Origin of the sequence: Flammeovirga sp. SJP92 (genome assembly GCF_001583495.1) — a bacterium.
Classification (GTDB): Bacteria; Bacteroidota; Bacteroidia; order Cytophagales; family Flammeovirgaceae; genus Flammeovirga.
This window is the reverse complement of record NZ_LQAQ01000093.1, coordinates 692,056-749,726: the sequence shown is the minus strand read 5'-3', so window position 1 is coordinate 749,726 and position 57,671 is coordinate 692,056. Positions and strand designations below refer to the sequence as shown.

Annotated in this window: 53 protein-coding genes (2 of these 53 only partly in view); 28 read left to right on the top strand and 25 right to left on the bottom strand. The window is 34.9% G+C overall.

Annotation, left to right across the window (positions count from 1 at the left end; translation table 11 throughout):
• From dtd to AVL50_RS23775, 8 genes are all read left to right on the top strand, one after another.
• A protein-coding gene (dtd, locus tag AVL50_RS23810; protein WP_062619126.1) for a D-aminoacyl-tRNA deacylase crosses the window boundary here: on the top strand, nt 1-99 show its final stretch. It extends 354 nt beyond the left edge of the window; the window shows 99 of its 453 coding nt (coding positions 355-453); the start codon falls outside the window, past its left edge; the stop codon is at nt 97-99.
• Nucleotides 96-1,229: a DUF4271 domain-containing protein gene (locus AVL50_RS23805; protein ID WP_062619124.1), complete on the top strand. Its 1,134-nt coding sequence runs from the start codon at nt 96-98 to the stop codon at nt 1,227-1,229. Before dtd ends, AVL50_RS23805 begins: the two co-directional genes overlap by 4 nt.
• A gap of 65 nt (nt 1,230-1,294) precedes the next feature.
• A complete protein-coding gene (locus AVL50_RS23800) occupies nt 1,295-2,071 on the top strand; it encodes a uroporphyrinogen-III synthase (RefSeq protein WP_062619122.1) in 777 nt (258 codons plus the stop codon).
• Between the two features lie 318 nt (nt 2,072-2,389).
• Nucleotides 2,390-3,334 carry a type IX secretion system membrane protein PorP/SprF gene (locus AVL50_RS23795; RefSeq protein ID WP_172826909.1) on the top strand — a complete coding sequence of 315 codons (945 nt, stop codon included), beginning with the start codon at nt 2,390-2,392 and terminating at the stop codon, nt 3,332-3,334.
• Between the two features lie 166 nt (nt 3,335-3,500).
• Nucleotides 3,501-4,553: an SUMF1/EgtB/PvdO family nonheme iron enzyme gene (locus AVL50_RS23790; protein ID WP_172826908.1), complete on the top strand. Its 1,053-nt coding sequence runs from the start codon at nt 3,501-3,503 to the stop codon at nt 4,551-4,553.
• Between the two features lie 68 nt (nt 4,554-4,621).
• Nucleotides 4,622-5,446, top strand: coding sequence for a gliding motility protein GldL (gene gldL / locus AVL50_RS23785; RefSeq protein WP_062619119.1), 825 nt, complete (start codon nt 4,622-4,624; stop codon nt 5,444-5,446).
• A 54-nt stretch (nt 5,447-5,500) separates the two neighbouring features.
• Nucleotides 5,501-7,114, top strand: coding sequence for a gliding motility protein GldM (gene gldM, locus AVL50_RS23780; protein ID WP_062619117.1), 1,614 nt, complete (start codon nt 5,501-5,503; stop codon nt 7,112-7,114).
• A 12-nt stretch (nt 7,115-7,126) separates the two neighbouring features.
• Nucleotides 7,127-8,014, top strand: coding sequence for a hypothetical protein (locus tag AVL50_RS23775; protein WP_062619114.1), 888 nt, complete (start codon nt 7,127-7,129; stop codon nt 8,012-8,014).
• A 376-nt stretch (nt 8,015-8,390) separates the two neighbouring features.
• Here AVL50_RS23775 and tsf read toward each other — a convergent pair whose 3' ends face one another.
• From tsf to AVL50_RS23735, 8 genes are all read right to left on the bottom strand, one after another.
• The gene (gene tsf, locus AVL50_RS23770; RefSeq protein WP_062619113.1) at nt 8,391-9,221 is read right to left on the bottom strand and encodes a translation elongation factor Ts; all 831 of its coding nucleotides are present in this window, start codon (nt 9,219-9,221) and stop codon (nt 8,391-8,393) included.
• Nucleotides 9,222-9,348: 127 nt separating this feature from the next.
• Nucleotides 9,349-9,528 carry a hypothetical protein gene (locus AVL50_RS23765; RefSeq protein WP_044211810.1) on the bottom strand — a complete coding sequence of 60 codons (180 nt, stop codon included), beginning with the start codon at nt 9,526-9,528 and terminating at the stop codon, nt 9,349-9,351.
• A gap of 31 nt (nt 9,529-9,559) precedes the next feature.
• Complete coding sequence (gene rpsB, locus AVL50_RS23760; RefSeq protein WP_062619111.1) at nt 9,560-10,321, bottom strand: 30S ribosomal protein S2; 762 nt, start codon at nt 10,319-10,321, stop codon at nt 9,560-9,562.
• 100 nt (nt 10,322-10,421) lie between these two features.
• Nucleotides 10,422-10,808 (bottom strand): 30S ribosomal protein S9, encoded by a 387-nt coding sequence (gene rpsI, locus AVL50_RS23755; RefSeq protein WP_044211815.1) that lies wholly within the window; start codon nt 10,806-10,808, stop codon nt 10,422-10,424.
• Between the two features lie 12 nt (nt 10,809-10,820).
• A complete protein-coding gene (gene rplM / locus AVL50_RS23750; protein WP_062619110.1) occupies nt 10,821-11,264 on the bottom strand; it encodes a 50S ribosomal protein L13 in 444 nt (147 codons plus the stop codon).
• Between the two features lie 255 nt (nt 11,265-11,519).
• Nucleotides 11,520-12,359 (bottom strand): hypothetical protein, encoded by an 840-nt coding sequence (locus tag AVL50_RS23745; protein ID WP_062619107.1) that lies wholly within the window; start codon nt 12,357-12,359, stop codon nt 11,520-11,522.
• A gap of 174 nt (nt 12,360-12,533) precedes the next feature.
• Entirely contained in the window at nt 12,534-13,808 is a 1,275-nt protein-coding gene (glyA, locus tag AVL50_RS23740; protein ID WP_082795984.1) for a serine hydroxymethyltransferase, read from the bottom strand.
• Between the two features lie 263 nt (nt 13,809-14,071).
• On the bottom strand, nt 14,072-14,758 hold the full coding sequence (locus tag AVL50_RS23735; RefSeq protein ID WP_062619105.1) for a Crp/Fnr family transcriptional regulator: 687 nt from the start codon (nt 14,756-14,758) through the stop codon (nt 14,072-14,074).
• Between the two features lie 287 nt (nt 14,759-15,045).
• Here AVL50_RS23735 and AVL50_RS23730 point away from each other — a divergent pair, with 287 nt between their 5' ends.
• From AVL50_RS23730 to AVL50_RS23720, 3 genes are all read left to right on the top strand, one after another.
• Entirely contained in the window at nt 15,046-19,986 is a 4,941-nt protein-coding gene (locus AVL50_RS23730) for a lamin tail domain-containing protein (RefSeq protein WP_062619103.1), read from the top strand.
• 134 nt (nt 19,987-20,120) lie between these two features.
• Entirely contained in the window at nt 20,121-20,363 is a 243-nt protein-coding gene (locus tag AVL50_RS23725) for a type B 50S ribosomal protein L31 (protein WP_062619101.1), read from the top strand.
• A 270-nt stretch (nt 20,364-20,633) separates the two neighbouring features.
• Nucleotides 20,634-21,821 carry a GlmU family protein gene (locus AVL50_RS23720; protein WP_062619099.1) on the top strand — a complete coding sequence of 396 codons (1,188 nt, stop codon included), beginning with the start codon at nt 20,634-20,636 and terminating at the stop codon, nt 21,819-21,821.
• A 90-nt stretch (nt 21,822-21,911) separates the two neighbouring features.
• Here the strand turns inward: AVL50_RS23720 and AVL50_RS23715 are convergent, their stop codons facing one another.
• The 3 genes from AVL50_RS23715 to AVL50_RS23705 form a co-directional block, all read right to left on the bottom strand.
• The gene (locus AVL50_RS23715) at nt 21,912-22,487 is read right to left on the bottom strand and encodes a hypothetical protein (RefSeq protein WP_062619098.1); all 576 of its coding nucleotides are present in this window, start codon (nt 22,485-22,487) and stop codon (nt 21,912-21,914) included.
• Nucleotides 22,468-22,950 (bottom strand): RNA polymerase sigma factor, encoded by a 483-nt coding sequence (locus AVL50_RS23710; protein WP_062619096.1) that lies wholly within the window; start codon nt 22,948-22,950, stop codon nt 22,468-22,470. Before AVL50_RS23710 ends, AVL50_RS23715 begins: the two co-directional genes overlap by 20 nt.
• 229 nt (nt 22,951-23,179) lie before the next feature.
• The gene (locus AVL50_RS23705; RefSeq protein ID WP_062619094.1) at nt 23,180-23,926 is read right to left on the bottom strand and encodes a hypothetical protein; all 747 of its coding nucleotides are present in this window, start codon (nt 23,924-23,926) and stop codon (nt 23,180-23,182) included.
• Nucleotides 23,927-24,070: 144 nt separating this feature from the next.
• Between AVL50_RS23705 and AVL50_RS23700 the strand changes: the two genes are divergently transcribed.
• The 3 genes from AVL50_RS23700 to AVL50_RS23690 all read left to right on the top strand — a co-directional run bounded on the left by AVL50_RS23700 (nt 24,071) and on the right by AVL50_RS23690 (nt 26,795).
• On the top strand, nt 24,071-24,685 hold the full coding sequence (locus AVL50_RS23700; RefSeq protein ID WP_062619088.1) for a 2'-5' RNA ligase family protein: 615 nt from the start codon (nt 24,071-24,073) through the stop codon (nt 24,683-24,685).
• A 176-nt stretch (nt 24,686-24,861) separates the two neighbouring features.
• The gene (gene pdhA, locus AVL50_RS23695; protein WP_044211830.1) at nt 24,862-25,878 is read left to right on the top strand and encodes a pyruvate dehydrogenase (acetyl-transferring) E1 component subunit alpha; all 1,017 of its coding nucleotides are present in this window, start codon (nt 24,862-24,864) and stop codon (nt 25,876-25,878) included.
• Between the two features lie 194 nt (nt 25,879-26,072).
• Entirely contained in the window at nt 26,073-26,795 is a 723-nt protein-coding gene (locus AVL50_RS23690) for a tol-pal system YbgF family protein (protein WP_062619086.1), read from the top strand.
• A 105-nt stretch (nt 26,796-26,900) separates the two neighbouring features.
• Here AVL50_RS23690 and AVL50_RS23685 read toward each other — a convergent pair whose 3' ends face one another.
• From AVL50_RS23685 to AVL50_RS23675, 3 genes are all read right to left on the bottom strand, one after another.
• Nucleotides 26,901-27,740, bottom strand: a complete 840-nt coding sequence (locus tag AVL50_RS23685; RefSeq protein WP_062619085.1) for an AraC family transcriptional regulator — start codon at nt 27,738-27,740, stop codon at nt 26,901-26,903.
• Between the two features lie 90 nt (nt 27,741-27,830).
• Nucleotides 27,831-28,151 (bottom strand): thioredoxin, encoded by a 321-nt coding sequence (gene trxA, locus AVL50_RS23680; RefSeq protein ID WP_062619082.1) that lies wholly within the window; start codon nt 28,149-28,151, stop codon nt 27,831-27,833.
• 119 nt (nt 28,152-28,270) lie between these two features.
• Entirely contained in the window at nt 28,271-29,056 is a 786-nt protein-coding gene (locus tag AVL50_RS23675; RefSeq protein ID WP_062619080.1) for an alpha/beta fold hydrolase, read from the bottom strand.
• 132 nt (nt 29,057-29,188) lie between these two features.
• Here AVL50_RS23675 and AVL50_RS23670 point away from each other — a divergent pair, with 132 nt between their 5' ends.
• The 5 genes from AVL50_RS23670 to AVL50_RS23650 all read left to right on the top strand — a co-directional run bounded on the left by AVL50_RS23670 (nt 29,189) and on the right by AVL50_RS23650 (nt 35,996).
• Nucleotides 29,189-30,061 (top strand): dienelactone hydrolase family protein, encoded by an 873-nt coding sequence (locus AVL50_RS23670; protein ID WP_062619078.1) that lies wholly within the window; start codon nt 29,189-29,191, stop codon nt 30,059-30,061.
• Nucleotides 30,062-30,177: 116 nt separating this feature from the next.
• Nucleotides 30,178-30,963: a hypothetical protein gene (locus tag AVL50_RS23665; RefSeq protein ID WP_157491510.1), complete on the top strand. Its 786-nt coding sequence runs from the start codon at nt 30,178-30,180 to the stop codon at nt 30,961-30,963.
• Between the two features lie 21 nt (nt 30,964-30,984).
• Entirely contained in the window at nt 30,985-31,746 is a 762-nt protein-coding gene (locus AVL50_RS23660) for a hypothetical protein (RefSeq protein WP_157491509.1), read from the top strand.
• A 119-nt stretch (nt 31,747-31,865) separates the two neighbouring features.
• Entirely contained in the window at nt 31,866-33,302 is a 1,437-nt protein-coding gene (locus AVL50_RS23655) for a hypothetical protein (protein ID WP_062619072.1), read from the top strand.
• Nucleotides 33,303-33,770: 468 nt separating this feature from the next.
• Nucleotides 33,771-35,996 (top strand): hypothetical protein, encoded by a 2,226-nt coding sequence (locus AVL50_RS23650; RefSeq protein ID WP_062619070.1) that lies wholly within the window; start codon nt 33,771-33,773, stop codon nt 35,994-35,996.
• Between the two features lie 85 nt (nt 35,997-36,081).
• On the opposite strand, the gene AVL50_RS23645 is transcribed toward AVL50_RS23650, so the two are convergent.
• From AVL50_RS23645 to AVL50_RS23605, 10 genes are all read right to left on the bottom strand, one after another.
• Nucleotides 36,082-37,074 carry a S41 family peptidase gene (locus tag AVL50_RS23645; RefSeq protein WP_157491508.1) on the bottom strand — a complete coding sequence of 331 codons (993 nt, stop codon included), beginning with the start codon at nt 37,072-37,074 and terminating at the stop codon, nt 36,082-36,084.
• A gap of 123 nt (nt 37,075-37,197) precedes the next feature.
• Nucleotides 37,198-38,010, bottom strand: coding sequence for a LytTR family DNA-binding domain-containing protein (locus AVL50_RS23640; protein ID WP_062619066.1), 813 nt, complete (start codon nt 38,008-38,010; stop codon nt 37,198-37,200).
• A 161-nt stretch (nt 38,011-38,171) separates the two neighbouring features.
• Nucleotides 38,172-38,675, bottom strand: a complete 504-nt coding sequence (locus AVL50_RS23635) for a cysteine hydrolase family protein (protein WP_062619064.1) — start codon at nt 38,673-38,675, stop codon at nt 38,172-38,174.
• A 318-nt stretch (nt 38,676-38,993) separates the two neighbouring features.
• Nucleotides 38,994-39,173, bottom strand: a complete 180-nt coding sequence (locus AVL50_RS33135) for a hypothetical protein (RefSeq protein ID WP_157491507.1) — start codon at nt 39,171-39,173, stop codon at nt 38,994-38,996.
• A 237-nt stretch (nt 39,174-39,410) separates the two neighbouring features.
• A complete protein-coding gene (locus tag AVL50_RS23630) occupies nt 39,411-40,787 on the bottom strand; it encodes a BatD family protein (protein WP_062619062.1) in 1,377 nt (458 codons plus the stop codon).
• Nucleotides 40,781-42,532, bottom strand: a complete 1,752-nt coding sequence (locus AVL50_RS23625; protein WP_062619060.1) for a VWA domain-containing protein — start codon at nt 42,530-42,532, stop codon at nt 40,781-40,783. Before AVL50_RS23625 ends, AVL50_RS23630 begins: the two co-directional genes overlap by 7 nt.
• The gene (locus AVL50_RS23620; protein WP_062619059.1) at nt 42,529-43,518 is read right to left on the bottom strand and encodes a VWA domain-containing protein; all 990 of its coding nucleotides are present in this window, start codon (nt 43,516-43,518) and stop codon (nt 42,529-42,531) included. The genes AVL50_RS23625 and AVL50_RS23620 overlap by 4 nt, the downstream gene beginning before the upstream one ends.
• The gene (locus AVL50_RS23615) at nt 43,511-44,008 is read right to left on the bottom strand and encodes a DUF4381 domain-containing protein (RefSeq protein ID WP_062619057.1); all 498 of its coding nucleotides are present in this window, start codon (nt 44,006-44,008) and stop codon (nt 43,511-43,513) included. Before AVL50_RS23615 ends, AVL50_RS23620 begins: the two co-directional genes overlap by 8 nt.
• A 2-nt stretch (nt 44,009-44,010) precedes the next feature.
• Entirely contained in the window at nt 44,011-44,943 is a 933-nt protein-coding gene (locus tag AVL50_RS23610) for a DUF58 domain-containing protein (RefSeq protein ID WP_044212566.1), read from the bottom strand.
• 11 nt (nt 44,944-44,954) lie between these two features.
• Nucleotides 44,955-45,929, bottom strand: a complete 975-nt coding sequence (locus AVL50_RS23605) for a MoxR family ATPase (protein WP_062619055.1) — start codon at nt 45,927-45,929, stop codon at nt 44,955-44,957.
• Nucleotides 45,930-46,589: 660 nt separating this feature from the next.
• Between AVL50_RS23605 and AVL50_RS23600 the strand changes: the two genes are divergently transcribed.
• The 5 genes from AVL50_RS23600 to AVL50_RS23585 all read left to right on the top strand — a co-directional run bounded on the left by AVL50_RS23600 (nt 46,590) and on the right by AVL50_RS23585 (nt 51,908).
• Nucleotides 46,590-47,993, top strand: coding sequence for an MBL fold metallo-hydrolase (locus AVL50_RS23600; RefSeq protein ID WP_062619053.1), 1,404 nt, complete (start codon nt 46,590-46,592; stop codon nt 47,991-47,993).
• A gap of 87 nt (nt 47,994-48,080) precedes the next feature.
• The gene (locus tag AVL50_RS23595; protein ID WP_062619051.1) at nt 48,081-48,935 is read left to right on the top strand and encodes a hypothetical protein; all 855 of its coding nucleotides are present in this window, start codon (nt 48,081-48,083) and stop codon (nt 48,933-48,935) included.
• Between the two features lie 88 nt (nt 48,936-49,023).
• Nucleotides 49,024-50,505 carry an SDR family oxidoreductase gene (locus AVL50_RS23590; RefSeq protein WP_062619049.1) on the top strand — a complete coding sequence of 494 codons (1,482 nt, stop codon included), beginning with the start codon at nt 49,024-49,026 and terminating at the stop codon, nt 50,503-50,505.
• A gap of 607 nt (nt 50,506-51,112) precedes the next feature.
• Entirely contained in the window at nt 51,113-51,235 is a 123-nt protein-coding gene (locus AVL50_RS33740) for a hypothetical protein (RefSeq protein ID WP_256366135.1), read from the top strand.
• A 346-nt stretch (nt 51,236-51,581) separates the two neighbouring features.
• A complete protein-coding gene (locus AVL50_RS23585; protein ID WP_062619048.1) occupies nt 51,582-51,908 on the top strand; it encodes a nucleotide pyrophosphohydrolase in 327 nt (108 codons plus the stop codon).
• Nucleotides 51,909-51,971: 63 nt separating this feature from the next.
• On the opposite strand, the gene AVL50_RS23580 is transcribed toward AVL50_RS23585, so the two are convergent.
• Nucleotides 51,972-52,712 carry a shikimate dehydrogenase gene (locus AVL50_RS23580; RefSeq protein WP_062619046.1) on the bottom strand — a complete coding sequence of 247 codons (741 nt, stop codon included), beginning with the start codon at nt 52,710-52,712 and terminating at the stop codon, nt 51,972-51,974.
• Between the two features lie 209 nt (nt 52,713-52,921).
• Here AVL50_RS23580 and AVL50_RS23575 point away from each other — a divergent pair, with 209 nt between their 5' ends.
• From AVL50_RS23575 to AVL50_RS23560, 4 genes are all read left to right on the top strand, one after another.
• Nucleotides 52,922-54,004: an ATP-binding protein gene (locus AVL50_RS23575; RefSeq protein WP_062619044.1), complete on the top strand. Its 1,083-nt coding sequence runs from the start codon at nt 52,922-52,924 to the stop codon at nt 54,002-54,004.
• 294 nt (nt 54,005-54,298) lie between these two features.
• Complete coding sequence (locus AVL50_RS23570; protein ID WP_062619043.1) at nt 54,299-55,384, top strand: ATP-binding protein; 1,086 nt, start codon at nt 54,299-54,301, stop codon at nt 55,382-55,384.
• 155 nt (nt 55,385-55,539) lie between these two features.
• Nucleotides 55,540-57,015, top strand: coding sequence for an arylsulfatase (locus tag AVL50_RS23565; protein ID WP_062619040.1), 1,476 nt, complete (start codon nt 55,540-55,542; stop codon nt 57,013-57,015).
• 174 nt (nt 57,016-57,189) lie between these two features.
• Nucleotides 57,190-57,671 carry the 5' portion of a transporter gene (locus AVL50_RS23560; RefSeq protein ID WP_062619038.1) on the top strand. 43 nt of this gene lie beyond the right edge of the window, so only the first 482 of its 525 coding nucleotides appear in the window; the start codon lies at nt 57,190-57,192; the stop codon falls past the right edge of the window.

Genomic DNA, 57,671 nt, shown 5'->3' with positions numbered 1-57,671 from the left:
AAGGAAATCCAAACCGGAGAGTTTGGAGCTGATATGCAAGTGTCATTGCTTAATGATGGTCCTGTGACAATTTACATTGATTCAAAAGATAAAAAATGAGATACTTTTACCATATAATTTTTTCATTCATAACATTTTTTGCTCTTCAGAGTAAGGTACTTGCTATTGAATTTCCAATTCAAGACAAGTGGCTTATTTATGAAAGTAAAGTCAATGGATTTGTGCCATATATTCCTGAAGAACATTCTTTTGTGAAGAATTTCTATCTTCTTTTAGATGTGAAAAACTTGAATGGTTTAGGTGTTGAATTTATTATTCCTCAAAACGCTGCTGTATTTGTAAACAATCAGCTTCAAGATATATCAAAAAAAGAGAATGGCCTTGTGTATTTCTCAAATGAAGAACTGAAAGCACAACAAAAAGTGACAGGAGAACTTCTTTTTGTAGTCAATACAGTAGACGGCAATGCTCCACAGAGCTTTTTTGTGGATAAGAGAATACCTTTAAGTCAGCTGATGTCTAGTTCATTGATCAAATCTGGAGTACATAAGGAAAAAAAGAGGTTTCATTCTGATTTTAGAGAGATGCTTTTGATGTGGTCATTGATCGTTTTTGCCTTTGTTGGTCTTTCAGCAAAGGTAGGAGGGTTAAAAACAGGAGCGAACTCATTGATGAGATCTTTTGAAGGAGTGACAATGGGCAGGGCAGACTCAACAAAAATGAATACTCTACAATTGATCATGTTTATTTTCAGTTTTACCTTAGTAGGAAGTTTAGCGCTGATGCTTTTTGGAAATGGTGAAATTTGGCTTTCTCAGGTCAATTCTGCAGAATTAAATAAGGATGTATCTGCTTTTGCTTTCAATATACTCTATGTTATGATTGCAATTTTAGCATTTGTGGCCTTCAGATTAATAATAATTTATTTTTTAGGGAATATTTTTTCGAATACGAATATACCTTCAATTCATGGAGCAGAATTCTACAAGTTAACGTGGGTTTATGTGCTGTTTTATATGATAATATGCGTTTTTTGGACACTAAATCCATTCTATATCTCTTGGGAATTTATGAGGTTATTTTTAGGGATTGGCTTCCTTGCAAAAAGTTTTTTGGTGTATATAGCTGTATCTAAACAAGTAAACTTTAGAAATAATTATTTATTTTCGTATTTTTGCGCGACCGAATTCCTTCCTTCTTTGTTAGCGGTGAAGGTTTTCATTAGTTGATTTCTTATAACTCAAAGTAAATCTTATTAACTGCGATTTACTACAATAAAAATAGATAAAACAACATGGCAAACGACATAGCAGGAAAAGTGGTGAAGAAAGCTGTGAAGTCAATATTGGTGTCTCAACCGGAACCCGCCAATCAAAATTCTCCTTACCACAAGTTAGGAGAGAAGTATGGAATCCAAATTGATTTCCGTCCTTTTATTGAGGTAAAAGGAGTGACAGCCAAAGAATTTAGAGCTCAAAAGATCAATATCCTTGAGCATACAGCGGTTATCTTTACATCTAGAAATGCCATTGACCATTTCTTTAGATTATGCAAAGAATTGAAGGTAGAAGTTCCAGCGGATATGAAGTACTTCTGTATCTCTGAGCAAACTGCAAATTACCTTCAGAAGTATATTGTAGTCCGTAAACGTAAGTTATTTACAGGTTACAAGACTGCTAGAGACATGTTTGATTTATTCAAGAAATTTAAAAACGAGAAGTTTTTATTCCCTTGTTCAGATATTAGAAAAGAGGATATTCCAAATTATATGGAAGCCAACAATATCGAAATGAATGAGGCTATTATCTACCGTACAGTAGCTGCTGACTTATCTGACTTGAGCGATATTTATTATGATATGATTGCTTTCTTCAGCCCTTCAGGAATCAAGTCGTTATTTACGAATTTCCCTGATTTTGAGCAAAAGGAAACAAGAATTGCAGCATTTGGCCCTACAACGGCTTCTGCTGTCAGAGACGCAGGGTTGCATTTAGACGTGGAAGCACCTCTTCCTAATGCTCCTTCAATGACAGGTGCTATTGAATTGTACATAAAAGAGGCGAATGAGTAAAAACTTTACGCTTTAAGATATTGAAACACCGCAATTATGTGGTGTTTTTTTTATTCTTGATTTATGGTAATACTTTATTTTTTTGTTAATTGTGATAGAAGATTACTAAAAATATAGTAACTTCTTGTAGCACTTTATAAGCGTAGAACGGAAATTGACTTTTATTGATTTCAGATTTCTAATGAAATTAATAGACTTGAAGCAAAATACTTATCCTTCTCTTTATTAAGTCTTTATAATATTTAACTCTATCATCAATTTTAGGGAGAATTGACCTAACCTGACTTATAAATTATGCATTGGACAAAAATTACCATCATGAGCATACTCTTCATGATGTTTACTCACCTTAGCACTCATGCACAGCAAGATCCTCAGTTCACTCAATACATGTTTTCAAAACCTTTTTTTAATCCTGCGGCTGTAGGTATGACTTCTGATGAAACAGAAGTTGTATTGTTGCACCGTACGCAGTGGTTGGGGTATGAAGGTACATTTGAAAATGATGGAACACTGAATACACAGTTTTTTTCAATAGCATCACCAATTCAATCCAAAAGATTGGGTGTAGGGTTTCATGTAGTGAATGATGATGTAGGGTTAATGTCTAATTTAGAGGCACAGCTATCTGTATCATACCTTGTCCCGTTGAAAAGTGGATCTCTTTCTTTTGGATTAAGAGCTGGAATTTATGACCGTAGTTTGAATACAGACCGATTGAGGTTTGTCAATGAAAATGATCCGCTTTATAATGGAGGCCAACCTTTAAACTCTATTGTGCCTGATATTTCGGCAGGTGTTTACTATCAGAATGAGAAAATTTATGCAGGTATTGGGGCAAAGCATTTGTTGGAGTCTGACTTTGAAGGAGGAAGTGCATCTCCATTCAGTGCATTAGGAATGTCTTTCAATGGTATGTTTGGAATGTCACTGGATGTCACTAACAACCTAATCATACAGCCATCTATTATGATGAAGACAGATTTAAATAATTTTACATTTGATTTAACAGTCTTGGCAAACCTTCAAGAGTGGGTATATGTAGGAGCAGGACTAAGAGAGGTTGAAGCGTTGAGTGCCTTAGCAGGCGTTTATTTGCTAAAGAATAGAAAATTACATTTAGGCTATGCTTTTGACTTTACAGTTAAAGATCAATCCGCAAAAGCACCTACATCACATGAGATTATGCTTTCGTTTGGTTTTGGAGCGTTTGGAAGTAAATCTCCATCAGTGATCAGAACTCCACGTTATCGTCACGATTAATTTTAGGTATAATTTTAACCCGATTTTATTTTTTTTTCACTCAATTTTAATTTTTGGATTCATTTTTGTTTCATTGATGTTTGATAATGTTTAGTTATAATTTATTAACGTTCATTGTCCATTTGAAAAAGAAACGTATCAATCCAATAGGAGAATTTTTTATCATATGAAAAGCTTGTCAAAGAAAAGGCTAATAGGAGCGTTAAGCATTTTGGCTGTCTTAACACAAAGTTGTGGCGGAGGCGGCCTGTTTGGAGGTGGTGCTGAATCGGATCAAGGAAATTTGATTGGTTCACAAGATCGACCTGAATGGGATGCACAAGTGATTCCTTACGGAATGACTAATGTACCTGGAGGAACATTTCACATGGGGCAGGCGGATGAAGATATCACGTACTCTATGATCAACATGAACAAGCAAGTTACAATTAGTGGCTTCTTCATGGATGATACAGAGATTACAAATAACGAATACCGTCAATTCATTGAAGGCATGGAAGCTGAATCTGACACAAGTGCAGATTGGACTTTTGAGCAAATTCAAGAGGAGTTACGCCCAGATACAACGGTATGGGAAAAAGATTTTACTTACCATATGGGTGAGCCAATGCAAGATTACTATTATAGTCATCCTGCTTTCGATGAATACCCAGTTGTTGGTGTTACAAGAAGAGCTGCAGTAGAGTTTTGTGCATGGAGAACAAGACACTATAACGGTTACAGAACTGAACAAGGACTTGCAGAAATGCCAGCTTTCAGATTACCTACAGAGGCTGAATGGGAATATTCAGCAAGAGGTGGTCTTGATATGGCAAAATACCCTTGGGGTGGTCCTTATGTAAGAAATGGTAAAGGTTGTGCTTTAGCCAATTTTAAACCAGGTAGAGGTAACTATTATGATGATGGTTATTCATACACTGCACCAGTAGCTTCTTACTTCCCTAACGGATTCGGTCTTTTTGATATGTCTGGTAACGTTGCCGAATGGTGTGATGATGCATATAATCCATCAGGATATCCAATTGTTTGGGACTTAAACCCTACATATACAGATCCAAACGAACCAAAGAAAATCGTTAGAGGAGGTTCTTGGAAAGATATCCCATATTACATCCAAACGGGAACAAGATCATACGAGTTCGAAACACAGGCAAGATCATATATAGGGTTTAGGTGTGTTATGATTAATCTAGGTAGATCATCTGGGTTAGATTATTAGAAAAGTGAACCTAAACAAGGAACACAAGTTTATCCAAAACAATCAATTTAGACAATTTTAAAAGCAAAATGAGCCATTTACACGAAACAGGAAGAGCAAAATTCTACAGAGTATACGTTCCTATTTTAACTAACCTTGGAGCAGCAGTAGTAATTGTAGGTGCGATGTTTAAGATTCTTCACCTACCTAATGGTGGACCTATCCTTGCGGCTGGTCTTATTACAGAAGCATTATTATTCTTCATTGGTGCATTCGCTCCAGCAGCTCCATTCGAGAAGCATTACGATTGGGCTTTAGCTTACCCTGAGTTATTATCAGAAGAAGCAGCGGCGGCTCCTAAGAAGAAAGCGGTAAAAGCAGATCCGAAGAAAGATATTGCAGCTTTAGGTGCAATGGATAAAATGTTAGCAGATGCGAAATTAACTCCTGAAGTATTCAAGAACTTTGGTGCTGGAATGGAGAATTTAAATAAATCAGTAGGTCAAATGAAGTCTGTTGCAAGTGTAGCAGGTGCTTCTGATGAGTACTCTCGTTCATTACAAGTAGCTACTAAGTCAATGGGAGACTTAAACAAGTCTTTCGCTACTACAGTTACAGCAATGAAAACTATGGAAGGTACTGCTGCTGATTCTAAAGCTCACCAACAACAAGTTCAAGCAATCACTAAGAACTTAGGTGCTTTAAATGCAGTTTATGAGATGGAATTAAAAGATGCAAACAGTCATCTTAAAACAATCAATAAATTCCATGGTAACTTAGCTACAGCTGTTCAAAGTATGGATGAAGCTAGTAAAGAAGCTACTAAATTCAAGACTCAAATGACTGCATTAACAACGAACTTGACTTCGTTGAATAATGTATATGGTAAGATGCTTACTGCAATGAAAGGCTAATTTTAGTCTTTTAGACGTTCACATTTTGTAAAAACTTAACAAAGAAAAGAACTAATGGCAGGAGGAGCAAAAGAAACCCCAAGACAACGGATGATTGGTCTAATGTACTTAGTACTAATGGCCATGTTAGCGTTGAACGTGAGTAATACTGTACTTGATAAGTTTATCTTTATCGAGCAATCATTAGAAAACTCTAATCATATTACTGCACAGGAAAATGATAGACAGTTACACGCAATTGAGGGTGCAGCTGCAAAGAAAGTAAATGAAACAACAAAGCAAGTTTTAGAAGATGCTAAAGCACTTCGTAAGGAAACTGCAGAAGTAATTTCATATATCGATAACCTTAAAAAACAAATTGTTGATAAGACAGGTGGTTATGATCACGGAGAACTTAAAGGTAAAAGTGATACTCAAAAACCAGCTGAATTATTAATCGGTTTAGAAGGTAAGAAAGACGGTAAAGCGTACGAATTAGAGAAGAAGTTAAATGCTCTTGCGAAGCACTTTGATGATGTTGCAATGAAGCATGATACTACTAAAACTTGGCAAGCTATTGGTAAATTAGCAAAGCCTGCTAAGGAAATGGATCAATACAAAGACGATAAGGACAATAAGAATAAAGATTTTGCTTATATCCAATTCGAAGAAACTCCTACAGCAGCATGTATGGCAATTCTTTCTGAAATGTCATCTGAAGTACTTCAAAACGAAACTAAAGTGTTGAAAGTATTAAATGATCGTGTGGGTGGTAGAGTAGTATTTGATAAGGTAGTTGCGGTTGTAAAACCGACTTCAAAATATGTTGCAGCTGGTTTAGAGTATGAGGCTACAATGTTTATTGCAGCGTCATCTTCAGCAGCTAAACCTAGAATGAAATACAACGGTAGTTCTATCAAAGTAGTAGATGGTATTGGTGAAGTGAAATTCCCAGTAAAACCTGCTAAATATGATAAAAATGGTCGTTCTACTCAGTCTTGGCAGGGTGAGATCACTTACACTACTCCATTTGGTGATACTACATTATTAGTAGAAGAGGAGTATGTAGTAGTTAAGCCTACAATTGAGGTGAACTCTGCAACTGTAAATGCACTTTATAGAAACGTAGCGAACAAATTAGTTGTTGATGTACCTGCTTTAGGTGAAGCTTATAATCCTCAGTTCTCAGCATCTAATGCTAAAGTGATGAGCTCTGGTAAAGTAGCTACAATCATTCCAGGTGTAAAAGCTAAATCAGTGGCTTTAACTGTAAGAAGTAGCGGTAACACAATTGGTACTAAGAATTTCAAAACAAGAGGAGTTCCAAAGCCAACGATTACGTTCCCTGGTGTTGATTTGAAGAAAGGTATAAGTGCTAAGACAAGAACATTAAAAGTTCGTCCTAAGCCAGACGAAGAATTCAAGGCAGCATTACCAGATGAGGCTAATTATCGTGTAGTAGAGTGGGAAGTTACAGTTGCATTTGGTACTAAGCCGTTGGCTGGTCCAGTTAAAATTAAGGGTGGTAAGCAAGACTTCGATATCGGAAGCTTGTTAAAAAAAGCACCTAAAGGAACACCAGGTGTAGTTATTGTTGTAGATGTGAAAACAGTAGTTCGTAAGAACTCTCAGGGACAAACTGAAAAAGTTTCTGGAGTAGGTGGAATTACTACAATCGCAGTAAACTAAAGAATCAAGATTATGAAAAGTCTAAGAGGATTACTTTTACTAGCATTTGTAGCAGTTGCTAGTATGACTTACGCTCAAGAGATTGACGAGAGTGAATGGAATAAACACTCCGTGAGACCTGTTCGTAATGCAGATATAATGTTTAAGAAAACGGTTTGGTATAGAGTAAACCTTTCTGATAAAATCAATCAGCCGTTCTTTGCTAGAAACCGTTGGTTACCTAAACTAATGATTGATGCGGTAAAGAGTAGTTTACTTAGACCATATGAGAATGACTCTTTAAAGAAGCGTTTAACAATAGACGAATTCAAAGAGCGTATCAAACGTCCTAATGAAGGCGGAAGCAGCTCAGACGGTGACGACTGGGGTGGTGGCGACGACTGGGGCGGCGGAGGCGGCTGGGGAGACTCAGGTGACTCAGGCTGGGGAGACTCAGGCGGAAGCGGTGGCGGAGGAGCTGCTGTTGCTGAAGCAAATGATGAGTTATACCCAGAAGATATTTATCTTATGGACATCAAAGTAGATATCTTATTCGATCGTAGAAGAGGAAAGTGGGTTCATGATATTCAAGTGATCACATTAGTACTTCCTGCAGAGAATAACGGAGGTACTCTAGAGAGAATGGTAGCATCTTTCAGTTATAAGGAAGTTGTTGAAAACCTTTTCAAAGAAAACAGAGATGCTCTATGGTACAATGATAGAAACTTGGCAGAAAGTAAGAATTTATCTGACGCATTTGATCTATTGTTATATCAAGGTAAGATTACTAAGTACACTAATACACAAGATAAAGATATTGCTTTATTGTATGGTGATGCTAAAGGTGATATCGCTTTGATGAAAGGCTTAGAATACAAATATGATCTAGTAGAGTACGAGTCAGACTTATGGTCAAACTAGTATAATATTAGAATAAAATATAAAAAGAGAATCATGTAAAAGTGGTTCTCTTTTTTTGCTTTTAGGTTTTTGAACTTCATTGATTTCTTTATATATGTTCTTTTTCTCTTAATGGATATTTTGAGGAAGGAGATTTAAAAAAGATAATTATGTCTTAGGATAGATTGAATTGCTCAAGATGTATGGTATACTCCTCTTCTTGGCTTTGATTAGACTAATACAGGTTCAACTAAACCGATTATAAATGTTCAACTGCTTAGAATTGTGATGCAAGTAATAAACTTGTAGATCGGAATGTTGATAAATAAAAAAGGCTACTCCATCAAAAGATAGAATAGCCTTAATATAATTGATTCCTTCGTTGGAAGGAAGTTCATTACTTACCAGTAGAAACTCTGTGGAATGATTTGATAACCATACCTGATTTCACTGAACCTACGTAAGCTTTTACAGATTGACCTGGCTCTTTTACGTAGTCTTGGTTCTCAAGAGTGTTCTCTTTTAAGAATTTCTTCACATATCCTTCAGCGATACGCTCTAAGATATGCTCAGGTTTACCTTCTTGACGAGCACGCTCAACACCAATTTCTCTTTCTTTAGCAACAACAGTTGCATCAACGTCTGCTTCAGATAAAGCTAATGGACGCATAGCAGCAACTTGCATACCTACGTTTTTACCAGCTTCTAATACAGCGTCGTCAGCAGCCTCAGAAAGTTCAACTAATACTGCGATAGCGTTACCGTGCTTGTAAGCAGCAACAGCAGCACCCTCAACATTAGCGTAACCGCTAATTTCCATCTTCTCACCCATTTTTGCAGTTAAAGCAGTGATTGCTTCAGTAGCAGGAGCTCCGTCGATTTCTAATGCAAGTACTTCCTCAGCAGTTTTAGCGTCGGCAGCAACAGCAGCGTCAAGTAATTTTTGTCCTAAAGCTTTGAATTCGTCGTTAACTGATACTGGTTCAGTTTCACAAGCGAATGCTAAAGCTACAGATTTAGAGTTGTCAGCGTTTTCATAAACGAAAACTTGACCTTCTGTAGTCTCTCTGTCAGCTCTTTTTGCAGCTAATTTTTGACCTTTTTTACGAAGGATTTCAACTGCTTTTTCGATGTCGCCTTCAGCCTCAGTAAGGGCTTTTTTACAGTCCATCATACCCGCACCAGTGATAGTACGTAGCTCTTTAACGTCTTTTGCTGTGATAGCCATCTCTATAAAAGATTTAAAAGAATGGTTGAAAATTGGTAGAAATACTCTACCCTTAATTTATTTACGAACGAACCCGCAAGGTACTAAGTACGATGCGGGTCCGGCTTTAAACCCTAATAAGCTTGAATTATTTCTTATTAGCTGCTAAGCCTTCTTTTACTTTAGCTTTCAATTCAGCCATCTCAGTACGGATAGCCTCAAGAGCTGCAGTATCACGCTCAGCTTTCTTCGCTTTGAAGATGTCGCCTTGCTTCACTTTTAAGTCGTGAAGTTTAGCTTCAAGCTCTTTGATATCTTTAATATCCATTGTAATCAAATTTTAAAGGTAATACGGTGAATTACTCAGCAGAAGCTTCATCAGCTGCTTTTTTCTCTGCTTCAGCAGCAGCACTAGCAGCTTCGTCACGCTCCTTCTTACGCTCGCCAATTCCTTCTTCGATTGCAGAACCTACAGCACCCATGATAGCACTTACAGATTTGAATGCATCGTCGTTTGCAGGGATTACAAAATCAACTCCTTCAGGGTTTGAGTTTGTATCAACCATTGCAAAAACTGGGATACCTAATTTTTGAGCTTCTTTTACAGCGATTGACTCACGCTTAACGTCAACGATGAATAACGCAGCAGGAAGACGAGTTTGGTCAGCGATACCGCCCAATACTCTTTCTAACTTCTCACGCTCACGTTGCATCATAAGACGCTCACGCTTAGCTAATGAATTGTACTCATCACTCTTCATTAACTTGTCAATTGATGTCATTTTTTTCAATGACTTACGTACAGTTTGGAAGTTAGTTAACATACCACCTAACCAACGCTCAGTAACGTAAGGCATTTTTAAACGTGCAGCCTCTTGTGCAACGATGTCTTTTGCTTGCTTTTTAGTAGCAACAAACATCACTTTACGACCAGACTTCACAATATTTTTTAAAGCATTTTGTGCTTGCTCTAAAGATGTCTTTGTTTTGTTCAGGTCAATGATGTGGATACCATTGCGCTCCATGAAAATGTAAGGAGCCATCTTTGGGTTCCACTTTCTGGTCAAGTGACCAAAGTGAACACCTGCGTCAAGCAGTTCTTTGTATTCTAAATTTTTCATTGTTTCTAACAAGTAGAGTTTTTTGCAAAACGTAATTTAAAGCAGTATGGCAGATAGTCTGTATAAGACCATCTTTGCCAAAATAACTGCATAATCCAGATTAACGCTTCGAGAATTGGAATCTTCTTCTCGCTTTTCTGCGACCTGGTTTCTTTCTTTCGACCATACGAGGGTCACGAGTTAAGAAACCTTCTGGTTTCAATGTCAATCTGTGTTCTGCGTCAATTTCGCATAGCGCTTTAGAGATAGCTAAACGTACAGCCTCAGCTTGTCCGTTAATACCGCCACCTTGTACGTTTACGTTGATATCGTACTTGCCAGACTCATTAGTCAATTCTAATGGTTGTTGCACTTTGATTTGCAAAACCTCAGATGGGAAATAATCCGCAAACTCACGTTTGTTGACAGTAATTTTTCCTTCACCTTGAGACAGGTAAATTCTTGCTACAGAAGTTTTTCTTCTGCCTGAAGTGTTAATTACTTCCATCACTAAATTTTATTAAAGTTCAATTTTCTTTGGTTGTTGTGCTTCATGCTTATGCTCGCCACCTGCATATACATACAAGTTACGGTATAAATCACGGCCCAAACGTCCTTTCGGCAACATGCCTTTTACTGCGTTCTCAACTAATCTTGTTGGGAACTTTGCTTTCATTTCTGTAGCAGTTCTTGATTTAAGACCACCTGGGTAACCAGAGTAACGAAGGTATACTTTTTCGTCCCACTTTTTACCTGAAAGCTTCACTTTTTCTGCGTTGATAACAACTACGTTATCACCACAGTCAACGTTAGGTGTAAAGCTAGGCTTCTTCTTGCCACGTAAGTACATAGCAATTTCTGTAGCTAAACGACCCAATGTTTTACCTTCAGCATCGATCAAGATCCACTCTTTTTGAGCAGTTGTCTTGTTTACTGAAACAGTTTTGTAACTGAGTGTATCCACTGTGATTCTTCGTTTTATTTATTAAAACTTGAAGTATTTACATCACTGAAATACAGCTACTTGCAAATACCTCGACCTGAACACGCAATACGGGTTAACGTATGCGACGGGCAAAGGTAGAACATTATTTTGTGATTACCAATACTTTAGCAATTATATATGTCTAAATAATTCATAATCGCACCATAAAAATAAGGTGTTCATTATTGATAATGAACACCTTATGAATTAATATTTTATAAACTAAATGTAAATTTACTGTATAGTGACTGTTTTTGACCATGTTCCAAACATTGGAGTACTATTTTCAGTACACCCAATAGTGGAGTTGTAATAATTGTAAATGATTGATATTGTAAATTCATTTTGAGGTAATTCTGAATTATCTCCAGGTCTACTTACAGTATATTCTACGTTGAAATTGTAGACATAATATCCGTTGCTATCTTTTTCTAGGTTATGTTCTTTTACTTCAAACCCAATTCTATTGGAATGAGGAAGCGTAGCCGGAGTATTGTCTACAACAGCATCAAACCCAGCTTCCAATACACTTGTTTTAAATTGAATGCCTGTTTGTCCGGGAATATCAACAGAGGTAGTTGTGCCATTGTATGGGAGTACAGATTTAAAAGTTCCTGTTACAGTAAACTTATCACCTTCTGTAGCTGAAGAAGGTACTTTCGTACTGTCAATTTCCATGATAAAAGGTTCAGCTACCACTTTGATTTTTTGTTCCACATTTGATGTTTTCCCATCATCAGTGTAAGCTGTAAATGTAATTGTATAGTCTCCTTTACTGTAAGGAGCTGATTGCCTATAATTTAAATAGCCTTCATTTTGATTTAATGTAGTGTCTTGTGCTTGAATACAACTGCCATCACCTGTCGTTTCAAGATCGCTTATTGGTTTATCGCTATTTGTTTTAGCGAGAACATCAAGCTGTATTTCTTGCAGCGGGTAGACTTCTAAAATATCTTGTTGATTTTCTATTGAAACCGATGGAGAATTATTAGGCGTTTCATTATTGTCATTATTTGAACAGCTAAATAGTTGTACAGATAAAATAGATAGGATAATGATTGATAGGTTTTTCATTGTAGTATTATTAGATGTTATAACGTTTTAAACGATTTTAGAGAAAATAGGTAGAGTGTGATTTATATTTGTTTTATAATTTATTGAAAATTGAGATGAAATAAAAAAAGCCAAGTCCATTGCTGAACTTGGCTTTTTATTTTTTTAGCAGCTAGTACTAAAAGTATATTTTAATTACCATTGGAATAATGGGAATTGACGCATCCACTCATTGATTTCAGCTCTCACTTTATCAATTTCCGCATCGTTTTCGTGGTTCATCAATACACGGTCGATGAAGTCAACGATTTTACCCATATCAGCTTCTTTTAAGCCACGAGTAGTAACGGCTGCAGTACCAACACGCATACCTGAAGTAACAAATGGAGATTTGTCATCAAATGGTACCATGTTTTTGTTGATAGTGATATCAGCTTTGATTAATGTATTTTCAGCGATTTTACCTGTCAAGTTTTTAGAACGAAGGTCGATTAGCATCATGTGGTTGTCAGTACCGCCAGAGATGATATCATAACCTTTTGCTAAGAAATGTTTTGCCATTTCTTGAGCGTTTTTCTGAACTTGAGTAGTATAAGCATCATATTCAGGAGTTAAAGCTTCGCCAAATGCAATTGCTTTAGCAGCGATAACGTGCTCTAATGGACCACCTTGAGTACCAGGGAAAACACCTGAGTCTAATAAAGAAGACATCATACGTACTTTACCTTTTGGAGTTTTTAATCCCCAAGGGTTCTCAAAATCTTCACCCATCATGATCACACCACCTCTTGGTCCACGTAAAGTTTTGTGGGTAGTAGTAGTAACGATATGACAGTGCTTTAAAGGATCATCTAATTTACCTTTAGCGATTAGTCCTGAAGGGTGAGAAATATCGGCTAATAATAAAGCACCAATTTCATCAGCTACAGCACGTAATTTTTTGTAGTCCCACTCACGTGAGTAAGCAGAAGCACCTGCAATAATTAATTGAGGCTTTTCTTCACGAGCAGTTTCAACAACTTTATCAAAGTCGATAAAACCTGTTTCTTTTTCTACACCATAAAATGTAGGCTTGTATAGTTTTCCTGAGAAGTTTACAGGAGAACCGTGTGTTAGGTGACCACCATGAGATAAGTCAAAACCTAAGATTTTATCACCTGGCTTCAATACTGCTAACATTACTGCTGCGTTAGCTTGAGCACCAGAGTGAGGTTGAACATTGGCCCAAGCAGCGCCAAATAATTCTTTAAGACGGTCAATAGCAAGGTTTTCTACCTCATCTACTACTTCACAGCCACCATAATAACGTTTGCTAGGCAATCCTTCAGCGTATTTGTTTGTCAATACACTGCCCATAGCGTTCATCACTTGTTCTGAAACAAAGTTCTCTGAGGCGATAAGTTCAATTCCAGAAATCTGTCTTTCTTTTTCACGATCTATAAGATCAAAGATGATGTCATCTCTTTTCATGGTTGCAAAAGGGGTTTGTTCGTTTTGTTGATTCATCCCATTGTAAATAGGAGGTTGTACCTTTTTAGACATGCAAAACTACTAAAATCCTATTATTCAATAATTATAAATGACAAAAAATATTGTTTAATCCATTGAAAAAAAGGAAAAAAAGCTCTCTACTTTCTCTTTTTTTCATAATCGGGTAACAAAAAAGTCATTAAAGTAAGCTCAATTTGAACTTTTAACTTTAATGACTTTATCATATGAAATCAAACCTTCATTTAATCATAAAGGTGACTAATTTTTACTAATCCATCAGGATTGATAATTTTAATACTTCTCTTGTTGATTTCAATTAGTTTTTCATGCTTAAATTCAGAGATAATACGAATGGCAGTTTCCTTTACCGTTCCTACTAATCCTGCTAAATCTTCACGTGTCAGTGTAATGTGTTCTTTGTCTACAAACGCTTTGTCTAGTACCAATAAGGCTTCCGCTATTCTTCCTCGAACAGGTTTATAAGCGATGTCAGTAATCTTAGTTTCTGCGTTGTCAATTACTTCGCATAATAAATGGACAATCTGCTGGTAAAATTCCACATTCTCATGGAGAAGCTCCATAAAAATAGCTTTGGGTATGAGACAAATGGATGAATCTTCGATTGCTATGGCAGAAGCTCTGTAGCGACTCCCTTTAATAAGCGATTTGTAACCTACAAAATCACCAGGTTTGGCAATTCGTAAAATCTGTTCCTTTCCATTGCTTCCCAGCTTTGTAACTTTCACGAGACCTTCACTTATACAGTACACTCCAGTAGGCATAGAATCTTCTTGGAAGATAGGTTGCCCTTTTTTGAAGAAGTGACATGTGTGTGTCTGAAGCTTCTCAAGTTGCTCAGCGGTAAGACAAGAAAACATAGATTGGTTACTCTTCGCTTTACAAGCACAAGAGGGTTGTACCAATTTCATCTTTGTTTAAGTAAATGGATAATTCTGATAAAAGCACACTAAAAGTAATATCTAAATTAGAGATTTACTAAAAAAAGATGATTTTAGTTACTTTTTTGGCAAAAAAAACACAGCTGAGAACCAAATGTGTCCCCAACTGTGCGCTTTTATCAGAATTATCCACCACAAAAGTAGATTCTTATATTGAAACTCTTTATGACTTAAGTTGTTCTCTATTATGAGAGAAATCACTAAATTACAGCCACAAATTCTAACTTTTTAACGATTCTATTCTTACTGAACTGATTATGCTGACGATTTCTTATAAAAAACACATTCTATGTGCTCTTATCCTGCATTTTTATTCTCTATTTTCTTTTGGGCAGAATATTTTGATCCAATCCAATTTTGATCACTTGGAACATTGGAGTGGAGAAACTTTTACGACTGGTAAAGAAGCTTCAGGTTGGTTTGAGGTCAACCCTGAAAAACAATTACAAGTAAATATAACAGGAGGTTCTGGCCAGAGATATGCAACGGTAATACATAATGCAGGTCTGAAGTACCCTGAGCCGAGGGACACGTTAATATGGAAAGTATCTTTTCTTCATGATTTTAGTGTATCATCAAGTTTGCAGAAAAAGAATAATTCAAGATTGATTTTATTCCAGAATTCCTCCCATTTTTCGACATCTGATACTTTAATTTATCTGGAGATTTCCAATACTGTCAAACTTGTGGAAGATAAAAGTGATAATGTCGTAACAATTGTTGAAGTTGAATCAGGTATTTTACCATCACAATGGCATCATATTGAGATTCAAAAATCAGGCGATTATTGGAGTATTATGCTAGATGATGATTTATTGATAGAGAGTAGTCATGCTAATTTTTCTACTGGTACCTACTATACAGGATTGCTGTCTACTTTTTCAGCTTCATCAAGGGGGCAACATTTTTTATATGATGATTTTGTCCATTTAATAAAACCTAAGGCTATTGATAGTACACCTCCAAAAGTGTTAGACACATTTTTAGAGGGTCAGGATATTTTAAAAGTAGAATTCAGTGAATTTTTAAGTAAAAATCAGGAATGCACTGGTACGGTTGAAATAGATAATCAGCTGGTAGATTTTTTTGTAAATCAAGATTCGTTATCCCTAACCATTAATCAGCACTTTGAAATAGATAAAACTTATGTACTCCACTTGGGACATTTTTGTGATGTAGAGGGAAATGCGATGGAAGACACTGTAATAGATGTTTATGTACAGGATCAATTTCCCCCTGTTATTGATTCACTTCATATTAAAAACGAGTTTATTCTCGATGTTTTTTTTAATGAGGCAGTAGAATTGACAGATCTTTCAACTATTTATCTGATTTCTAAAAGTGATACTATTTCTATCATTGATACTTTGGCAGGGAATAATGAATTGCTAAGAACTGTTGTTTTACAAAAATCACTTCCCTCTAACAAAGAATTTGATTTGCACATTGAGTCATTAAGTGATTTAAAAGGAAATTTTCAAGATGTATCCTTTGTCGCTTATTATGATACTCGTTCTCCGAAATTATTATCCTTTGAGATTAAAAATCCTTATCAGATTACATTACTTTTTGATGAGGCTATTGCCACTCACTTTGATGATCCTTTTGATTATGTTGTAGATGGAAATCAAGTTCCAAATGAAATTGAAATTGTCGAGCAACAAATAGACTTATTTTTTAATGAAGTCTCTTTTCAACAAGATTCATCATACAAAGTTTATATTAAAACAGTTCAAGATCTGTTTGGAAATGTCATGAAGTCCAAAACAATTGAATTGGAATATGATACTACTAAAGCTCAAATTTTAAATACCTTCCAGAATAGTACCCATAATACAATTCTTTTTGATGAGAAGATTGTATCAATAGACAGTGCATCTCATTATTATAGAAATATTGATTGCCCTACTTCGATGATTCAAGTGGATGGTGTCCCTTTTATAAAACTGTATGGAGTCAAGGATGAAAATCAAAATATAATGGATTCTATTGATGTTAGCTTTAATGAGACTTTATCTGTTAGAAATATTTTTTGTAGTTCCGATAGTACAGTCAGAATCAATACAGCACATTATATAGATCAATTTAATTTAGAGAACGTCACAATTGATTCTATACATGCTTTCCCTGAAAACTATGATTTATATTTTTCACCAAAGTTAAATAATGGAGAACAGCGAAGATTGTTTTTTCAAGGAGTAGAATTTTTAGTTAGTTATGAAGAAAATGAGATCGAGTCTACGCACTTATCAAGTGATCATTCTCTCACCATTGAATTTGATAGAGATTTACAGGATAATCATATTCCTTTACTCTTTTCTAAACCTGAGATTAAAATTCAAAATATAATCTCAGAGGGAAATGAATTGCATCTATTCTTTAAAGACCGAATTCTAGAAAATATTGAATATACTTTTCGCATAGAAGGTCTAATTTCCTGTGAAAATAAAAGTATGCCTCACTGTGTTTTCAATTATATAAAAGATATTCAAGCTCCATCTTTAGTTGATTCAAAATGGAAAAATAGAAATCAACTGCTATTGGAATTTAGTGAGGCTGTGAATGAGCAATCTTTGACAAGTAGATTAGTTTTATCTCAGAATGAAATAAGCATAAAAGGTTTTACTATTGAGGTGGATGAGCAAATGATTGAGTTGACATTTGAGAATGAATATTGGAACGAAAATATGAACTTGACTATTTATGAAGGACTAGAAGATAGATATGGAAACAAGACAACGGCTATTATTGAAAAAGAACAAATATCTATACCAGCTGTCTCAAAAGGAGATGTAATGATCACTGAGATTTTTGCTGATCCTACTCCCTCGGTAGGTTTGCCAGATAGTGAAGCTTTGGAGATTTACAACACGTCATCTGATACTTTATCCTTGCTTGGATTGAATCTCATGGTTGGTAATGATACACTCTTTTTTGAAAATAATTTGATTGCTCCAGAAGCGTATTCTGTTTTAGTTCCTTCAACTAAAGTTGATTTATGGTCAGACTATTCTTCAATTATAAGTGTTAGAAATTGGAAAGCATTGAATAATTCAGGAGAAATCATTCGGTTGTATGATACAAAAAATGAAGAGTTAGTAGATTCTGTAAACTATGACTTATCAAACTATCAAGATGATGTAAAAGCAGAGGGAGGATATACCATTGAAAAGCGGGATTTATTTTTTGATTGTCATCCTTATATTAATTGGACTGCAAGTGTGAATGACAGTGGTGGAACTTTAGGATTTCAAAATTCTGTTTTTGAAACTATCCAAGATACTATACCTGCAAAAATTATTAACATTGAAGTAGTAGATGAGCATAATATGTTGATAACCTTTGATAAAAGCCTATATATGTTTTCTACTGAAAATGCTGTTCGTTATAGTATTGATGGTGTTGATAAGTATGTTGATAAGTGGCATTTTGTTGATAACTCAACTCTTAATGTGCTTATAAATGAAGATTTACCGACTGGAGTGTTGATAACTCTGATTGTTGATAACTTCAAAGACTGTTTTAATAACATATTATTATCAGGAATTTCAAATTTCATAATTAAACCAAAGGTTAACTATCAACATTTGTTGGTAACTGAGTTGATGATTGATCATTCACCTATTAATAAAATGCCTGATTCTGAATATATAGAGGTTTATAACAACAGTGATTATTATATTAATCTTGATAGGTGTAGAATGTTAGTGGATGAGGATACATTAGTATTACCTGATAATTGGATTTTACCAAGAAATTATGCAGTGCTGGTTCCAAAAGGAAACCAACCTTTATTTGACAGTTTAGATATACCTTCTGTTGGAATTTCTGGTTGGAAAACTTTAGTCAATGATAATGGAAAAGTGGAGCTGATCAATGAGGAGAATGAAAAAATACATACTGTAAATTATACGCTGGAATATTATCACGATAAAATCAAAGAAGAGGGAGGTTGGTCTATTGAAATGAGAGATCTGATGAGTCCTTGTGTAGGTGTGGAAAATTGGCAAGCATCGGTAAATGAAAATGGAGGAACTCCTGCGATAAAAAATTCTATTGAGGAGACTGTCGTAGATCATCATCAACCTACATTGGAGTACTCCTTATTTATTGAAGACCAACACAAGGTGTTATTACAGTTTTCAGAACCTATTGCTTTTACTGATCAGACGGAAATCAGTTTGGACCTTGAATCTATTTTAAAAGATGAAGTTGAGTTGAAAGGAGATCAATTGCTTATCTATGTACCTTATGATTTTTCATATGCTGAAGTTAGTATCTCAAATATTACTGATTGCTCAGGAAATTTGAATTCAGGGGTAATGTATTCAGAAATTGTAGTTCCAGCACACACAGAAAATGTATTCTTATCTGAAATTTTATTTGACCCGAGTAGCATCAATACTGATTTCTTAGAAGTTTATTTTGATACAGAAAAAGGCAGTTATATTAATCTTAAAGAATGGTCTATTGGCAGGGTAAAAAACGACAGTATAGAGCAAGTTGTATTGCTCTCGAAAGTGGATGATTATTTATTTTCAAGTGATTTACTCGTTTTTACTGCTGAAAAAGAGAAGCTATTGGATGTGTACACTAAAATCAAAATAGAAAATGTAAAGGAAATCAACCTTCCTTCTTTTCCAAACGGAAATGGAAATGTTGTTCTGATGTATAAGGGTGAAATACAAGAGGTATATGAATATTCTGAAAAACATCATCAATCCTTTTTGAAAAATTCTGAAGATATTTCATTAGAAAGAATTGCTTTTGATGTTTCTTCTTCAAATGCTAATAATTGGACATCGGCAACCGAAAGCAGTGGTTTTGCTACGCCTACTTTCATGAATTCGAGAATAGTAAATAACACATTAAATGAGAACTTTGAAGCAGGACTTGTTTTTTCACCTAACCTGATCACCACCAATGGAGATGGTATAGATGATTATCTTAAAGTTGAAAATAATTCCAATTCACCTTTAAGAATTCTTAGGATGGAAATTTATGACATTCATGGAAAAATAATTTATGAATGGTTGAACAATTATGAACTTTCGAGTAGGGATTTTGTAAAATGGGATGGAGTAGATCAGTCAGGAAGACGAGTAATGGGTAAATTTTTAGTGTATTATCAATTAGTTGATCACCATGGAAACCGTCAAGAACAGACAAAAATCGTAAGTGTAGCTCCTTGGAATTGACCTGTTTAGCACTTTTTTCAACATATTCAAAGATGTTATCGAATTAATAGTCAGTTATTTTGTGTTATAAGTTTCAATATATTACTTTTGCATTTCGATTTGGGATTACAGAAAAAGTAAAAAATATTAATAAGATGAAACAAGACATTCATCCGGATTTCAGACCAGTGGTATTCCACGATCTGACTTCTAACGAAAAGTTCCTTATTGGATCTACAGTAGCTACATCTGAGACAATTGAATTCGAAGGTGAAACTTATCCTTTATTCAAAGTCGAGATTTCTTCTGCTTCTCACCCGTTCTACACTGGTAAGAAAGCGGCTATCTCAGCTGCAGGTCGTGTTGATAAATTCAACAAAAGATACGGAAAAAAATAATTCGTTTTTATCCACAAAAATCCACAATTTCATACGAAGTTGTGGATTTTTTTTGTGCCTAACTTTCTTACTTGCATCTTTGTTGTTGGTAGGAAACAAAAAAGCTTCTGGCATTAAATAAATTATCTCTTTAGAGTTACCTAGCTCTTCACTGTTTCCTATTGATCATTTTTTGTCCGTGATATCTCTCCTATGAGATATTTATTTTTCAGGTGTAAATCACCATTTTACCATTGCGATTTTGTGTAAAAATGGTTCAAAGCAATTATTATGAATATCATACTATTCGACAATCCGAAGACGAGAATTAAATTATTGCCCTTCACGTTTGTAAGACCAATTGCAGACATCCGTGTGGGTATTTTTAAAATATATGAAAAATGGGAAAAGGCTTTTAATGCTGAAACCTCATTTTTAACGGAAGAGTACTTACAAGGAAAGTTTCCATTAAAACATGGTGCAGATCAGTTTTATATCAATGGATCACTTTGTCCTAATCCTTATTTAATTCAGAAAATTCAAGAATTGAAAGAAGGGCAGGGTTTAGTTTGTGGAGAGGACTTGTTGGTGTTGCATACTTCAGCTAAGTTTGATCACTTAGAAGCTGAACCTGGTGATTTCGAAAAAATTGAAGTTCCGGCAGAAGAGGTCGTTTTAATTAAACATCCGTGGGAAATCTTTACACACAATAGAGAGCAGATAATGCAGGATTTTGAAGTGGTGACCAAAGGTAGAATCAGTCATCATATTGAAGATCCGCATACTGTGGTGTATGGTCGTGCAAATATTTTTGTAGAAGAAGGAGTGGAAGTAAGAGCTTCTATTTTGAATGCACAGAAAGGTCCAATTTATATTGGTAAAAATGCCGTGATTGAAGAGGGAGTGATTATCCAAGGTACTTGTGCCATTGGTGAAGGAACGCGTATCAATATGGGGGCGAAAATCCGTGAAGATTGTTCATTCGGACCGCATTGTAAAATTGGAGGAGAGATCAATAATTCTGTGGTATTTGGTTATTCTAATAAAGCACATGATGGCTACTTAGGCAATTCTGTGGTTGGTGAATGGTGTAACCTTGGGGCAGACACAAATAATTCTAACCTTAAAAACAATTATGGCCCAGTAAGAATCTGGAGTTATAAAGAAAGAAAATATGTAAGTACCGAACAGCAGTTCTGTGGTATGATGATGGCGGATTATTGTAAAGCAGGAATCAATACCATGTTTAATACAGGTACAGTGGTGGGTGTTTCAGCACACATTTTCGGTGGTGGTTTCCCTCCAAAACATATTCCTTCATTTGCTTGGGGTGCTATTGATTCGAACGAAGTAGCACAGCTGGATAAAATGATTGAGATTGCAGAAAGAGTGTTTGCTAGAAGAAAAGCAGATTTTACAGAGCATGATCGTCAGATTCTTACTAAGGTATTTGAATTGAGTAAATTTGACAGAATGTAATTTTTTACATTAAGTGATATAATTAAAGAAGGGATCTTCCTTACATGAAAAATGTAGAGAAGATCCCTTCTTCGTTTATAACCAGACTTTTTAACTTTTAATATCGCTGAAATATTGAATCAATTCATCAATTTTTGCGGTTTGCTTTTTTATTGCTTTTGGTCTGAAGTAAAACCAATTTACAGCAACCCAAGCCACTGTAACAATCACAAAAGGAATAGAGTAACTGGGTTGAAGTGCCATTAAATATTCGTACATATACAATCCTAATCCTAATGAGAATAATAGGAAATATAAAGAAGTAGTAGTGGTCTGAATTTTACGTTGTTTCTGCTTTATTTCTTTCAGCTTGTCAAGATATGCCATTGTATCAGTATCAAAACCAATTTCATTGATTAGACGGTACAATTTATTGACAGCTACTGTATAAATGATTAGAGACAAAATACCGCATCCAATTCCTATTTTAGCCAATAACAGTTCTGGGTCATAGTAAAATGCTATAAATAATAAATAGATAGCAGTGCCAACGCCTACAATGTTTTGTATGATTATGTTTTGAGTCGCTTTTTTTCTGTAAGCTTTTGCTTTTTCTAATACAACTTCAATATTGGGTTGGCTGCTTGACTGTTGTTGCCATAAATTTTTAAGATCTAGAGTACTCATAACGTGACATTTTTTTATTTAGTTTTTCTTTAATTCTATGGATTTTTGTACGGACATTTCCATTTGAAATCCCTACTATTTCTGCTATTTCACTCTGCGGTACCTCTTCCAGTTCAAGAGAAATAATCAATCTGTCAATCTCATCCAATGTTGAAATACATTGATATAGGAATTTAATTTGATCATTATCTTCAAAGTGACTTTCAGTAGTTGGCAAGTCATGATTAAGCGCGGTAGTTTGGTGTTTTTGCTTTTTCTCAACGGATCTCAAACAAGTATTGGATGCAATTCTGAAAATCCATGTACCAATGCTGGATTGTTGATTAAATGTGGAAAGCTTTTGATATACAATGACAAAAACATCTTGTGTAAGATCTTCAGCGAGATCCCGGTCGTTGACATAACCCATTGCAAGTCGAAAAACTTTCTGCCAATAGTTCTGATATATTTCTTCAAATTTCATTTATCGAATATTGAGAGCGTTTATCTTTTGGTTTTCATCTCTTTAGATACAAGTTATTGGGAAATGTTACATTGGGGTATGATTTTTTTTAGAAAAAAATAGAAATGCTTGTTTTTGATACTCTCAGACTAGTTTTTATTTTTGAAGATGGAATAAAAGTGCATTAAAAAAGCATTGCACTTAATGAAAATAAATGCAATGCCGGTAGTTATTAAGGAGGAGCACTTAATTAGTTAAAAGTAATGTTCGCTCTTTTTACACGATTAATTTTTCTTTTTGTATCAAAAATATCGCAGTTCAGAGAAAAGTAGAATACGTTACCAGTAAGCTGATTATAGTTTAGGGTAGTACCTTTAATATTTTCTTGATCACTTCCCCATGATTCGTTGAAGAATGGTGTCAAGTAATATTTGAACTTAAGGTTAGTCCCTTCACCAAATTGAATTCCGAACATTACACTTTGCTGGAAGTTCACTCTGTCGCTAAACCATACAGAGAACTTATCTTGTTTATTACCTCCCACAAATGTCTTTTCTTTATAATGAATAGGCTGTTCTATTTCATAGCCACCATAAATGAAGAAACCATTCAGGTTACCCAATTTAAAGCCAACAGGTAAACCTACATTGTAGGTTCTCATTTTTTTTCTCATCGTGCCGGAGAATTCTCCATCTTTATATTCATCAGGTACATCAAAAATAAAACCTATGTTTCTGATCGATAACCCGGCAAAAAGACCAAAGTGGTTGCCCACATCCATATTCAGATAGGATTGCCCATTAAAAAAAGGAGCAAATCGGATGACGTCATTCTGAATTTCCTGATTGTTGAGTTTGACAGCAGTCATGCCTGAGAAGATGATTTCCATTCCACCAGAAAAATAAAAGTCAGTTCTTCTGGATTCTTGACCATGACTGGAAAGTGAGAATATACAAATCCCCAATACGGTAAATAGTAGTTTTCTTAATTTGACCATAAGCTTATAGTTTTAGAAGTGGTAGCAGGTTTAGGTTAATTTGAAAAGAGTTCCTGCTTTAGAATTAATTTGCACTAGTATATTATCAAAAGACAAGGTTAAAATACGTAGGTTGCATCAAAAGTATTTTTAACCTCATTTTTTATGAAACATATCGCATTAGATCTGGTATTGCTTCCCAAAGCATCATGTATTGAATCCATTGTTGCGTACAACAGCAAACTTCCGGATACAGTATTGAAACTGGGCAAAAACAAAACTGTTCCTCATTTATCTCTTACAATGTGTAGAGTTGAGGCTAACCGATATGATGACTTAGTAGGAAAATTACAAGATTATTTGGAGGTCTTGGACCTTTCGGAGCTATTATCACTGAATGTTACATCAATCTATCAGCATAATATAAATACGATAGGATGGAATTTAGCATTAAGTACTCCCCTAAAACATCTGCATTATTCTTTATCTACTTTAATGAAGTCTTATCATAATGACAACTCAGCCAAAGAAGAAAACAAAGATTTTACTGTTATTCACCCTCATATGCCTTTTTCAGGCGTGGATTATCTCAATGTTTTTTTTGAAGAATATGCGTTTGACAACTATCAACCTCACATTACTTTAGGGCAGGGTGATGCTCAAGTTTGTGAAGAATGGCTGATGAAAAATATTGAATTTGATAGAATAGCACTTTTTCACATGGGAACAGGCTGTACTTGTGAAAAGTTGCTTTGGGAGACGAAGATCAGCAATAATTAATGAGCTAGATTTTAGGAGAATTGATTAAAAATTGAGGATGACATATAATTGAAGGGAATATTGATTGTTTTTTTATCGATTTATTAGCAGATTTGGGGGGAAAACGAAAAATTAAAAATATCTTTTAGCGTTCTTACCGCTTTATGGAAGGCGCTAACACTCAACAACCGTAAGAGATGTCTCAAGAAAAAGTACTGAAAGAAGAACGTGCATTCTCCAAAGAACAATACTGGGAATGGTATGAAAATATGCTATTAGTTAGACGTTTTGAAGAGAAAACGGCGCAGTTGTACGGTCAGCAAAAAATCAGAGGTTTCTGTCACTTATATATTGGACAAGAAGCTTGTGCTGCAGGTCAAGTATCAGCTCTAACTAAAGATGATCATTATATCACAGCTTACCGTGACCACGCTCACCCAATCATGTTGGGAACTGACCCTGGTGCAGTAATGGCTGAGATGTATGGTAGAGCTACTGGTACTACTAAAGGTAAAGGTGGTTCAATGCACATTTTTGACAAATCAGTAAACTTTGCTGGTGGTCATGGTATTGTAGGTGCTCAAATTCCAATGGGTGCAGGTATTGCATTCAGTGAAAAATACAAAGGCACTAAGAACCTTTGCGTGACAATGTTTGGTGATGGTGCAATCCGTCAGGGTGCAATGCACGAAGCATTCAACATGGCAATGGCTTGGAAATTACCAGTAATCTTTATCGTAGAGAACAATGGTTATGCAATGGGTACTTCAGTAGAGCGTACTTCCAATGTACACCACCTTTATGAATTAGGTTCTGCTTATGATATCCCATCTCGTCCAGTAGACGGTATGGATGTGGAAGAAGTACATATCGCAATGGAAGAAGCTGCGGCTCACATCCGTGCAGGTAAAGGTCCTTATTTCTTAGAATTCAGAACTTACCGTTACAAAGGTCACTCTATGTCTGACCCTGCAAAATACCGTACAAAAGAGGAAGTTGCAGAGTACAAAGCACAAGACCCGATCGAGAAAGTGAAAAACAAATTAATCGAGAAAGGTTATGCTACAGCTGAAGAGTTGAAAGAGTTTGATAAGAAAATGAAGCAGAAGGTATTGGATGCTGTGAAGTTCGCAGAGGAATCTCCATTCCCAGATGCATCAGAAGCTTACACTGACGTATACGTTGAGCCAGATTATCCTTTCTTAGATTCTTAATCGAGTTAGAAAATTTAAAAATATACGTAAGGCATCCTTTTTAGGATGCCTTTTTTTGTGAAAAAAACATTAAAATATCAATTTTAAGTGCAAACAGTACTTAAAAATATTATGTTTCGGGAATATTTTTTAAATTTGCCGACTGATAATTTTGAAACTTTAGGCTTAGCCTATTTTATATATACATGGCGACCATGAAAGAAAAGAAACACAATACAGTGAAAGGAACTACAAATGAGGAGCACAACGAGTATGAAGTATTCGAGAGTGCTGAGGTTTTACAGGACAGATTAGTAGAGTCTCAAGATTTTTTTGAAAAGAATAAAAATGTCGTTCTTGTTGTTTTAGGCGTTGTCGTAGCAGCAATTGCGGGTTATTTCTTATACGGTGTAAACATTGAAAAGCAGAACACGGAAGCTCAGGCTGAATTGTCACCTGCAGTTTTCTATTTTGAAAAAGACTCTTTAGGAAAAGCATTAAACGGCGATGGTAACCTTACAGGAGGTTTCTTGGAAATCGCTGATGAATATAGCGGAACAAAAGCTGCAAACTTAGCCAACTACTATGCTGGTGTTTCATTTATGAGATTAGGTGAGTATGAAAAAGCAATCTCACACTTAGAAGCATTTTCAGCTAAAGATGAGTTAGTTCAAGCTCGTGCTTATGCTTTAATTGGTGATGCTAACGTTGAGTTAGAAGCTTACTCAAAAGCAATTTCTTCTTACAAAGAAGCTATCTCATACAAAGCAAACAAAGAATTCACTCCTTCATATATGATGAAATTAGCTTTCACATATGAAGCAGCTGGCGACAACGCTAAAGCTTTAAGTACTTACAACGATTTGGTTGCTAAGTATCCTAAGGCACAAGAAGTAAATGACGCTAAGAAATTTGCAGCCGTTTTAGCTGCGAAGTAAGTATAAATCTTTTCTTATAAAATAGGCTATCTTTTTCTAGAAGATAGCCTATTTTTTTATGCCTAATTTTCTCGATCAGATATTATTGATTTTTTAAAGAGAGAATTATGCCGTCGCTTTTTCAGTGTATTTATTTCTATAGTCACTAGGACTAAGTTTTTCCATTTTCTTGAAGAACCTGCTGAAGGCTTGAATATCATCGTAGCCTAATTCATAGGCGATTTCTGATATTGATTTATCAGTGTATATGATTTGTCTTCTTGCTTCTAAAATGATTCTATCTTGGATAAACTGTAAAGGAGATTTTTGTCCTAATAGTTTGAAAGCATTAGAAAGCGTTTTAGGTGATTTGTTTAATAGTTCAGCATATTCACCCACAGACTTTTTCTCTTTGAAATGCAACTCTACTAAGAAGTTGAATTCCTTTACTACTGTCAGTTTATCTTCACTTAATGTAGATAGTGAAGTTTGTTTTTTCATGATTCTAGTACACAAGATCAACAGTCGTTTCAATAGCATCTGAAGCATCTCTAGTTGATGATCATCAGTGGACTCCATCTCATTTTCAAAAACTTTCCAAAGCGACATCAATGTATCACCATCATTATTTGTAATACTGATTTTTGGGAGTGACGATGCACCAAAGAAAAGGATGCCTTTACAGCCCACATCTGAGTCATGATTAAGAATACAATAGAAAGGCCTATTGAAACGTAGCAATTTACCTTTGGTAATATTGATTTCCTCGATTTTATGGAATTCTGTTAGAAACACAATTTCATTAGGACAAAAGGAATATAAGCGCCCGTCAATTCTAAGCTGACTTTCTTCTGCAAACCAGATTACGCTGAGTTTACTGCTGTTGTCATCGAAAAGTGATAATTTTTTTTCGTCTGTCAGTTCCTTTATTTCGAGATATTCTCCTGTTGATTTCAAAAATTTCATAGGAATAAAAATAGGGTTAAGCGAGTAGAGAAACCTAATAAAAGGGATATCTACTCGCTAAACAACATTTTTATAAAAAAACTAGTGGTTCTAGTTTGCAATAGCTTCTAAATGAGTTCTTAACTCTTTCTCAGCTGCCATACCTACATGTGTTTTCACAACCTCTCCATTTTTAATGAAAACAAGGTTAGGAATACTTCTTACTTTATAGAGTGTAGCCAATTCCGGCACCTCTTCAATATTGACTTTTTGAATAGCTACTTTACCTTCATATTCATCAGAAAGCTTTTCTACAGTGGGCAGTAAAGCTTGACAAGGTCCACACCAATCTGCATAAAAATCAATTAAGATAGGTGTGTTGCTTTCATTGATCAATTGATTGTACTCTTCAAAATTGTTTATCTTTTTCATCGTATCGTTTTTTATCTGTTTATCTAAATGAACAATACAAAGATGCAGGATAAACCAGAGGCAGTGTTATGCTTTAATACCCGAAGGCTGTGCTAATTTTCCTTTGACAATAAATCGTTCTAATTCATGTTATTGACATGTGTAAGGAAGTTAAGCAGCACTTGCTGTGTTTCTAAAGTAGCTTCAAACATACCCATGTGTCCTACATCATCTTTGATAAAAATATGAGCGTTTTTAGGTAGGTGTATTTCTTCAATACTTTTTCGAAGAGGAACAGCATTGTCTTTCTTTCCTATTATATAAAGTACAGGAATTTCCAGTTGTCCCAGCAAAGCGGTGCTGTCTTCTCTTAGTCCCATGGCAAGAGATATTTTGGCTATAGTTTCTACTTTCTCATGACAAGCTGTATCAATAATTTCCTGAATAATAGGTCTGTGGTTTTCTCTATGTTTTTCAGCGAATAAATTACCGATCATAGGGGCAACAAAAGTGCGGATACCATTATCTCTCACAAAGTCAGCTGCTTTTTTTCTTACTTCTTTCTTTGCCTCGTCATCCTCAAAAGCAGTGGAGTGGAAAAGACCAATTCCATTAAGATTGCTTTCGTATTTTTTCGCATATGCTAGAGTTACATAGCCACCTAAAGAATGACCTACAAGGGTAAATTTTGAAATAGAAAGATCTTGTAGTGTATTATGAATCTCATCTGCAAAATCACTTAACTGAGGTTGTTCTTGCTGGATTGCATCACTTTCACCACAGCCTGGCAGGTCAATACATATTACTCTATAATAAGGTGTGAAGACCTGAATAAAGTCTTTCCATATTGTTTTGGTTTCACAAAATCCGTGGATTAATACTAATGCAGGTTTATCTATAGCTTTATTATCTGTGTACGAAAGCATCTTAATTTGTTTTTAATGATTAAATTTTCTCACAAATAATAACCAAGGGAGGTGATTAAAACAAACATTATTTTTTTAGGTTATATTGAAAATGAATAATCAGGCTATCAACACCAACAATTTTTAAACACAATGAAAAACACAACATTTATTACTCTTCTTTTACTCTTCAGTGGACTTTCAGCACTATTGGCTTTGCACAATCCTTCCAAACCTGAAAAAGTGGTGCTTTGTCATGCAGACATTGAGGCCGTACGAAAATTTGCTTTATTTACAGAAGAAGCTGAATTCAGAAAGGCACATGCGATGACTAGGGAATTGAAGACCCATAAATTTTCTGGAAAAAGAATCTCTTTTGATGTGGCAGGGGGAACGAAAGGGGAAGCTTACTTTGTCTCTTCCAAAAAGAAGTCAAACAAGTATCTTTTTGTTTTCCATGAATGGTGGGGACTCAATGACTATGTGAGAAATGAATCTGACCGTTTATCGAAAGAACTGAAAGACGTCAATATTATTGCATTGGATTTATATGATGGAAAAGTAGGGACAACAAGAGAAGAGGCAAGTAAATACATGAAAGCTTGTGACCCCAAAAGAGCGGCTTCAATTGTAAATGGGGCTATGGCTTATGTGGGAAAAGATGCAAAAATAGCAACTATTGGCTGGTGTTTTGGAGGTGGTTGGTCACTTCAATCCGCTTTGCTTTTAAAACAGCAGGCCGTAGGATGTGTCATTTATTATGGTATGCCTGTACAGGATGTGGAGCGCTTATCAGAATTGAACTGTGATGTATTGGGCATTTTTGGGGAGGAAGATAAATGGATCAATCCTGATGTGGTTGCAGAATTTGAAGGTCATATGAAGGAAGCTGATAAAGGATTGACAGTGAAAATGTACAAAGCGAATCATGCTTTCGCAAATCCTTCTTCGGATAGATATATGGAGGCAGATGCTCAAAATGCGAATAAAGAAGCATTGATGTATTTGAAGAAAAGATTTAAATAGTTGATCACTCTCAAGCTTGTCAATTCAAAGAATTACTCTAGTAAGCAAAAGGCAGAATAGGGTAATTCTTTATTTTTTGCACTTCTAATAATGAATTCACTTAAACAATAAGAAAAATGGTTAAGAAATTTATTATTGGAACATTAATGCTTTTGTCCTCTTTAACTATCTACGCTCAATCACCTATGTTACCTTCTATGTCAATTCCTTCTTTAGGAGGAGGCACGAATGCACATGCAGGTACATATACTGGCGATGGTGTATTTGTGGGAGTAGCAACATTACACTCCCAACACTTAAATTTTGCATCAGCTTCTGTGTTATGGAATACAGGTTGGGATGTTTTAGGGGCGAAGTATTCAATGATGATTGCACAGCCTATGTTGATGGATGGGAATTATCAGAATCATTTCTTCCCGGTTGTTTATATCACGCCTCTTCAACTTTCATGGGATTTAGGAACTACAAAATTACAAGGTAGCTATTCAGCCTTAATAGGAAGAGAATTGCCCGTAGACGCGCATTTAATTTCTGTTAAAGCCACTCAATATATTCTTGATGGAAAATACTCAATAAATGGAGGCGTAACTTATGAACATAGAGTTGCTAGACCAGAATTAGGGCGGACATTAGGAAGTGCAATGGTTTTTGAGGCTAATATTTCGAGGCACTTTACTAATGGGAGTACTGTAGGTGTTTTCGGTTATTATAATACAAATACATCAAAAGAAATTGTTGAAGGAAGATCCCTTTTCAATGACATTTCAGGTACCCGTGGAATAGGTGTAGATACCTCTCACCCGCTTGGTAAGCACTTGTTTTTAAATGGTAAATTTATCTATGACATGCAACCTAACAAGGTGACAAGATGCAATAAAGTAGTACTTTCACTCGCCTATTAATTTTAGAAATGTATGGGATGGATGAAAAAAGTAGTACAATGTGTTTTATGTTCGGCAATATTGGGTGTAAGTAATACTTACGCTCAATCTGATGAAAAAGTCATAGATCCCTCAAAGCCCACTAATGTTTATACACGCATTAATAACAATTTTGAGCATACAAACCTCAAAGATGGTACACAACTAACAGGATATCGTTTTAATTTAAGTTATGCGGTAAGTGATTTTCAGACCACATTAGAAATTCCTTTACTGTACAATCACACTACTCAGAAAGTAGGAATGGGTGATTTGAGGTTAAGGACTTTTTATGTGCCGTATACAGATTATTCTAAAACGTTAGGAGGCTTAGGTGTATCAATGGATATTTTTGCTCCAATGGGCAATAGAATAGAAGGTATTAGTTCTGGCAACTGGAGTATTTCACCAGGTATTATAGCAGGTATTATGGTCAGTGATAGTTATTCAATTTGGCCAATTTTATCCTATAGATATCAGTTTGCTGATCCTAATTTAGTAGAAGGGAGAGCACAGAATATTGAGAAGCATGGAATGACATTTCAGTTGATGAACTCAATAAATATATCAGAAAAGATTTATTTGCTGGTCACGCCAATGCTTATTCAAAATGATTTTGCTACGATGCAAAGCTTTGATTATGGAGGAGAGGTAGAATTCAATTATATGCTGGTAAAGAATAAATTGCAAGTGGGCTGTTTCTCCAGACAGTTAGCCAATTCGGAATATTCTTCATACAGACTAATGTTGAGATTCTTTCTGTAGCTCTATTATAGTTTAATCAAATAAATACCTCAGTACATAAAAGAAAACAAGCGTATTCTTTTTCGTGCTGAGGTATTTTTATTTACTTAAAGTCAAAAGCAGACGATACCAACACTATTATGAGAGAATTTCGACTTTATACTTTCCTTTTTTTCTCCTTCTTCTCTTTCGCTCATGCCCAAGAACACAAGGTTCATGAGAATGGAATGGTCTATCATGACTCAACAATTTCTCACTTTAGAACTATAGTAGATTCCATAACAGCTGTATTTGATACTGTGGCATTGAACAAAATCTATTATTCAAAGAAACAATCGAGAGGATACTGTTTTGAATTTAGAGGAGATACTGCCGAACAGATCAATAAAGACTTTGAGCATAGAATAACCTTTGAGGATTTTAAAGCAAAATACTTAAAAGGTAAAGAGTTAGAGGAGGTAGTGATGCATAAAGTTCATCTCTTTGATAAATTTATTATCCTAACTAAACCTTCAGGAGAGTATTTTTTTCCACTGTCTGATATGTCATATAAAAGTACAGCACAAGATTCCTTAGATTATAATAAGTTCATAAAAGACAAACTAAAAGGAGAACTTTGTTCAAACTTTATTGACTATAAAGCTTTAAAGCAGGAGAGTACAATAAGTATCTTCTACATTATAGATGATTTTGAGAATAGACCTCTAAAAGAAGATTATGCTCGGATGATTCAATATAGTTATAGTTTGATCGATACAAATCATACAATCTTATTTGAAGATGGAGAACTTTTTAAATCTAATCCTTCCGTTGAACGTTTTTATAATTACATAGAGTCCGAGATAGAACAAGGTAAGTCTGAAAAGGAGTTTGCACAGACAGAAGAATTTGAACAGCTATTAGCAGCAGCGATAAAAGAAGGATATGATGGTGGGTTCAAACGAAGAAGTTATGAATATTATGTAGAAAAATATCATTCAGCAGAATTAGCTCTATTCTTTAAAAGGAGTGTAGAATTTTTTCTATCATGCGCTGCCGACCCTGCAGATAATGTTCATTATCAAGAAATATTCAGTTTAGTGACTAAAACTTTGAATAAAGATATTTTCTTCAGGTGTCATGTCAATAATATGTGCCCTTCTTACCCTGATTGTGCTCAATTTTGTTTTAATAATGAAGATCTAAACGTTCATAAATACACTTCTTTCGAAGATTTTTCACCTAAAATAAAAGAATTGGAAGCGATGAATATCAACGTTTTTGATTTCTTTATAGGCTTAATATTAGATGTATCTAATCCAGTTCCTAATGGAATCGATGCCTGTTTACATACTTTGGGTTCCAATCTATCAAGGGCTAGTGATTTAGATCAGATTGATGCCCGGTTCTTTTCTGTTTTGGAGGATGAAGATCTTGACTTAAATAATAGGATTAGAATCAATTATTTATTTCAAATTTATAATAGAAATTTAAAAGAGATCGATATTCAACGCTTTGAGAAAAATGAGTTAGCCTTCGAAACTTTTGTGGGTAACTTACCAGAAAAATTAAGGAATAATTTTAGTAAGATCTATTAAAATAATGCATTAAAAATCTACTTCTGCTGACCTTAATACATGCCTAAGACGTTAAACATACTCTCATATTGCTTCTTGTTAGCAGTAATGATAAAAAGTAGTAAAAATGATTTTGAATTGGTCTATATAATTGCTAAAATTATACTAACAAGCTTAAGGCATAAATGATGAATGAAGTAAAACTATTGAAATATAAAATCAAACATGTCGCTTGTTTAGTGTATTTAAAGACTAATTCTCTTTTAACAGAAAAGGGAAATGAAATCAAAAATGAAAACAATGAAAAATAGCTTGTGTACTTCAATGAGTGTATAACATTTTTTGGAAATGGAACTGATGCATGCACAATTGAAAACTTGTATTAAAATCCTTACAAGCTGTAAATATTGAGTAAACTCTTTTCACTTAAAGCTTAATTAGAATGTTTACTCAGGCCTTTAAACTTTTTAAATAATAAATTCCTCAAAAATGAAATCAAACTTCATGTTACTTTTGTTAGCGTTGTTTGCTAACAGTGTATTTGCTCAATCGTCTAAACATTGGACTATCTATGGCAATGACTTTGTCTATCAGAATGGAAAGTACTCTCAAGATGAAAAGTTAACAGTCCCTCTTGCCAGTCATGTTTCTTCCCTAAAACGTCTAAAAGACGGACGTATATTTGGTACAAGTCAACAGGGAGCTATTTTGGTCAGTAATGGCCAGGTCAGAAATGTAAAAGCTCATGAATTTTCTAGTGAAGAGCATGGAGATCCTATTGTCAATTTGGAAAACTTTGTAAGAGGATATAAGCCTAATCCAGATTTTCATGAATTGATGGATCTTAAGTCAGCAGGCTGGGATACGGAAGGCAATTTGTATATCCCAGATGTGAAAATGGGCTTGAGAATAATGAAAGAAGCCGGTGTTAAAGGAAAGTACGTGGCTATTCCGGATACTTATAAAAGTACTTGGGCATTGTATAATATCGTTGGTCTTGACAAAGGGTTTATTGCAGGTTTAAGTAAAGTCATTAAAAGAAAAGACGGTTCAAGTACTGAAGAATATCGATTTGTATACTTCAATGGCACAGACTACAAAATAGAAAAGCTACCAAAGGAGCCTAGTGAAAACGATAAAAACCCTTTGATGTCTGCTGCTTCAGAAAGAGAACACATCCTGACTGATATTTTTAAAGATAAAAAAGGGAGATATTGGGTGACTGGTAAAAACAAAGTATTCCTTTTTAAGGAAGGACAATTAGAAGAGCAATTCTCTATTAAAACAGATAATATTAAAGCGTTTGCAGTTAACGATAAAGGAGAGGCGTTGATTGATATGGCTTCAGGCAATGTAGTGGTTTATGATATCAATGCTAAAAAGATTGATATGAGCTTCAAGAAATCAAAGACAATCATTTGTGGTACATTAAGTTCATCTTATCCTAAAATTACAGATATAGAAGTAGATGATAAAAACCGTTTTGTGATTGCTACTGCAAATGTTTCTACTAAATATAACAGAAAGAACAAAAGTTTTATTGAGGAACAAACATTTAATGGAGGTGCAGTTGTAATACTTGATTTACCTACTTATCAATCTGAAAGCAGTTTGAAAATACTTAATTCTTATACTGATAAAGATGAAAAGTTCTTGGAATTAGTAGGCCAAGATCATCTTAATGACGATTTGGGTAACCAATACATTTTAGCTGTAAATGGTGAATCAATCAGAAAGATTGACGCTCAAGGAAACACTAAAGAATTTACAATTGAAGATTTAACGAAGAAAGCGGGTTACAAATATCCAGACTTTAAAATTTATACATCAAACTGGTCTATTGATAAGAAAAGCGGTGCTCTTTATATCACTACACCCACTAGAAAGCTCACTTTTAAAATGAAAGCAGATGAGTCTGTTGAGCAGATCACTTTTGTTTTAGATAAAAAACTTGGTGGTAAAAGTGCCAAATTAATGGTCTATGATAATGTAAATGATGCATTGTGGTTAGCGACAGGAAAAGGCTATGTCTACCACCCAATGAATGGTGGAGAGATCAAGTATTTCACTAAAAAGGAGACAGGACTTGGAACAGGATATGGTTTGTTCCAAATGAGAATGGATGAAAAAGGAACGCTTTGGGTGAGTAACTCAAAAGGGGTAGGTGCTTTTACAAAAGACGGTTTCAAAGTGTATGAGAACCCTAAAGAAGGCAATTTATCTAACTTTATTATTGAAGACTATAATGGTGTAGCGAACTGTATTGGAGGAAAAGGAGTAGCACAAATAAAAGATGGTGCAGTAAATGAGATTACTTCTTTCCAAGCATTAAAAGAGGCATTGGACAAGAAATTCCCTGATGCACCAAATTCTACAATGGTCAAGAAAGCGTGTTTTGACAAAGAAAATCAGCTTTGGGTAGCCACAAAAGATAATATTATTGGTCATTTTGATGGTACAAATTGGGAGGTATTTACACTCAATAAATTCTATACAGATGAGGATGTATTTGATATCTTCTTAGATAGAAATGATAGAGTGAATATTGTGATTGCAAAGATGCCAGCACCAGTGATTACGACTCCAACTCAAACGGCAGCTGCGGCAGAAGCGGCCGCTAAGGAAACAGTAGGACAGAAATTCGAGAAGAAAGTAAATAAGTCAATCTATTTTGAAAGTACTGTTGTGCTTGTGGATAAAAACAATGAGAACTAAAAGACAATAGCTCTTTAAGTAAAAACAAGACCTGCTTATAGAAATATAGGCAGGTCTTGTCTTTTTAGCGAAGTCAAAATTAGAATTACTTCGACTTTAAATCGATACTTTCCAACACATATTCAAGTGCCTTATCTGATTCAACATAGACATCAGGAGCAACGCCCACTTTATCCAATCTTGATCCATTGTAAGTTTGATAATCTGCAATTGGAATAAAGACATTAAAATGCTCATTCACTTCAAATGAAGCTCCACTTAGCATTGCCCCTGCAGATGGTGTACCTACCAATGTGGCAATTTTTTGTTCTTTGAGTAAGTAGATCAATGGTTCACACGCACTGGCTGTATTTTCATTGACCAGTACATATACTTTTCCTTTAAAAGTTGGATTATTATGAGAAGGAATCACCATTCTAAAGGCAGGGTTTTCCATAAACATTTTTGAAATGCCAGTATAAGTGAAATCCATCAAAAAGGGCAGGGAAGTGATTTCCTCAGCTGTAGCAGGTTTTGTGTGATTTGTATACCATCCTCTGGTGAGGTAAACCCCTGCATCGATAGGATTGTGTGTTAAAAACTGACCTAAAATAACTGGAGCATCCAACGAACCTCCTCCGTTGTTTCTTAAATCAATAATTAAATTTTCGAAAGTATCAGTTCCAATTTCTTGAAGTGCTTGGTACATTTGATGAGCCCCTCCAGCAAAAGAACGAACATCAAGATAAGCGGTAGAATCGTTCATTTTTTTCCATGACAGTTTTTCTATTTCATCTTCTGATGCTGTTGTCGTTGACTTTACTTTTTTAAGATAAAAGTGCGTAAAAGAAAGGGTATTACACTGTCTGTTGAAAGTTAAATAAAATTCTTTTTCATCAAGATTCAACGTTTCTTCAGCGTACATATGATGCTTAAATTTGATAAAACTGTCTTCTTCTAACCATCTCGGATTTGCCACTCTTTGTTCTAATAGTTGAAATACTTTATCAAGAAAGGCTTTGTGTTCTGATTTATTTTCTTGAGCAATTGATGAGAAAGTAATAAATAAAGCGATGAATAGAATTGTGATAGATTTCATAATAATTTCGTTTTGATTAAACACTGATTCAAAGGTATTTCAATGAATTATTATGAAAAAATGGGAGTGATGAGCTTGAAGTTTAAATGCCGAAATTGAACGCCTAGGGCTGTTTTTGAAGGGTTAGGGATGAAATTGAAGCTCTTTTTTTAATGCGGAGAAATATTTTGGTGAGACCGGAACTTCCATTTCTATGTGATTTAAAACGGCGGCACCTTTTCTAGTATTTCCTTTGAGTTCGCTGATGAAAACAGTGTTGATTAAAAAAGAACGATGTACTTGAGTAGCCATCGGCAGTTGATCAAAAAGTTTACTTAATGTGCTTCTTAACGTAAACTTCTGCTGTTCGCCATTTTTTGTATAGAGAAAAATATCAATATAGTTGGATTGAGATTTCGCCATGACAAACTCATCCCATTCAAATTGAATTTGCTCATTGGTATTAGCTCCTTCTATACAGATCAGTTTGTTTTCTATTTTCTCTTCACCCATCAAAATCTGTCCAAAACGGAAACGTAAGTAAGCCCAAAATGTGATGAAGATACACGCGAACGGCAAGCCATAATAAATATTCCAATAGAACAGTCCAGCCAAAGTAGGTTGAACATCATTCATCACATAACAGTTGTATAAATAGCATAATAAATTGATATAGAAAAAACCGAAAGTAAGGACGAGTACCTCATTGAGAAACTTCCATTTTTGATTGTGTTTTTTATACCATATTTTTTCAACAGCATGTATACTTAATAAGGGTATAATCACACATAAACTATAGCCGGCAAGTTTCAAATTTTTGTAGGGAGCATTGTAGGTATAAGTATCAAAAGGTTGAAGCAATATCAAAATAATACTTATAAAAACGGATAGAATAAGCGTGATAAAAATAGTGTTTTTCCAAGAGGAAGTGAAAGAGATGATTTTGTTAGCTTGCATATTTATGATTAAAAAGTCTTAGTCTTGAAAGACTGATTTCTAGCTCGTTTAAAGATAGATGAATCTATTCAGAGAACAAAAATCAGCATTAAAATGTAAAACAAAAAAAGCTCTTATCCCTCTGAAAGGAATAAGAGCAATATCTATTAGCTATTCTATTCTTATTTATAATCTTCAATACTATTGATCACCGTAACTCTTTCAGTAAGTGCAACCAATGCAACATTATGAACCATTTCATTTGGAGCAGTACATGCATTGCCCACTACAGTGACATTGTATTTTTCAGACTCTTGTGAAATTGCAGTATGTGTTACGCAGTTTTGAGTCATGATACCAGTGATAATTAAATCAGTCACATTATTTTCCTCTAAAACAGCTTCTAGATTAGTCTCCTTAAAACTGTTGGCAAATGTTTTTGTAACGATAACTCCATCTTTTAAGTAAGGCTGTAAATCAGCGTGAATTTCACTTCCTTCAGTACCTTTTACCAAAAATCCTTCAGGTGCTTCATGTTTGATAAATACAATCAGGATTCCTTCTTGTTTTGCTTTTTCTATCGCTTTTATGGTAGGTTCTACTATTGCAGTCGTGTTGAATTGAGGGTAAATTCCTCCTTCAAAATAATCATTTTGTACGTCGATGATGATTAATGCTTTTTTCATTTTCTATCTATTAATTGAATATGTATTTGATGTCGGCTATTGGAATTTTAGCCAGAATATTTTTTGAAGGTTTTTGATTAATCTACTGAATCATAATAATCTCCTTCTAATAAAGTACTTGATGTTAAATCATGGATTAACGATTTAAAGAATTGCAATGCTTGTGAAATAATCTTCATATTTAAAATAGTGTTTCCTTATTGTTTTTGAACGATACAAAGGTGCGGGTTTTAGCAAGGAATTTTTTATACGAATTGGGATTTGAATTACACGAAATCGTTATAATTAAGAATTGATATTTGTTTAATTTTTAGGTTGTTATTGAACTTTAAACTCAGTTTTAGAATATTTATGGTTATTAGAAATCAGGAGATTTACGGTGATCTGTAAGGCATGAATGACACTGACGCTTAAAACATTCACGCCATTAGACATTCTACCCAATTCGGTTAGTAGTGCTTTCCTCGGTCTTGAAGGGAAAAGCGTTAAGAATTTCATGTATTGAGCCGTTAAAAATGATTTTCCTGTTTGAGCGCAGCGAGTTTTAAATCATTTAGGCGAGAGGAATGGAATTTAGCTTTTGACTTCTAAGCCTAGATTTTTTGCTTCGTTTTTCATCAATGGAAAAATGAAGAAGAAAGAAGCTTGAAAGTAGACTGTAGAAATTCCAGTAGTAAGATGGATTGAAAGTTAAAAAAAGGCTCTTACATCTCTGCAAGAACCTTTCTTCTATAATTAAGGATTCAACTCCTCCAAACGCTTCGTTTTTCTTTCCTTATAACTCTTCTTCTTTTTCACTTGAAGAATAATTTTTCGATCCCAATTTAATTGGTCCAATAAGGCATTTTGAAGGCTTTTTGGAATCACCGTTCCACCTTGACTGTATTTGATATCGGAAATTTCAGAAATCAAATCACTCAGCTTGTGCGTCAATACAGCTTTATAAAGTGTTTCTCTGTAATTGCTTACACTTTGATTGGGCAGGGTATTGATCCACTGATAGAAACTTTGAATGCTTTGCTCGATATTTCCTTTTTTGATATCACTTCTTAGCTTACTGTAAGCTTGTTTTTCCTTGTAAGTGGAAGTCGAACGGATATCCTCCAGTTTCTTTTTGATCTTGGTGATTGGTCTGTATTTATACAATAACCAAAGAATCACTAGACCTAAAAGAATATATTCCCAATGCTGAGGTACGTAATCTCTCCATGTTTTTTTAGGAGTTGTATCTACTTCTTCCGGAACTTGATTGAGTTTATTCAAACTGTCCTGAAGTGATTGCAACATGCTCAAGTTGGGATTTTCTTCAATGGTGATGGTTCTGTTTTTTGAAGAAATATCTTTCGATTTTTTGGTGTAAGGATTATAGTATCGAACTGTAATTCCTGATACTTCAAATTCACCTGCTTCTTGCACAAGGTAGGTGATTACTTGCGTTTGCGTACCCGAAATGTAATTGTCCTTATTGTAATTACTATTGGTTGGGTGCTCTGGATAAACGCCAGCCCAGTTTAATGAATCATAAGTTCTCACCGGAATCATTGGACCAAGCGTGTTACCCGCTGTGATACGCACCGTTCTTTTGAGAACATCACCCACTTTTACTTGAGACAAGTCTTTATTCCAAGTATCAGAAATTCTTACACTAGAAGCGACCAGCCAAGATTTTGGATCTTCACCCACAGGTGGAGGAACCACTTTGATCGACTTTTCTTTGGTATGAAGCGTATGTTTTTTTCCTTTAAAGTCTCCTGGGTCAGGGGTAGTTACCTCCAATTCCAAAGAAGGAAATACGTTTTCACCAGCGGAAAAAGGAAAGACCCAATACGTTTGTTCCACTCCTGAATACTGATACTTGCCGATCTGTAAAGAGTTCGGAATCGCTCTGCCGTCTTTAATCATTAAAGCATTAGGCAGTTGAAAATCTTCAAAATTCAATCCTTCCGTAAACCAAGTAGTGGTGTAGATGGAAAGCTTCACTTTGAAAGGCTGTCCTACCATTACTTCCTTCTGATTGATGGTCGTAGTGGTAAACAGGTTGACTTTCTTTTGAGCGTAAGTATTCAATGCCCAAAACAACGTCAGTACGATTATAATGCTTTTTCTTACCATGACTGATCTGATTTTTTAGGCTTGTCTTCATCAGTGAGGTACTGATACTGAAATTTCTTTTTGAGATACATCGAAGGGTCCAATTTCACCTGACGGATCATACTTGCCTTGGACTGCTGTTTGGTTTCAGAAAACTGCATCTCCAAGAGTTCCTCCATAGTAGGATTCACTTCTTTTTCTCCCATTTCTTGAATGGTTTCCCCTTCTCCTTCCCCTTTTCTGTCAGAATGTTGAGCAGATTCCTGTTCAAGTTCTCCGGCTTCAGGTTCGTATATTTTTCCTTTTAAAGGATCTTTTTCGTTGATTTTACTGCCTTCTGACATGTGAATATTGATCATACGAACTTGTTCAGATGCAATGTTGAGGTTTTTCTCCGCTTCTTTAAATTGAGGATCAATATCTAAAGCCATTTGAAAGGCTTTTTGAGCAGCTTCCCAGTTACCTAATTTGGCTTGAGAAACACCCAAGTTGTACATATTATTGGCGGTGATGTCTTCCGCATACGCATCTGCCGCTTTCTCATAATCTCCCATTTTGCTGTAGGTATAACCTGCTTGAGATTGATCAGAGAAAGTTACTGCTGCTGTGGCTGTATCTCCCTTATCCAATAATTCTTGAGCCTGTTGATCTCTCGTATAAAAAAGGTCTTTGGCTTTTAAATCGTCTTTTGGCAATTGGTCAATACTATCACAACTGATAAAGAACATTGGAAGGAGTAAGATCCAAGTCCATTGTACTAAAAGTCCTTTTCTAAACCAGAATAATAGGAAAAACGCAACCACAAACGAAAGGTAATACCCAGCATCTACCCAATCCTCTTCCGCTTTTGTGCTATCCTTAGTGAAGACCAAATTGTCTTGGATATTCTTTGCGTAAAGCTCCACATCAGTGTTGTCCAATGTGAAAGGCGTAAGGTTGACATGTGGCATGGCAATCGCATTTTGGAGTTGAGCTGTATTTAGTCCAACCGTGACTGCTTTACCATTTTTATCTTTTAAAATTTGATTTCTATACGTAGGAATATGTGCTCCCTGAGGAGTGGCCAATACCAATAAGTTGTATTGATCTTTGGTGTTACTTCTTTGACCAAAAGCTTGTACATCAGAAGCGTTGATATCATCCGTAATGATCCATACAAAACTTGGTGCATCTGTATTTTCTAAGATTTTATCCGTAAGATCTAATGCATCCGGCAAGTTACTTCCTTGCAATGGCATACTACTAGGACTTAAAGCATCCAAAGTAGAACGGAAGGTTTTGTAATCTTTGGTAGGAGGTAGTGCTTCGTGAGCAGAACCCGCAAATACCACCAAGCCGGTTTGTACACCCTGATTGATTTTCAAATAATCCTTGATCTTCATTTTGGCTCTTTCCAATCGGCTAGGGCCAATATCCGTTGCCAACATCGATCTACTCATATCGAGTACAATGACTACTTTGGCTTCGGTTTGATTACCTGGCTTGTCTACCCTTTTCCAAGTAGGACCTGCCATGGCAATGACTAAGATACTTGCTGTGAAAATCATCAGCATTTTAGGAAACCAAGCTCTCTTTTTATTGCCTTTGATCAATAGTAAATTCAATAACTGTGGGTTGATCAATTTCTTCCATCCTTCAGATTCACGAATAGAAATCCATGAAAGGATAAACAGAATACCTACCGGAACTAATGCCCACAAATAATCGGGTCTTATAAAGTGAATGTTGGTCGAAAACCCTTCGAAAAATGCTTCTATTTCTTTCATGATTTTCGTCTGTTAAGTGATGAGAAAAATTGAACAGTGATAGTAATAAACTGCAATGAAAGTGCGAGGACAAATCCAACTGCTAATGGAATATAGAACAACAAACGAGTAGGTCTGTAACCCTCATCTTCAAATTGAATCGGTTCCATTTCATTCAGCTTGTCGTAGATGGTATTGAGTTCCTCTACATTTCCGGCATTGAAATATTCACCACCTGTATTTTTAGCGATCATTTTCAAAGTCTTATCATCCAATTCGTATTGGGAACTTTTCTTTGTACCAATACCAATCGTATAGATTTTGATGCTGTCTTCGGCCGCCATTTGAGAAGCAGTGATCGGTACAATTTCACTACCACTGTCTTGACCGTCGGTCAGTAAAATCATCACTCTTTGATCGATAGAATCTGCTTCAAAAACTTGAGTGGACAATGCAATAGCATTACCAACCGCCGTTTTATGACCTGCCATACCGATACCTGTTTCATCTACGGTATGTTTGATAATATCCAAATCAGGTGTGAAAGGCAGGGCAAATACATCACTACCAAACATCATCAAACCGATGCGGTCACCTTCTCTTTTATCTATAAAATCAGTCAATACATTTTGAACAGCTTTCCATCTCGTGATACGATTACCGTCGGCATCAAACCAATCGGTGGTATTCATACTCATCGAAATATCAGCAGCAATCAACATGTTTCTCGCGTTCTTTACTTTTTTGGCAGGTTCGCCAATGTATTGTGGGTTGGTCATTGCCGTTACTACACAACACCAAACTAGAAAGTTGACGAGGTACTGAAACCATTTTCTTTTTAAAACTGTGGCACTTTTTTGAGGTTTCAGACCAGTAGCTTCTGTCAATTCATCAAACTTAGGATAGTACAATGCATCTTTTTTCTGTTTGTATGCAGGGACTAACCACCATATAAGAATCGGCAGGGGAAGCAGTGCAAACATCCACGGGTAGGCTAACTCATACATGACTTTTAATCCATTTTTTTGATGATTGAATCAATTGCGTCAGTGTTTCATCATGATCGGCGGAAGGCTTCATGTAGGCTCCATTGATCAGTAAATCACTTTCTTTATCAGAAAAATTATTTTTCCAATGTGTATTTAAAAAAGCAACCCATTCTTCACCGTTCAGATGTGCTACCTGATCACGGTCGTAGGAAGTCAGTGCTACTCTTTTCAGCGTGCTATTCACCTGAAAAACACTTTCCTGTAGGGATAACTTTTGATTGATTATTTTATCTAAATCCTTATTCGCTACTCTTCTGTAAGTAGAATTAAGGTAGCGATTGTACTCTCTGATGCTTACGATCAGTACCAATAAGACGGCTATTCCACCCAAGATATACCATCCTGGACCGGTAGGAGACATGTCTACCTTTTCCGGAGGAATAAAGTCCAATACTTCGCTGGCAAGCTGTGTAGAGTCCTTTAGGAATTGTAAGGAATCTTGAGGCATAATTAATGGTCTTTTAGTAAATCACGAAGCTGATCTGCCGGTCTTTCGTTGGTATTGAAAGTGAGTACAGGTATACCGTATTCAGCAAACTGATCTGTGAGCATTTCTTTTTCGTTCGCAAAAGCCTTTTGATGTTTCTCTCGGACTTTTTTCATACTGTTTTCAATAGAAACCTGACGGTCCGAATTGGAAAGGGAAATGGCTCTCAATGGAAGTTCTTTTTCCCAGTCATCTTCAATATGAAAAATCATAACATCGTTGTGTCTTTTCAAGTTGAAAATATGATGAATGGTTTTGTCTGAAATTCCTCTAAGATCGGATAAAATGACGATCAGGTAATCGTGATTGACTGTACTTCTAACTTTTTGAAAAACACTTTCCAAAATCAACGTTTTGGACTGAGGAGGTTGTTGAGCATTCAATTGATTGTTGTAAACTTCTATGGTTTTCAACATCGAAAGAATGGCCGTTGAACTTCTCTGAGGTCGGATATTTTCAAATTTTGTGTCATTGAAAACAAACGCACCTACTCGGTCTCCCACATCTACCGTTCTCCAAGCACCAAGTGCTGCAAGGTGAGCGGAAACAGTCGATTTCAAATAGCTTTGTGTTCCAAAAAACATGGAAGAAGATTGATCCACCACTAAAAGAACGGGGCGTTCTCTTTCTTCTGAAAATACTTTGGTATGCGTTTTTTGAGTACGTGCCGTCACTTTCCAATCAATGTTTCGGATATCATCACCCGCAACATATTGACGAACTTCCTTGAAATCTAAACCTCTTCCTCTCATCGCTGATTTATGTCGGCCTGCCAAAAGCGATTGCACTTTGTATTTTGGTAAAAAGCTGAAGCCCGATGCTTCAAACTGCATACCGTGCAATTCATGGAGGGTGACATAACCCGATGTTGGATTTTCTTTTTCTGATTTACTCATAGCAGAAAGGGTTAAGCGACCGCTACTTTGCTGATCAGTTCATCAATGATTTGTTCCTTGGAAATTCCTAAAGCGTTGGCTTCGAAACTGCTTACAATTCTGTGACGGAACACATCTTTGATTACCTCTTGAATATCTTCCGGCTTCACAAAATCACGTCCATTCAACCAAGCCTGTACTCTAGCTACTTTGTCCAATGCGATTGTCGCACGAGGAGAGCAACCTACATCGATCCATTTTGCTAAATCTTCGCTGTATTTTTCAGGAGTTCTTGTAGCGTAAACTAATGCTACGATATATTTTTCAATCGCCTCAGAAACGTGTACTTCTTGTACCTCTTTACGAGCGTCAAATACAATTTCTTTTGGCAGTTTATCTTTTGCTTTAGATTCTTTCTTTTCTCCGGCAGATTTCTCTTCGTTTCTTACCAAACGTAATACTTCTAATTCTGCTTCTTCAGAAGGATAATTCACGATAACATGCATTAGAAAACGGTCCATTTGAGCTTCAGGAAGAGGATAAGTACCTTCTTGCTCAATAGGGTTTTGTGTTGCCATTACAAAGAAAGGTTTCGGTAACTCGTAGGTATTACCCGCTACAGTCACTTGTCTTTCTTGCATGGCTTCCAATAAAGCCGATTGTACTTTTGCAGGAGCACGGTTGATCTCATCCGCTAGGATTAAATTGTTGAAGATAGGTCCTTGTTGGAACACAAAGCTTTCTTCACCTTGACTTTGGTAAATTTCTGTACCTGTAATATCTGAAGGTAATAAATCGGGAGTGAATTGAATTCTACTCAACCCTAAATCCATATTTTTTGCTAAACTATTAATGGCCCTTGTTTTAGCCAATCCAGGCAGACCTTCTAACAGTAAATTACCATCTGATATTAAACAAGAAATAATTCGGTTGACCACTTTCTCTTGGCCTATAATTGATTTGGAGATCTGTTCTTGTAACTGTTGTATAGATTCTAATGCTGTCACGGTAGTAATATTTTGTAAATATAATTAAGTTATTTAATTGTTTGTTCTTAAACAAAATAACGTTTAAGGACAAACAAAGTTTTTTCATTAAGAATTATTATTCCGTAGAATGAAAAGAGAACACTCAAATTTATTAGAAATAGAAGGGGTTTAGATTAGTAAAATTCTCATTTTTAATGGTTAGGCATTTTACCTATCCGCTTTCTATATGACTAGAAGTTAATGATTTATTACTAAAATTAAGTTTCTGTCCCAAAGAAATTGTGGCTCTTATTCTGCTTTTTTTCAAATATGAATTTTATAGTTGATAAGACTTACAGTAGAAAAACTTATTGGGTTTAATGTTCTTGCCTTATTTTCAAGCCCTGTACTTTTGGAATATACATGACTATCTGTCAATGAATAGATAAGTTGTTTTCTATTTTGAGCCACATACTTATTAAATTAATATGTAATACTTATTTTTATGTTAAATAGGGTTAAAAATATCAAGAGTAAAATGAATTGATTAATATTTGATAATCATATGTATAGATAACTATTTTTCTATTAGAGACAGCTGGAAGTAATTATTACATTTCAAACTTTAAGAAAATAACTATATCAACTTCAATCACTCAAACATAGAGTATGTTTTACATGCTATAAATTTTTAATTCAATGACTAAGACATTATTAAATTCAGTTCTTTTATTTTTCTATTGTATCAATAATGTATACTCAACGGACTTACCTGAAATAGATGTATTATTGAAAAAAATGAATTATCAGGATGGTACTATTTCATATCATGTAAAAAGTAGAGAAACAATCCATCAGTTTGGGCATTATTCAAAACCTGAAGAATATAAAATTTTGCTGTTTGATACTGAAACACGTTATTCTGAAGGTAAGATCTTTTCGAAGGTTATTTATGAGTATAATGGAAATAACTTTTATCAATATTCGTATACTCATCAGCAGAAAAAGATAGTGAAAAAGTTTGGTAGTGTTGATGTAAAAGCTTCCTCTTTAGAGGACCAATTAGTGTATTTCAGCAATATCTATCTTTTCTTGAAAGCAATAGATAGAAATCAATGTTGTATAAATAAAAAAGGAAAGGATATTTTTTCATTTATCAGTAATGGGATTGAATATTTTTTTCATATCAATAAAGAAAACTTAGTTGATGAGATTTTTTACTATTACTATGATAATGTATATGGTGATTCAAAAAAGAGCATTTCATTTTCTGATTATAGGAAAGTAAAAAATCAACTTTTACCTTTTCAATTAGAATATAGAGAAAATGAATTATTGTTGAGAGTAAGTGAGGTAGAGCACTACTCATATAGTGACAGATTAGAAAATGAGGTATTGACTCAATTGGAAATAAAGATTCAAAATGACTTTGTATTTAATCAAATCACTGAAGATTTTTGGCAAATTGAACTACCTGCCTTTAATGTAAAAACTTACTTATATAAAAATTATGACAAACTATTATTATTTGAAGCTCCCGTTGAGTTATCTATCAATAGAAAACTAATAAGAGCAATAAAAACGAAGTTTGAATTACCGATAGAGGCGTGCTTTATTTCTCACCATCACCCTGATCATGCAGGTGGTGTACTGGCTTATGTTGAAGATGACATTCCTATTGTAACGACGAGTAAAAATGTAGAGTACTTTAAGAAGCTAGCTAAAAATAAACATTCAATTGGTTTAGAAAAGCCATTTATACCTAATGGAAGCTATGATCAATATTTAATAGTGAAGGAAGGTAAAATACAGCAATTATTTGGTATTAAATGCCAAGAAATAGGGGCAAAGACAAGCCATACAGAAGAGTTCTTAATTTTTTATTTAGAGGAAGAAAAAAGTGTGATAGTAGCAGATTTAATTCTTTTTCCTGAAGAAAAGAACTTAACAATAGGAAAGAGAGGAATAGGTCTCTATGAAGCAATCCTTGCATCAAAAGTAGTTGTAGAAAAAATCTATACAAATTGGCCATTAACCGGACAGCAAAAGTTTGGTGATTACTCAGCTTTTGAAAAAGCAGTTAAGCAAAAAATTGAGAACTAAAATAGTATCGCCTTAGTCTCCTTAACAATCTCACTTCTACAAATATTTGTGCTCTAGTTTTTTAATTAGACTTCAACATCAACAACAATGAAAAAATATATAACGCTTTTCTTTTTCTTTCTAATTTTCAATTGTTATGCTCAAGTGGTTTCAAATGATATACAAGTCAGAATTTATGAAGCTGAAAATAGCAATAATGTCCTTTTTATTTTTCCAGGTTTTGGAGAATCTATTGAACATATAGAACAACATTTGAATATTCATGGAAAAGCAATTGCCAATCATATATCAATTGTTTATATAGGTTTTAATCGAAGGCTTTTTTTGGAGGAAGAAGAAAAAAGAGCACTGGGGAAAAGAATTTCCAGTTTAATACAAGATAAGTTTACTGATCATAAAGCTTTTATTGGGGGCTTTTCGAGTGGTGGAAATGTAGCTTTAATAGTTAGTGATTATTTGCAGAGAGCAAATATGGTTTCAATTGAAGGGTGTTTTATTGTTGATGCGCCTCTTGATTTAAAAAACCTATACAAAGTAAATGAAACGAAAATACGTCAGAACTTTTCAAAAGTCGCTGTAAATGAAGCTAGGTACATTAATTCCATTTTAAGTCAGATTACGATCAATAATTATAATTACTTTAACCAGAATAATAAAGAATCGAAGCTTTCTAAATCATTGATCTCAAATACTAAATTTTTATTGATAAGTGAATACGCTCCATTGTGGTGGAAAGAAAACCGTGGAGTAGTTTTAGAAGAAACAAACTTCCATACACTTACATTATTTGATGAATACTTAAGGACACAAAAAGCAAAAGTTGATTTTCAAAAAACGATTGATAAAGGATTCAGAAAAAATGGAGCCCGACATCCTCATTCTTGGAGTATATTAGATCATAATTATTTGATTAATTGGGTGTTAGAGGATAAAATAGATTAAAATGAATAAGTTTCATAATAAATAGAGTGTTTGACAACAAATTACTCACTAAGCTTGTTTATTGTTGTACAACCCAATCACAATAGACATGAAAATATTACTTACCGGATCAACAGGATATATAGGAAGACGTTTGTTGCCTTTATTAGTAGAGGCAGGGCATGAAGTTATTTGTGTGTGTAGAGACCCGAGGCGGTTTGATTTTGAAGACTTCGATTATTCTTTCTTGGATTCGGTGACAGTGGTGAAAGGTGATTTACTTAATGCAGATTCCTTAGAAAATATTCCGAAAGATTTTGATGTAGCCTATTACTTGGTGCACTCCATGAGTAACTCTTTTGCTGATTTTGAGAAAATGGAGAAAACAGCAGCGATTAACTTTAGAGATTTTATCAAGACAACAGAATGTCAGCAAATTATTTATTTGGGAGGAATAGCCAATTGTTCAAAGTTATCAAGACATCTTCAATCAAGAGTAGAAGTAGAGCATATATTAGGTGAATCCGGTAGTGCATTGACGGTATTAAGAGCAGCGATAATTATTGGTTCAGGTGGAGCTTCTTTTGAGATCATTAGAGATTTAGTGGAAAAATTGCCTGTGATGGTGGCCCCAAAATGGCTTTTGACCAAATGCCAACCCATAGCGATTCGTAATGTGATGGATTATTTAATGGGAGTGATGCTAAAAGAAGAAGCCTATAATAAAGTATTTGATATTGGTGGTAAAGATGTATTGAATTACAAGGACATGCTTTTGCAGTTTGCGAAAGTAAGAGGATTACAAAGACGGATTCTCGTAGTTCCTGTCTTTACACCTAATCTGTCTTCTTATTGGTTGTATTTCGTGACATCCACGACTTATTCTCTAGCAAGGAGTTTAGTAGAAAGCATGGGTAATGAAGTGATCTGTAATGATAGTGAGATTCAAAAAATCGTTCCTGTAAAGCTCTTAACTTATGAGGAAGCATTAGAAAGCGCTTTCCAGAAAATTGCTCAAAATGAAGTAGTATCAAGTTGGAAAGAATCTATTATTGGTCCAGTACGTGAAGATTTCTTGGATATGATTCAAGTACCTAAATATGGCTGTTTTGTGGATTTTAGGAAATACCCAATTGAACGTCCTGTTGATGAAGTATTGGATAATGTATGGGCTATTGGTGGTGAAAGAGGGTGGTATTATGGTACATGGCTTTGGAAAATTCGTGGCTTTATGGATAAAATGGTAGGAGGTGTTGGATTAAGAAGAGGAAGAAGAAGCCAATACGATTTGAAAACAGGTGAAGCATTGGACTTTTGGAGAGTGATCTTAGCAGATAAAAAGCATCAAAGACTATTGTTGTTTGCAGAGATGAAATTGCCGGGTGAGGCTTGGCTGGAATTTAGAGTGAAGAACAAAGACGGAAAACAATGGTTGGAACAAAAAGCGACTTTCAGGCCTTTGGGAGTTTGGGGCAGATTGTATTGGTACTTAGTATTTCCATTACACATGTTTGTCTTTCCAGGCATGGCCAAAAACATTTTAGCTTATCAAGATTCACATCATGTAAAAAAGCGTCTAAAAGTCACTTAATTACAAAGAGTTACATTTTTGAAGAAATTTTATTGGAAATTCTAGAAATTAAAACATTAACAATTTATTAACATTGAAAATTTCGATTAAGTGTACAGTCAGACACTTGCATCAATTCTATAAATGATGCGTGTACACTTCTATTTCTTTTTCCTTTTATAAATTTAAATATCGAAATAAAATATAATAAAGTGTGTAAATGAGCATTATTAATATTTCGTTTATATAGCTTTTAATTGTATAAACACACTTTATTAATTCGAAACTTTCCTACACCTTTGTCGTGTAATAATAATGAAAACAAAATCGAAAACATTTAAACAAAAAGAAAAATGAATAAGTTAGAAAACACAATCGTAATAATGACTCCAACAGGATTTCCAGTTGTAATTAAAACAGTAAAATAATTTGTATAACAATTAAAATAAAAGAATCATGAAAAATACATTCGTAACAATAACACCGACAGGTTACCCAGTAGTAATCAGAAAGTAATTAAAACTATATCAAGAATTAAAATTTTAGAATTATGAAAAATACAGTAATCACAACAACCCCGTCAGGTTTTCCAATAGTAATTAAAACAAACAAATAAATATTTAAAATTATGAAAACAATTATAACAGTAACACCAGCAGGCTTTCCTGTAAGAATTGCGGTAGCAGAGCCAAAAGCAAAAGTAGAAACAATCTCTAAAGAGATAAAGGGTACGGTTAAGCAAGGAGCTTAAACAATACCCGACTTTCCAATCGGTGGAAAGTCGAAATATGATAATGATTTGATGCCCTTGAGGGCTTTTTTTATGCCCAATTTTTTTTCAATTAAGAACTAGTACCTATTTCAAAATAGCACGTCTCATAATTTTATTTTTACCCTTCCAAATTACTGTCCTCTTCATTTTTTCCATTGATCTATGAAATTCTTAACGCTTTTCCATTCAATGCCACTAGGAGGAAAACTGCAAGTAAAAATCAAATCACTAATGAATTATGAGTAATATTTTATCGTTCATTTTCTTAATTCTTCATTGTTAATTTTTAATTCCTTTATTTTACCCCAAAATAAAATAAGAAATCATGACACTAGAAGAAGTACAAAAAGTAGTTGATGAATGGATCAACACTACAGGCGTTCGCTATTTCAATGAACTGACAAATACTGCTATTTTAATGGAAGAAGTGGGGGAAGTGGCTAGAATTATGTCTAGAAAATATGGGGAGCAATCTTTCAAAAAGTCTGACGAAGAAGTGGATTTAGGTGATGAGATGGCAGATGTACTATTTGTATTGGTTTGTTTAGCGAATCAAACGGGTATTGATCTGACAGAGGCATTAAAGAAGAATCTTGAAAAGAAATCAATCAGAGATGCTGACCGACACAAAAATAATGAGAAATTGAAATAATAATTAAGAATGTAGAATGAAGAATTAGGTCTACATTCTTCATTCTACATACTTCATTCAAATTTAAAACTCTCCGTTCCAAATTTTCCAAGAGGCTTCTGCTTGTCCAATTAGCATATCCAAGCCATTTAAGGTTTTTGCACCATTTTCAGCACCTAATTTCATGAATTCGGTAATAGATGGATTATATACTACATCAAAGAAGTAGTGATTTTCAGTCGTCAATTCATAAGGCAACTTGGGAGCAATTCCTTCATTAGGATGCATACCAAGAGGAGTAGTATTGATCACTAAAGTGTGAGTGGCGTAAATCTCTTCTGTAATATCAGCATAAGAAATACTTTCCTCAGTTCTATTTCTAGACACATATTGATAAGGGATGTCCAAATCTTCTAAAGTTACTTTGATGGCTTTTGAAGCACCGCCTGTACCTAAAATCAAAGCTTTGAATTTTGTATGAGGTAAAAACTCTAAAAGTGATGTTTTAAACCCGTAATAATCTGAGTTGTAACCTGTTTTTGTCCCGTCTTCCTCAAATTTAATGACATTGACTGCCCCAATTTTACCTGCAGTGGCAGGGTCCAATCGATCTAAGTAAGGAATAACATCCTGTTTGTAAGGAATAGTTACATTCAGGCCAGTTAACTCAGTATTGGAAACTAAATCAGAGAAAATGTCAATTTTTTCAAGCTCGTAAAGTTCGTATTCGCACCCTTCAATTCCTTCCTTCTGGAATTTTTCTGTAAAGTATTTTTTTGAAAAAGAATGACCCAAAGGGTATCCTATTAAACCAAATTTTTTCATAGTTTCAATTATTTTGGGTTACAATTTACGAACAAGTTTTATTTTTATCATCTTCCACCTTTCTCTTTTACTGTATTGTAAGATTACCTTCTTGTGTTAAAGTGAAAATCAAAAATGAGCATAAATCTCCATTTTGTCACTCATGTAATGAAACTGAACTATTCCTCAAAAATATTGTTGTATAGTGTAGAACCAGTTTGAAATATACCATGTATGATGCATTAGATACCTACAGTCTACTGGATAAGTTAGATACACCCATCTTTGTATTGAAAGTGACTGATTTCGAGAAACAAAACTTTGACTTAGTTTATGCCAATGATGCCAATATTAAAGCTTGCGGTGTTGATCTCAAGAAGTTTATTGGTATGGACCTTCGTACCCATTTTCCTGGTATTTATGAGGTAGGTTTGGCAGAGAAGTACTTAGAGAGTATTGAATCACAGAAAGTGCTGGAAGTAGGAGAAGTAATTTACGGAGATGAGAATGTTAATAAGAATGCCTATGTTGGTAAGGCGACACCTTTATCTGAGGATACAGTAATGATAACATACAAGGATATCTCTGCATTGAAAGAAGCTGAACAAAAACTTCTGCATCAAAATCGTGTGCTCAAAGAGAAGAATAAATCATTGGAAGAGTTTGCATACATCACATCTCATGATCTTCAGGAACCTTTAAATACTATATCAAGTTTTGTGGAAATTCTATTCATTACTTACGATGAAAGGATGGACGACAATTGCAGGCAAATTTTGAAATATATCAGCACTTCGACAGCTAGATTAAGAAACATGATCAAAAGTGTGTTGGAATATTCTAGGTTAGGAACAAAAAAGGAGAAGAAAGACATTGACTGTAATAGATTGATTCAAGAAATAAGAGATGATTTCAAAAAACTGTTAGAGACCAAAGAGGTAAATCTTCAAATCAATCATTTACCAATGATCAATGGTTCAGAGTCGGAAATGAGAATGTTGTTTCAAAATTTAATCAGTAATGCTATAAAATATCAAAAAGCAGATAGTATCCCTGAAGTAACAGTTAATGTAAAAGATAGCCATGATGGTTTTTGGGTTTTTAGTGTGAAAGACAATGGTATTGGTATCGCAGAAGGTAATAGAAATAAAATCTTCAGAATGTTTCACCGACTACATTTGCAAGATGAATACCAAGGGGTAGGAATTGGTTTAGCCAACTGCCAGAAAATTGTACAAAGTCACAAAGGAAAAATATGGGTGGAATCTGAAGAGAATCAAGGTAGTACGTTTTACTTTACAATACCCTATTAAGTTAGAGCATGTTTGAAACATCTCTTTGAGAAAAAATTCACCCTTTCAGATCGTGAGTTTATTAATTTCCTCAACCATAGAACCACTATTTTCTTAGGAATTAATTACTTGATAACCCAAAATGGAAAATTTTTACTTCTAAAATAGATATTCCCAATATGCTCTTAATCCTTTTCTAACATTTTGCATTTTTCATACAAAGTGTTTTGATGTTTCATTATTGATGGGATGATACCCGCTGTTATTTTGTATTTACGCAAAAGAATAGCTAAAATCTAAAAAAAACCACCAGTTATGAGAGAAACTTTAAATGCATTAAACATCCTAGAAAAGTTACCTATACCATTAGTAGTGTTCAAGCTATTGGATAGGGAAACGAAGGATTTTGAGTTTGTTTATGCTAATAAAGCGAATCAAAAAGCCTCAAGAGTGGACATAAAAGAATTCGAGGGAAAGCGACTTATTGATATTTTTCCTGGCATTTATGATTTGGGGTTGCCGGGCCTTTATCTGCAGTGTATCGAAACGCAGGAAATTGTTGATATCGGTGAAATTGAGTTTGGAGATGAAAAAGTAAACTATGTCAAAAGATCTTTCCGTATAAAAGCATTCCCTCTTGGTGGAGATGAAATGATGATTTTATATGAAGATGTATCTTCGTTGAAAGAAGCGGAAGATGAATTGAAAAAGAAAAATGCTATTCTTGAAGAAAAAAATAAATCCTTAGAAGAATTTGCCTATATCACATCTCACGATTTGCAGGAACCGTTGGGGACAATCGCTAGTTTCGTAGAAATGCTTCTATTAGGTTATAAAGACCTTTTGGATGACCAAGGTAAACAGATTCTTGATTATATAGGTACATCTACGCTTCGAGTCAAAGGAATGGTGCATAACATTTTGCAGTATTCTAGATTGGGAAGTGAAAAGGAGAAAATAGATATCGATTGTAATGTTGTTTTAGATGAGATCAGAAGCGATTTAAAAAAACTTTTGGATGAAAATAAAGCAGACTTAAAGATCAATCCATTGCCCACTATCAATGGCACTCAATCAGAAATCCGTATGCTTTTCCAGAATCTTATTACTAATGCAATTAAATACCAACCGAAAGGTAATATTCCTGAGATTGAAGTGTCGGTTAAAGAAGAACAAGATCATTGGGTGTTTTCAGTAAAAGATAATGGAATTGGAATAGCAGAAGAAAATCAGAAGAAAATTTTTAGAATGTTTCAGCGTCTACATTTGGATAAAGAGTATGAAGGAGTAGGTATTGGTTTGGCTAATTGTCAGAAAATTGTAGATGGACATCACGGAGAACTTTGGGTAGAATCTGAACTAGGTAAAGGAAGTACTTTTTATTTTACAATTCCTAAATAAACGATCCACAATTTCATTTTTTCACCTTAGGTAAATTACCTAAACTTTTCGAATAGGTTTTCTGCTCACTTATAGGGAGTAACAATCATGCACCTTTGTAATGTGATCAACGATCATAAAACAATTATTAAAAGTTCTCTCTAACATAGAAACGCATGAAACAATTATCATTATTTGTCATTGTACTACTGTTCTCCACTCAGTTAATGGCACAGAAGAAGCCGAATATCTTAGTAATTTTTGGTGACGATATCGGAATGTATAACATCAGTGCTTACAATGACGGCATGATGGGCTATAGAACTCCAAATATTGATAGAATAGCCAATACAGGTATCCGATTTACCGACAGTTACGCACAAAATAGCTGTACTGCAGGCCGATCAGTTTTCGTTACTGGTCAAAGTGCTAAAAGAACAGGTCTTTCTAAAGTTGGTTTACCAGGTGATGATTTAGGCATCCAAAAGGAGGATCCAACAATCGCAGAAATCCTTAAAGATATGGGATACGCTACTGGTCAGTTCGGTAAAAACCACTTAGGTGATAAAGACGAATTCCTTCCAACAAATCACGGTTTTGATGAATTCTTTGGTAACCTTTACCACTTAAATGCGGAAGAGGAGCCAGAACACCCAGATTATCCAAAAGATCCCGCTTTCAAAGAAAGATTTGGTCCAAGAGGAGTTATCCACTCTTATGCTGATGGTCGTATCTCTGATACAGGTCCATTGACAAAGAAAAGAATGGAAACTGTGGATAGAGAATTCCTTGCTGCTTCATTAGATTTTATCGATAGAGCACATGATGAAAAAGAGCCTTTCTTTGTATGGTTCAACTCTACAAGAATGCACGTAGTGACGCACCTTACAGAAGAAGCAGATGGCAAAACAGGCCAAGGTATTTATGCTGACGGTATGGTAGAACACGACGGTCACGTTGGTCAGTTATTGAATAAATTAGATGAGCTGGGAATTACTGAAAATACAATCGTAGTTTATACTACAGATAACGGTGCAGAGGTGCTGTCATGGCCTGACGGTGGTATGATTCCTTTCCGTGGGGAGAAAAACACAACTTGGGAAGGTGGATTCAGAGCCCCAATGATGGTGAGCTGGCCTGGTACGATCGCTCCTCAAGTATCTAACGAAATCATTTCATTAGAAGACTGGATGCCTACTTTAGTAGCGGCAGCAGGTGATGATCAAATCAAAGAAAAATTATTAAAAGGTCACAAAGCTGGTGACATGACTTATAAAGTACACTTGGACGGTTACAACTTCATGCCTTATTTCTTAGGTAAAGAAGCGAAAGGTCCAAGAGAAGATTTCTTCTACTTCACAGACGGTGGTGATTTATCCGCAGTGAGAATTGGAGATTGGAAATTTATGTTCTCTATCCAAGAACACGAAGGATTGGATGTATGGATCAAACCTTTTACTAAGTTGAGAGCTCCATTGATCATCAACTTAAGAAGAGATCCATTTGAAAGAGCAATTGATGAAGCAGGATACATGGACTTCTTTATCGAACACATGTTCTTGATGTCACCAACAGTTGAAAGAGTAAAAGAATATATGGGAACATTCAAAGAATTCCCACCAAGACAAGCGGCCGCATCTTGGGTTGAGTAGACTAAATTGGATTATTCATAATATATTAAAAGGAGTGTCAGGATTGACATTCCTTTTTTTATTAAAAATAGACCGAAATTACTCAACTATTGATGTTGTTTTGAGATGCGTATTGCGTTGCAAAACACCTTTTTTAAAGTATAAAACCAAATAAAAATCAATCTCTCAATCATTATGAAAAAGCTAGCCCTTTTCTTTATCACATGCCTGACTTGTTTATCTGTATTTGCACAGCATCCTGAAGAAGCAGGTCATGACAAGAAACAATTTATCTCCATTACTATTGCTCAAACTTTTATTCCAAAAGGAGCCAATATGGATAACCTGAACCATAAAGGTCATTTTGTGCCAGGTATTGGCTTTGATTATCTCTACAGAGTGAAACCGAAACTGGAAGTGGGCGTGATGCTTGATTTTGAATTAGGACGTTATATTATTCCTCACAAAGATGATTTAGTCAGGGACCATGCTTTTGTTGTGGCAGGTGTGCTGGCTTATTCTATTACTCCTCACTGGAATGTATTTGGAGGAGGTGGAATAGAATTAGAAAAACATCATAATCTAGGTGTTTTCAGATTAGGGACAGAGTATAATTTCGAGATAGGAAAACACTGGTCTATTCCGGTAGGTCTTTTCTATGATATAAAAGAAGGATA

Coding starts and splice junctions, on each gene's coding strand:
- AVL50_RS23805 (WP_062619124.1), top strand. CDS start 96: ATGAGATACTTTTACCATATAATTTTTTCATTCATAACATTTTTTGCT.
- AVL50_RS23800 (WP_062619122.1), top strand. CDS start 1,295: ATGGCAAACGACATAGCAGGAAAAGTGGTGAAGAAAGCTGTGAAGTCA.
- AVL50_RS23795 (WP_172826909.1), top strand. CDS start 2,390: ATGAGCATACTCTTCATGATGTTTACTCACCTTAGCACTCATGCACAG.
- AVL50_RS23790 (WP_172826908.1), top strand. CDS start 3,501: ATGAAAAGCTTGTCAAAGAAAAGGCTAATAGGAGCGTTAAGCATTTTG.
- gldL (WP_062619119.1), top strand. CDS start 4,622: ATGAGCCATTTACACGAAACAGGAAGAGCAAAATTCTACAGAGTATAC.
- gldM (WP_062619117.1), top strand. CDS start 5,501: ATGGCAGGAGGAGCAAAAGAAACCCCAAGACAACGGATGATTGGTCTA.
- AVL50_RS23775 (WP_062619114.1), top strand. CDS start 7,127: ATGAAAAGTCTAAGAGGATTACTTTTACTAGCATTTGTAGCAGTTGCT.
- tsf (WP_062619113.1), bottom strand. CDS start 9,221: ATGGCTATCACAGCAAAAGACGTTAAAGAGCTACGTACTATCACTGGT.
- AVL50_RS23765 (WP_044211810.1), bottom strand. CDS start 9,528: ATGGATATTAAAGATATCAAAGAGCTTGAAGCTAAACTTCACGACTTA.
- rpsB (WP_062619111.1), bottom strand. CDS start 10,321: ATGAAAAATTTAGAATACAAAGAACTGCTTGACGCAGGTGTTCACTTT.
- rpsI (WP_044211815.1), bottom strand. CDS start 10,808: ATGGAAGTAATTAACACTTCAGGCAGAAGAAAAACTTCTGTAGCAAGA.
- AVL50_RS23745 (WP_062619107.1), bottom strand. CDS start 12,359: ATGAAAAACCTATCAATCATTATCCTATCTATTTTATCTGTACAACTA.
- glyA (WP_082795984.1), bottom strand. CDS start 13,808: ATGAAAAGAGATGACATCATCTTTGATCTTATAGATCGTGAAAAAGAA.
- AVL50_RS23735 (WP_062619105.1), bottom strand. CDS start 14,758: ATGAAATTGGTACAACCCTCTTGTGCTTGTAAAGCGAAGAGTAACCAA.
- AVL50_RS23730 (WP_062619103.1), top strand. CDS start 15,046: ATGCTGACGATTTCTTATAAAAAACACATTCTATGTGCTCTTATCCTG.
- AVL50_RS23725 (WP_062619101.1), top strand. CDS start 20,121: ATGAAACAAGACATTCATCCGGATTTCAGACCAGTGGTATTCCACGAT.
- AVL50_RS23720 (WP_062619099.1), top strand. CDS start 20,634: ATGAATATCATACTATTCGACAATCCGAAGACGAGAATTAAATTATTG.
- AVL50_RS23715 (WP_062619098.1), bottom strand. CDS start 22,487: ATGAGTACTCTAGATCTTAAAAATTTATGGCAACAACAGTCAAGCAGC.
- AVL50_RS23710 (WP_062619096.1), bottom strand. CDS start 22,950: ATGAAATTTGAAGAAATATATCAGAACTATTGGCAGAAAGTTTTTCGA.
- AVL50_RS23705 (WP_062619094.1), bottom strand. CDS start 23,926: ATGGTCAAATTAAGAAAACTACTATTTACCGTATTGGGGATTTGTATA.
- AVL50_RS23700 (WP_062619088.1), top strand. CDS start 24,071: ATGAAACATATCGCATTAGATCTGGTATTGCTTCCCAAAGCATCATGT.
- pdhA (WP_044211830.1), top strand. CDS start 24,862: ATGTCTCAAGAAAAAGTACTGAAAGAAGAACGTGCATTCTCCAAAGAA.
- AVL50_RS23690 (WP_062619086.1), top strand. CDS start 26,073: ATGAAAGAAAAGAAACACAATACAGTGAAAGGAACTACAAATGAGGAG.
- AVL50_RS23685 (WP_062619085.1), bottom strand. CDS start 27,740: ATGAAATTTTTGAAATCAACAGGAGAATATCTCGAAATAAAGGAACTG.
- trxA (WP_062619082.1), bottom strand. CDS start 28,151: ATGAAAAAGATAAACAATTTTGAAGAGTACAATCAATTGATCAATGAA.
- AVL50_RS23675 (WP_062619080.1), bottom strand. CDS start 29,056: ATGCTTTCGTACACAGATAATAAAGCTATAGATAAACCTGCATTAGTA.
- AVL50_RS23670 (WP_062619078.1), top strand. CDS start 29,189: ATGAAAAACACAACATTTATTACTCTTCTTTTACTCTTCAGTGGACTT.
- AVL50_RS23665 (WP_157491510.1), top strand. CDS start 30,178: ATGGTTAAGAAATTTATTATTGGAACATTAATGCTTTTGTCCTCTTTA.
- AVL50_RS23660 (WP_157491509.1), top strand. CDS start 30,985: ATGAAAAAAGTAGTACAATGTGTTTTATGTTCGGCAATATTGGGTGTA.
- AVL50_RS23655 (WP_062619072.1), top strand. CDS start 31,866: ATGAGAGAATTTCGACTTTATACTTTCCTTTTTTTCTCCTTCTTCTCT.
- AVL50_RS23650 (WP_062619070.1), top strand. CDS start 33,771: ATGAAATCAAACTTCATGTTACTTTTGTTAGCGTTGTTTGCTAACAGT.
- AVL50_RS23645 (WP_157491508.1), bottom strand. CDS start 37,074: ATGAAATCTATCACAATTCTATTCATCGCTTTATTTATTACTTTCTCA.
- AVL50_RS23640 (WP_062619066.1), bottom strand. CDS start 38,010: ATGCAAGCTAACAAAATCATCTCTTTCACTTCCTCTTGGAAAAACACT.
- AVL50_RS23635 (WP_062619064.1), bottom strand. CDS start 38,675: ATGAAAAAAGCATTAATCATCATCGACGTACAAAATGATTATTTTGAA.
- AVL50_RS33135 (WP_157491507.1), bottom strand. CDS start 39,173: ATGAAATTCTTAACGCTTTTCCCTTCAAGACCGAGGAAAGCACTACTA.
- AVL50_RS23630 (WP_062619062.1), bottom strand. CDS start 40,787: ATGGTAAGAAAAAGCATTATAATCGTACTGACGTTGTTTTGGGCATTG.
- AVL50_RS23625 (WP_062619060.1), bottom strand. CDS start 42,532: ATGAAAGAAATAGAAGCATTTTTCGAAGGGTTTTCGACCAACATTCAC.
- AVL50_RS23620 (WP_062619059.1), bottom strand. CDS start 43,518: ATGTATGAGTTAGCCTACCCGTGGATGTTTGCACTGCTTCCCCTGCCG.
- AVL50_RS23615 (WP_062619057.1), bottom strand. CDS start 44,008: ATGCCTCAAGATTCCTTACAATTCCTAAAGGACTCTACACAGCTTGCC.
- AVL50_RS23610 (WP_044212566.1), bottom strand. CDS start 44,943: ATGAGTAAATCAGAAAAAGAAAATCCAACATCGGGTTATGTCACCCTC.
- AVL50_RS23600 (WP_062619053.1), top strand. CDS start 46,590: ATGACTAAGACATTATTAAATTCAGTTCTTTTATTTTTCTATTGTATC.
- AVL50_RS23595 (WP_062619051.1), top strand. CDS start 48,081: ATGAAAAAATATATAACGCTTTTCTTTTTCTTTCTAATTTTCAATTGT.
- AVL50_RS23590 (WP_062619049.1), top strand. CDS start 49,024: ATGAAAATATTACTTACCGGATCAACAGGATATATAGGAAGACGTTTG.
- AVL50_RS33740 (WP_256366135.1), top strand. CDS start 51,113: ATGAAAACAATTATAACAGTAACACCAGCAGGCTTTCCTGTAAGAATT.
- AVL50_RS23585 (WP_062619048.1), top strand. CDS start 51,582: ATGACACTAGAAGAAGTACAAAAAGTAGTTGATGAATGGATCAACACT.
- AVL50_RS23580 (WP_062619046.1), bottom strand. CDS start 52,712: ATGAAAAAATTTGGTTTAATAGGATACCCTTTGGGTCATTCTTTTTCA.
- AVL50_RS23575 (WP_062619044.1), top strand. CDS start 52,922: ATGTATGATGCATTAGATACCTACAGTCTACTGGATAAGTTAGATACA.
- AVL50_RS23570 (WP_062619043.1), top strand. CDS start 54,299: ATGAGAGAAACTTTAAATGCATTAAACATCCTAGAAAAGTTACCTATA.
- AVL50_RS23565 (WP_062619040.1), top strand. CDS start 55,540: ATGAAACAATTATCATTATTTGTCATTGTACTACTGTTCTCCACTCAG.